The sequence below is a fragment of the Desulfurispirillum alkaliphilum genome (assembly GCF_055378285.1).
Map to the genome: position 1 here is coordinate 707,672 of NZ_AP042405.1, position 56,608 is coordinate 764,279.

The window sequence follows — 56,608 nt, forward strand, 5'->3', positions numbered from 1 at the left end:
CCGCGAAGGAATCAGCGCAGCCCTGATCGAAAATCAGTCCAGCTGGGAAGTCTTCTATCAGCTCATCACCTCCCAGGTCGCCATCACTCACGCCATCGTGGGCCTGTTCATGCCCCTGCTCATGTGTATCATGCTCACCCGCTTCTTCGGCAAGAACAAGTCCTGGACCGAAGGGCTTTCCATCGCACCCTTTGCCATCTTTGCCGGACTCGCCTTTGTACTGCCCTACGCCGCCGCCGGCGTCTTCCTCGGACCAGAATTCCCCTCCTTGATCGGCGCCCTGGTAGGCCTGGCTGTGGTTGTTCCCGCCGCCAAAGCCGGGTTCCTGGTGCCCAAGAAGTCATGGGATTTTGCCGACCCCAAAGAGTGGCCCGTTGACTGGATGGGCAGCATCGAAATCAAGCTGGACGCCCTGGCCGGACGCGCGCCCATGTCCGGAGTCATGGCCTGGATCCCCTACCTGCTGCTGGCCCTGTTCCTGGTGATCTCCCGCGTGGTTCCCGAAGTTAAGTCCTTCCTGACAAAATTTCTCAGCTTCGGCTGGTCCAACATTCTTGGTGAAGCAGGGGTTTCCGGTAGTATTCAGCCATTCTACCTGCCTGGCGGAATCATGGTGATGGTGGTTATTGTCACCTACTTCCTGCACCGCATGAATTTCCGGGAAATCAAGGCCGCCGTGGGCGAGTCCTCCCGCACGCTGCTGGGAGCAGGCTTCGTGCTCATCTTCACCATTCCCATGGTGCGTATCCTCATTAACTCCGGCGTCAATGCCGCCGACCTGCCCTCCATGCCCATCGCCATGGCGCAATTTGTCGCTGACTCCGTGGGTAATATCTACCCCTTCTTCGCCCCTGCTGTCGGTGGTCTGGGAGCCTTTATTGCCGGCTCCAACACCGTTTCCAACCTGATGCTGTCCCAGTTTCAGTTCAGCGTCGGTGAGCTGCTGGGAATTTCCGGAGCGTTCCTGGTGGCCATGCAGTGCATCGGCGCAGCTGCCGGAAACATGATTGCCATCCACAATGTGGTTGCCGCTTCCGCCACCGTTGGCCTGCTGGGCCGCGAAGGGCGCACCCTGCGCATGACCGCCATACCCACACTCTATTACCTGGTTTTTGCCGGCATTATCGCCCTGATCGCCGTCTTCGTGCTGGGGGTAACCGATCCGCTGATGGGCTAGAACCGCCAAAACAACCCCACCCACCACCCGGGCCCGGTAAGCAGCAGTGTCGCTTGCCGGGCCCGAAAAGCATCGGCAAATTGCTTGACAGCCCACGGCTCCAGGTCTAATCTTTGAGGATTCCTCTCTCTACATGCACTGAATACCCACGCGGGAACTGTCTTCGGAGCCACCAATGAGCCAGACCATGGAAATGTTTGAAAAAATCAAACCAAAGCGCATCAGCGACGAAATATACAAGCAGATAAAAGAACTTATTCTGTCAGGCAAGCTGCAGCCGGGACAAAAGCTGCCACCGGAGCGGGAGCTGGCTGCCAATATGGGGGTCAGCCGCCCCAGTCTGCGCGAAGCCATTCACCGCCTGGAGGCCCAGGGGTTTGTTTACAATGTTCAGGGCAGTGGCACTTTTGTGCGCTCAATGACACAAAATTCCATGGGTATCGCCATTGATGAGTTTTTCAAGCGTGACGAATCCATATTTGATGCGGTGGAAATGCGTAAAGTGCTGGAAACCTGGGCCGCCCGCATTGCCGCTGAACGGGCAACCGATGAGGAAATAGCGCAGATGGAGGAGTATCTCGAGGAGATGCGCATCGCCTGCGAACAAACCCAGGTAGGCCACGAGCCGGATGCCAGCTTTCACTCCACCATCAGCCACGCCACCCACAATGTACTGCTGGTACATATTATGAATACCATCCACCACTGGGTGGAACAGGTCTCCTTTGAGGTACGCTCCCGGATGTTTCAGGATCCGAACCATCACAATCTGCTCTACCGTCAACACCGCGCCGTCTTCGAAGCCATACGGGATCGCGACCCGGAACGAGCCACGCTGGCCATGCTGGACCATATGAAGTACATTGAGGATCAAACTCGCAAAATATTTCCCCCCAAAGAGTGACGACATCTCCTCCTGAGGACGAGAAAGAACTGCGACATGAGGCAGCTTGCTCAGATACCTCAAAACAAGCAGGCAATTGAAAACACTCAGGTCGCCAAAATGAAGCATACTGCTCGCGCAGTGTCCAGCAAGCAGCGTCCCATACAGGAATTTTTCAGCACCCCACTAGCGCACGCAAAAAAAGCCCTGACTCCGGAGAGTCAGGGCTTTCATGATTTCAGGAAAATTTTCCTCAGAAACCTTTGGGGCGAGCTTCGTTGACGCGCAGATTGCGGCCACCCAGCTCATAGCCGTTGAGAGCTTCAACTGCAGCAGCACAATCTTTCTCGTCCATTTCAACAAAACCAAAACCACGCAGGCGGCCAGTTTCACGGTCAGAGATAAGTTTTACGGAGTACACGTCACCGTATTGTGCAAAGAGGTTTCCGAGTTCGTCTTCGGTAGTGGTGAAAGGCAGATTTCCAGCATAGATAGATTTCACAGACATTCTGAATCCTTGGGAGTAGTATCGCCGGGGCGACAGGTGGGAAAGAAAAAAAGCACCGGCCCAACAGCTGAGCCAGTGCCTTGAGGTTACGGAGAAGTGTTGCTCAGAAGCCTTTAGGGCGAGCTTCGTTGACGCGCAGCTTGCGGCCACCGAATTCGAAACCGTTGAGAGCTTCAACTGCCGCTTCGCAGTCTTTCTCTTCCATTTCAACGAAACCAAAGCCGCGCAGTCTGCCAGTTTCACGGTCAGAGATGAGTTTTACAGAGTAAACATCTCCGTATTGAGCAAAGAGGTTTCCGAGTTCGTCTTCAGTCGTCGTGAAAGGCAAGTTACCGGCATAGATAGATTTCATCATTCAATAGATCCTTAAAAAGTGTAATCGTTGGTGTTCACGATACAAGAAAGGCAAAAAGACTTGTCCTGCGAGCGGAAAAACAACATGGGTACATCTTGTAACAGAAAGAATGTCAGCTGTCACCAAAAAACCGTAATCCATGCAAATATTTTCCTGGCAGCGTCTTTCCAGGGAGCTCTCTTGAATTCCCACGGGTTTGCCGCTATGATCTGCGGCTATCACAGAACCTTGCCTGAGCACTTGGAATACTTTACAGGCAGGCCGTTGAAAACCCACAGATGCAGGCGCACGCCAGGCTTGGTGCGAAGTGCACGCAAAGTGCGCTGTTGTGCGTGAGCGTCCGGCGGACAGCACCGTAAATGGTTTCAGCAGCCTGTTGACAGGACGCCCGATGCTGCACGACTATCATGTCCACCTTGAAAGTGGCCCCTACACGGCACAGTGGATCCGCCAGTACTACGACACTGCCATGGAACGCGGCTTGAGCGAACTGGGTTTCAGCGAGCACGCCTACCGGTTCAGCCAGGCCAGCAGCCTGCTGGAAACTTCCTGGGCGGACGCAGCCTTTCACTACGACATCCACGAGTACGTACATGCCGTTGAGCAGGCCCGCCAGCAGGGCATGGCAGTGAAAACCGGAATAGAGATGGACTATATCCCTTCCCGCGAAGCGGGTATACGCGCCTTCCTGGAATCAGTCCACTGGGATTATATCATCGGCAGTGTCCACTGGATCGGTGACTGGGGATTCGACCTGCCTCGTTTTGCCCATGAGTGGAAAGAACGCGATGTGGTGGATGTCTACTACAGTTACTATGAAATTCTGCAGATGGCCATCCGCAGCCAGCTTTTTGATATCATCGGCCACTTCGACCTGATCAAGGTGTTCGGCTACCGGCCACCCCGCAATGTCATCATGACAGCGGTATACGAGAGTACGATACGCCTGATGAAAGACTATGACATGGTACTGGAAATCAACACCGCCGGCCTGTACAAGCCTGCCGGGCAGATCTATCCCGCGCCGGAGATCCTGCAGATGGCCGGGAAGTACAGGCTGCCGGTCATTATCACCAGTGATGCCCACTGCCCCGAGCATGTGGGTCGCGATTTCCCCCTGGCACAGCGGCTGGCCCGCGAAGCGGGCATCACCACTCTGGTACGTTTTGAGAAAAGGAAACGACAGTATGTCCCACTTCTGGCATAAGCCTCTGGAAGGTCTGATTTTTGATGTGGATGGAACCCTGCTGGACAGCCGGGATGTCATCGTCTACTCCCTGGTGGACACCGCCCGCCAGCTGCTGAACCTGGAGCTGGATCCCGATGAGCTGGACTGGGTCATGGGCAGTCCAGGAGCCGTTACCCTGAAAAAACTGGGATACCACGACCCCCAGCACGGTATACGCCAGTGGTACGAAAATTACGCGAACCATGAAGAGAAGCTGGGGTTTTACGATGGAATGGAAGAGGTGCTGGTGCGGCTTCGGCAGCGTTATGGGCGCATGGGTGTTGTTACCAACAATCTGCGTTTCAAGTACAAGCTCATGGAAAACCGCTTTGACCTTGACCGCTTTTTCGACCCGGCTATCTGTGTCGATGATATTGCCCGGCCAAAGCCCTATCCGGACCCCATGCTGGAAGTGTGCCGCCAATGGAGTATCTCACCGCGCAAAGCCGTGTATATCGGCGATTCCGAAAATGATCTGCACAGTGCTCACAGCGCCGGTGCCGAATTCATCTGCGCTGGCTGGGGTGCCTATGACAGGGCCTTTTTTCAGAAAAAAGGGGTTCCCATCCTGGAAACCCCTGAAGAATTATTACATCTGCTACCCTGAGTGGGATTGAAAGAAGCGCTCAGTCCTTGACCGGCTTCATCTTGCTGACCCGCTGTTCAAAGGCGCGGTTCAGGACACCGTACTGATCACCGGGCAGGTTCTCCTTGGCCAGCTCCAGCAGGACATCGCGCTCTCGCTGGAACCGCTGAATCTTCTCCTCCTGACGGGAGAAGTCCAGATCCACCTGGCCACTGAGCTTGTTGGCATAGTCCACCGCTTCGTTGCGCTCCTGCAGATAGCGATTTCGATCGTCTCGCAACTGGGCAATGCGCTTGTCCTTGAGATGGATGACAATGACGGCAAAGGCCATCATCAGCACAAAGAGTATATAGCCACCAAGCTCAAAAAGTCCCATGATACGCCCTCCGGAAAGCTTTGGTCACAGAATCTTAGCGGATTATACACGGCCGGGGAAGCTCAGGCAAAAGAAAGTTCCCAGCGGGCCTTTCGCCTATCCACCCGGGCGGCCAGCTCCCGCAACGCTGTGCGCAGACCTTCCTCCACCACAGGATGGTAAAAGGGCAGACGAATCATCTCAAACACGTCCAGCCCACGCTCCATAGCCCAGGCCAGCTCATGGGCGATGTGCTCTCCAGCCGGGCCCATCATTTCCGCTCCCAGCAGCGCACCGCTGTCACGGTGCCCATAAACGCGCAGCAACCCACAATTTCTACCCATAACCAGACTGCGCCCCTGTCCTTCAAAACTCACCTGCCCCACCTCGAAAGGGGTACCAGCATCACGCAGCTGCTGGTACGTCTGCCCCACCTGCATCACATTGGGATCGGTAAAGACCACCAGCAAAGGCGTCTTGCGCCGGAAACGCTGCACGGAATTCACGGCATTGTAACCGGCAATGCGCCCTTCATCGGAGGCTTCGTGGAGCACCGGCAGGCTGCCCGTCACATCGCCGGCGATAAACAGCGGCAGATCACCCACCTGCATGGTCTGGGGGTCAAACAGGGGAATGCCATGTTCGTCACGGGGGATATCCAGCGGCTCCAGTCCCAGATCATCAAGGTTCGGGCGACGCCCCTGTGCTGCCAGGATACCATCGACCTCCACCGAGCCTTCCGGCCAGACGATACGCACCTTTGAAGCTCCCGCGATGGGTTCAACCCGGATATCGCGCGAGAAGCGCAGTGGAAATTCCCTGCTGTAGGCAGTTACAGCAGAGGTGTTCAGTTCGGGATCCGTGATGCCGGCTACCCGTCCAGAGCGTCCGAAGGCAGTAACTTCAACTCCCATGCGTGCCAGTGCCTGGCCAAGCTCCAGACCAATGACACCGGTTCCCATGACCGCCAGGGAGGCGGGAAAGTCTTCCTGCTCAAAAAGGGTATCGCTGGTATAGACCGGCACTGGCAAGCGCTCCCAGCCCTCGGGGACAAAGGGGCGTGATCCGGTGGCAAGAATGACTTTGCCGGCTTTGATCTTCTGTCCGTCTACGTCCAGGATATTCATCCCGCAAAATCTGGCCTTACCGCGAATATAGCGATCCCCCGCCCGTGCCACCGTACCGCCCATGACACTGGCCACAAAACGGTCACGCATTTTGCGCACATGGGCCATGGCAGCAGGAATATCCAGACGCAGGTGCTCAGCACCCATGATGCCCTCGGTGGCCAGGTATTCGCGCCGGTGGAAATCTTCGGCAACCTGAATCATCACCTTGGAGGGCATGCAGCCGACACGGGCACAGGTCGTGCCCCCCACACCGGCTTCTATGATCACCACATTCTCCGTGACCCGATTGACCTCGCTGAAAGCCGTCAATCCGGCAGATCCGGCTCCGATAATGGCTACATCAACTTCACGCATGGCCTCTTCCCTCCCTTTCCGTTGCTGGTTCGCCCAGCGGGTGATTAAACATGACAAACTTACTCAAGTTTCGCATCTTGCTGCCTTGGACTAAGGCATTATTATCCTAGCCTTTACATCACTAAAACCGTATTGATTTTAATTACTTGAATCATCTGGTATTCCTCTTTCTGTTTCCAGATATTACCCTTTTTGACCGCGCAAAAAGGGTACAAAAACGCGCCCCCCGAACGCCCGTTCTTCCGGATCGCCTGCTCGCCTGTCCTGGAGATCCGACAGCAGGCTGCTCAAAGAGCCCCATCTGCTGCGTTGCCGCCACGGAGGGCGGTTGTTTGCGGTCCCCAGTTCCAGGCAAGCGGACGGCTGAAAAGGACAGCACTGGGGACCGCTTCCCAGCCACTTTGGGCGGGTCCAAAGTGGCAAAAGAAATGCAGTCTGAGCAGAACCATTTCGGCCATTCCAGCATTGCATGTGGGTCAGCGCCGACAACTTGCCGTTTCGGGGGTGCGAAAGTTGAGAAACTTACCATTGAAGAGCGGGTTTTCACACTCCCATCAACTGTAAAAACAGTGGCAGCAAGAAAGCGCTGAAAAGACCTGTCAATCCCATGGCCAGACCAGCAAAAGCTCCGGCCGCAGGGCTGATGCTGAAAGCGTAAGCAGTTCCAAAGCCGTGGGCCACCAGACCCATGGTGAAGCCCTGGGTATTCTCGTCTTTCTCCCGGATCAGCTTCAGCACCAGCGGCCCCACAATACTGCCGGAGACGCCCGTGATAATAACCAGAGCCGCGGTCAGTGATCCAAGACCACCAAGGGTTTCGCTGATGCCCATGGCAATCGGGGTGGTAACCGATTTTGGCGCCAGAGAAATCAGCAGCTCCCGGGACTGATCAAAATACATGCCGATGGCCACCGCTGAAACGGCGCAGACGGTCAGGCCACACAGGCAGGCCACCATGATGGGCACCAGCAGGCGGCGTATCTGGGCAAACTGGTCGTACAGGGGAATGGCCAAAGCCACCGTGGCAGGCCCCAGCAGAAAGTGGATCAGGGAGACGGAGGCGAAGTACTCCTCATGGGAAACCCCCGTGGCCACCAGGGCAACGCAGACGAGAAAAATGCTGATCAGCGCCGGATTAACCAGGGCGTTTCGCCTGGCTTTGATATTGAGCCAGCTGCCCAGTAAGAAGGCCGTAATGGTAATGCCCAGCCACAGCAGCGAGCTTTCGAGCACCCATTCCATCATGACGCTGACCTCCCGGAGCGCTGCTGGCGTCGCATCAGCAGGCGAAAAACCAGGGCGGTCGTGATAATGCCCAGGATGGTGCTGCCGAGAATGGCCACGGTCAGGGGAAACCAGATTTCATACATAAAGATCCGGTGCGCCATGATTCCTGTCACGGCAATGGGCACAAAGAGCAGGGCAAGATAGCGCAGCAGCCCGTCAGTGGCACTGCGCAGGGTGGCCGGAACATCGCGATAGACAATAACCACACCCAGCAGCAGCACCATGCCAGCCACCGGCCCGGGCAACGGCAGCCCCAGGGAACGAACCAGTACTTCCCCTCCCAATTGACAAAACAGTATCAAGAGTATGCCACCCAGCATAGGCCCCCTCCAGAAATGAAATGAAATGTAACGATACGCACCTTGGGGCGTCAACACCTGCCCCTATAGAATCAGGAATAATTATTACCGATTTTCGTTGGGCAAGAGGAATTGACGCAATGTATTTCATGGCGTACATATAAAGAGTATATCAGGTGTCGACTTTGCGCGACCATGATTTTCCCTGCCCGAGGATTCATTATGCACTCCAGCTTCAGTCAGGGCCTCCCTGTCAGTATAGCTTCCGACGTCTTTCTGGTGCGCATGCGGCAGAAGCCCCACAGTCGCACCTACTGGCTGGAAAACCAGCACGAAAGCGTCCTGTTCAATCCCGGGGGAACCCTTGGGCAGGAAGAGGATTTTGAGCGCATCCGCCGGGATTTCCCCCTGGAACGGATCCGCTATATAGTGGTAAACAGTGCCCTTCCAGAGGCGTGTGGAGCTTTGCCCTACCTGGAGAAACGCATTGGGCGCGACGATCTGCTCATCGTCACCCAGGGGCAGATGGCGGACAGCCTGCGGCAGATGGGGGTACGCTCCTCCATCTACCCCATTGATCAGCGCAACTTTCAGCTTTCGCGACCCGGCTTTCTCTGCCACTTTATTCCGACGCCCTACTGTCCCTGCCCCGGCTCCTTTGTGACCTGCTTTCCCGAAAAGGGGCTGCTCTTCTCCGGGGAACTCTTCGGCAACACCCTGAGTGCAGGAATTCTGCACCATGAAGACGATTTCGAAGCCATTGCCCAGTATCACTCTCAGGCCATACCCAACAGCCAGTTGCTCGGGCTGGCACTGAGTCGTATCCAGAGCCTGACAGTACAAACCATCCTGCCCAATCGCGGCCCCGTGATCACCGCAACCGACATTGCCGCGCTCACCTCGGGCATGGAGGCCATGGCCGCGCTGCTCAGCAAAAAGAGCATCCAGGCCGCCCTGGAGACCTATGGTGAAGTGGTGGAGCGCAAGCACCTGGAGCAGGCCCTGGAGAAATCCCACCAGCTGGAGCAGGAAGTTACCCAGCAGGCGGCCCTGCTGGACATTGTCACCAATTCGGTGTCGGATCTCATTTTCTACAAGGATTGCCAGCTTCGCTACATCGGCTGCAACAAAGCTTTCGCCGACTTTGTCGGGCTCAACACAGAAGATATTGTCGACAAGAGCGACGAGGACCTCTTTGAGCCAACCTATGCCCGATTCTTTCGCTTGTTTGAAGAGAAGGTATTGGCTCGTCAACAGCCCGAGGCGTCTTTGGGCTGGTCGTGGAAGGACGATAACCCCGAGGAAATGCGACGCTTTATCTCCAGCACATCACTGTTGCGCAGCCACAGCGGTCAGGTGATCGGCATTGTCACCGTCAGTCGCGACTGGACCCGCCAGTGGAAAGCGGAACAGAAGCTGGCATCCCTGAACCGCCACCTGGAAGAGCGGGTTCAGGAGGAGCTGGAAAAAAACCGCAAACAGAATGCCCTGATTCTGCAGCAATCCCGTCACGCCATTATGGGGGAAATGCTCTCCATGATTGCCCACCAGTGGCGCCAGCCCCTCTCAGCCATCTCCATGGCCGTTGGCACCCTGGACACCTACCAGCAGATGGGTATTCTCACCGAAAAGGACATCAACGTAGCTGTCACCGATATTGAACAGCAGACCGACTACCTTTCACGGGTCATTGAAGACTTCCGCAACTTTTTCCGCCCCACCTCCTCGCGGGAAGATATTCCCATACCGGATCTGGTCAGCCGTTGCCTGGCCCTGATGGGTCATCTGTTCGCCCGCAACAGTATCGTCCTGCAGAATTTGACCGCCACCAGGGAGCCCGTCAATGTTCACACCAATGAAATCATTCAGGTTATTGTCAATATCCTGAAAAACGCCTTTGATGTCCTTTCTGAACGATCTGTTGAAAATCCCGTTGTGACTTTCCGTGATTCGGTGGAGGATGGGGAGCTCTGTCTGGAAATAGAAGACAACGGCGGAGGCATTCCCGAAAAGTTTCTGCCCCTGATCTTTGATCCCTATTTCAGCACCAAGGAAAACAAGAATGGAACAGGCCTTGGGCTCTACATGTCCAAGGTAATTATGGAAGAACACAATCACGGCTCCATCCATGCCCGCAACAGTGCTGGCGGAGCCGTATTTCAATTGCGCTTTCACCGCAACAGGAGCACTCCATGAAGACCATCAAGCAACTGGAAGTCTTTGCCGCCAAACAGAGCATTCTCATCGCTGAAGATGAAGAGATCCTCGGCCGCCAGCTTGGCGAACTGCTGGGGAAATTCTTCCTGAAAGTCGATGTGGCCAGGGACGGGCAGGATGCCCTGGAGCTCTACCGCAAAAACGACGGCTACGATATTGTCATAACTGACATTCGCATGCCTCGCATGAACGGCATTGAGCTGAGCCAGGCCATCAAGTCCATGGACCCGGAGCAGAAGATCGTTGTGATCTCCGCCCACCATGAGACCGAGTACTTTATCGAACTCATCAACATCGGCATCGATGGATTTATCCTCAAGCCTGTCAAGACCCACCAGCTGGCCAGTGTCCTGTTACGCGCATCGGAGTTCATCGTCCATCGCAAGCAGTTTGAACTGCTGCGGGCCAAAAAGTACATCGAATCGCTGCGCAGCCAGATCGCGACGCGCCCACGCAAGACAAGCTCCTATGATCGGGCCATGGAACAGGTCAGCCAGATCAGCCAGGAAGAACTGAAGAAGCGACAGGATGAGGCCATCAACAGCTTCAAGGCCGGCAAAGTCTCGGCCCTGCACTTCATTGAAGAGCTCAAAAGTGATCCCAAGGACTGGGAGAGCGCCCTGGAGGACATCGATGAGATGATGGAACTGGGTGCCAGCCTGGACTCCATCATCAGCACCATGATCGTCGAAGGATTCACTATGGAGATGCGCGATGATTTCCTGGAGATATTCGAAAGCTACCGGGTGATCTTCGACCGTTTCATGCGCTTTTCCGCCATAGCAGACGCCCTGCATAAGCTGGTCATCAGCATTGAGGCCATTGACACCGAAAACCTCGACCACAACCATGTGAGCATTCTGGCCAGCATGCTCGAAAGCCTGGCCGAGGATATCCAGAAATTCACCACCCATATCTTTGTGGACGGCGATGCTGTTGATATCCACTACCTCGACGACGCCCTGATGAGCAATATTGAACAGATATGCAACAAACTTGAGGGGCATGAGGAAGATGGGGGAGAGCTGGAACTTTTCTGAGTGAATATGAAAGGCCCCGCTGCTCAGATGAGCGGCGGGGCCTTTGTGATGGTGCAGCAATTGATTCAGGGCTTCTGACCGCGCAGCATGGCCACCTTGCCGGTGCGGGCCATCTCCTTGATGCCAAAGGGCCTGATCATGTCGATAAAGGCGTTGACCTTCTCGGCGGCACCGGTCACCTCGACGGTAATGCTCTTGACAGCCACATCCACCGTCTTGCCACGGAAAATATCCATGATCTGCAGAATTTCGCTGCGCACCGTCGTGTTGGGGCAGTTTATCTTAACCAGCAGCAGCTCGCGTTCAATATGCTCTTCGTTGGTCAGGTCGATGACCTTGATGGTGTTGATAAGCTTGTGCAGTTGCTTGGTAATCTGCTCCACCACTTTGTCGTCACCCGTAGTCACCAGGGTGATACGGCTGAAGCGATTGTCATCAATGGGGGCCACGCTGAGACTTTCGATATTGTACCCGCGACCGCTGAACAGTCCCGTCACCCGCGACAGAACCCCGAATTTATTTTCTACAATGACGCTTATGGTATGTTTCATCTCTGTCCTCACCTGGCTTAGATTTGATCTGTCAGGATCATATCTCTGACACTGGCTCCTGCCGGAACCATGGGCATGACGTTCTCTTCACGGTCGATAACCATGTCCACAATAACCGGCCCCGGCGTGTTGAGCATCTTCTCCAGCACCCCGGCGACTTCCGAAGGCTTGCTGGTGCGCAGCCCCGTGGCACCGTAGGCCTCGCCCAGCTTGACAAAGTCCGGCTGGAATTCGATGTTGGTGCTGCTGTAGCGACGGTTGAAAAACAGCTGCTGCCACTGGCGCACCATGCCCAGGAAACCATTGTTGAGGATGAGGATCTTCACGTTCAGTTTGAACTGAACGGCCACAATCATCTCCTGAATATTCATCTGGATGGAGCCATCACCAGCCACATCAATAACGATGGAGTCAGGGTTGCCAAAGGCCGCTCCCACTGCCGCCGGGAAGCCAAATCCCATGGTGCCGAGGCCTCCGCTGGTGACAAAGCGCCGCGCATCGCGATGCTTGATGAACTGGGCAGCCCACATCTGGTGCTGGCCAACCTCGGTGGTAATAATGGCATCGCGCTCCTTGATCATGTCACTGAGCGTCTCCAGCACAAACTGAGGCTTGATGACTTCATCGCTGGGCACATAGGTCAGGGGGTACTGACGCTGCCACTGCTGGATCTGCTCCACCCAGTCGTCATGGCCACTGGCAATTTCCTTGACGTCGTGCTTTTCCAGCTCCTGCAGAATATCCTGCAGAACCTCTTTCACATCACCCACAATGGGATGGTGGGCAAAGACGCTCTTCGAGATGGAGGAGGGGTCGATATCAATGTGAATGACCGTGGCATCTTTGGCGAATTCGTCGAGCTTGCCGGTGACGCGGTCATCAAAGCGCGCACCCACGGCAATAACCAGATCGCACTCACTGATAGCCGTATTGGCGGCATAACAGCCGTGCATGCCGAGCATGCCGATAAACAGCTTGTTGTAGCCGCCCACCGACCCAAGGCCCATCAAGGTTTCGGTAACGGGGATGTGCAGTTTTTCAGCAATGGTGCGCAACTCTTCAGCCGCGTTGGAGGCCTTCACCCCGCCGCCCACATAGAACAGCGGACGCCTGGCCTGCTTCACCAGCTGCACGAATTTCTTGATCTGTCCGGGATGCCCCTTGGTGGTGGGACGATAGCCGGGAATATTCACTTCTTCGGGATAACTGAACTCGTACTGGGCGTGAATGACATCTTTGGGGATATCCACCAGCACTGGCCCGGGCCGGCCAGTGGAAGCAATGTGGAAAGCCTCCTTGATGGTGGTGGCCAACTCGCTGATGTCCTGCACCAGATAGTTGTGTTTGACAATAGGGCGGGTGATACCCACGATATCCGCTTCCTGGAAAGCGTCGTTGCCAATGGCAGCCGTGGGAACCTGGCCAGTGAAGACCACCATGGGAACCGAGTCCATGTACGCCGTAGCAATACCGGTTACCAGGTTGGTGGCACCGGGACCACTGGTAGCCATGCAGACACCCACCTTGCCGGTGCTGCGGGCATAACCGTCGGCGGCGTGGGCCGCGCCCTGCTCGTGACGGGTGAGGATGTGGTTGATGTCGGAATCATACAAAGCATCGTAGATACCGATCAGAACCCCCCCCGGGTAACCGAACATCACATCCACATTTTCTTTCCTCAGACATTCAACAAATATCTGCGCTCCTGTCAGTTTCATGCATACCCTCCGGTTTCTGACCTATGTGAATAGCCTTTGCAGCTACGACAAACCTGTCTGGTTATTCCATCACCGCGCCGGTATCGGCCGATGTCACCTGGCGGGCGTAACGGGCCAGCCAGCCGGTTTTGATCTTCGGTTCAGGGTGAACCACGCGCTCCATACGTCGGGCGATTTCCTCATCGGTAATATCCAGCTGCAGGGAGCGGCTATCCAGATCTATGATGATCGTATCACCTTCCTGAACCGCGGCAATGGGTCCTCCGGCAGCGGCTTCCGGTGAAATGTGCCCAATACAGGGGCCACGGGTACCACCGCTGAAGCGGCCATCGGTGATCAGGCAGACCTTCTCGCCCAGCCCCATGCCCATGATGGCTGCCGTGGGCGCCAGCATCTCGCGCATGCCAGGGCCACCGCGCGGTCCCTCGTAGCGGATTACCACCACGTCACCAGCCTTGATCTGCTTGCCCATGATAGCCTCCATGGCCATCTCCTCAGAGTTGAACACCCTGGCGGTGCCGCTGAAATGACGCATGGCATCGCTGACCGCCGTCTGCTTGATGACGCTGCCACCGGGAGCAAGATTCCCCTTGAGCACAGCGATACCCCCCTCTTTTTTCACGGGGTTGTCCATGGTGCGAATGACTTCCTGATTGTAATTGATGGCCTGAGCCGCGATCTGGGCGGTGGTGAGGCCACTGAGCGTCAGGCAGTCGTGGATATTGGCTCCCAGCTGCTGCATGGCGGCAGGAATACCACCTGCAAAGTGGAAGTCCTCCATATAGTAGATACCAGCCGGTTTGAGGCTTGAGATATTGGGTACCTGGCGACTGATCTCATCGAATCGTTCCATGGGAATGCGGATGCCGCATTCGTGGGCAATGGCGGGGATATGTAAAGCGGTATTGGTGGAACCACCCAGAGCCATATCAATGGCAATGGCATTGTCAAAAGCCTGTGCGGTCATGATATCGCGAGGCTTGATGTCTTCGCGTACCAGGCGGCAGATGACCTCCCCCGACTCCTGGGCGATGCGCCGCTTTTCAGCAAACCCGGCCAGCGCCGTGGCGCAGTAGGGCAGACTCATACCCAGGGCTTCGCTGACACAGGCCATGGTATTGGCGGTGAAAAGCCCCTGACAGGATCCCTGCCCGGGGCAGGCGGTCATCTCCAGGCGATCCAGTTCATCACGGGTAATCAAACCAGCCTGACACTGACCCATGGCCTCAAAGGTGTCGGTAATGAAATCACGGCGGATATTCTTGTAGTTCCCCGTCATCATCGGTCCGGCGGTAACAACTATGCAGGGTACGTTGAGACGTCCGGCCGCCAGCAGCATCCCCGGTGTGATCTTGTCACAGTTGGTCAGCAGTACCAGGCCGTCCAGCGCGTGGGCCATGGTCACAGACTCTATCATGTCGGCAATCAACTCACGGGTCGGCAGGGAGTAGTGCATTCCCACATGGCCCATGGATATGCCGTCACAGACACCGGGCACGCTGAAGATAAATGACTGGCCCCCACCGGAATGGACCCCTTTTTCAATAAAGCGCTCCAGATCCCGCATGCCAGTGTGCCCCGGAATCAGATCCGTAAAGCTGGAAACTATTCCGATAAATGGTCGTTCCATGGATTTCTTACTGACGCCGGTGGCATACATTAAAGAACGGTGAGGGGCTCTTTCGATCCCTTTCTTTACACGATCACTTCTCATATGGAACGCTCCCGCTGTCACAAAAATTATTCTCTGTACATACAAACCGACGACTGCTAAGATTGATACAAAATTCCTAGAGCACCGCCTTCGGCCAGGTGCGGTAAAGTTGCAGCACATTACTGAATATGGATAGGGAATTCAAGGATTTTATAAGAAAAATCCGTTTTTGTAAAAGGGTTCCTGGAGCTTATCTTCACACAGGGAGCGAGATGAGTAAAACAGCGTTTAACGTCAACCCTTCCGGCCAGCGCAGCGAGGAAGATTTCGGTGAAATTCTGGCCACCTGGCCCCACCGCCTGGATCTGCTGGAGAGTACTCCCTCCACTAACAGCTATCTGCTGGAGCAGTCCGGCACCCTTGAGCACGGAACCCTTGCCGCCACGAAAATCCAGTCCGGCGGACGAGGGCGCTTCGGACGCCCATGGTTTTCCGATAGTGAATCCATCGCCTTCTCCGTCTGCCTTGACGCCCCCCGTGAGATGCAGCACCTCACCCTCATTCCCGTCCTGGCGGCAGTGGCCGTACTCAACACCTGCAGTGCGCTGGGCGCAGACGTCCGGGTGAAATGGCCCAACGACATAACCGACACAAAAGGGCGTAAACTCTGCGGCATCCTGACGGAACTGCGCACCCAGGGTGGCACTCCCCGCAACGTCATAGTAGGCATCGGGCTCAACGTCAATCAGGCGCAATTCCCTCCTGAAGTGGCCGAAATTGCCCAAAGCCTGCGCATATTGACGGCAAACACCACCTTTTCTTGCCCTGCGGTTATTCTATCCATTGCGCAAGAGCTGCTCAGCGGCTACAATGAACTCCTCAACCATAACGGGGGTGCCCTCGTCGACCGATGGAAAGCGTCCTGCGCCATGTTCGGCCGCCCCTATCGCGACCGCCGCCATGACCAGGTGTTCACACCACTGGATATGGCAGATGACGGCTCACTGGTCGTCAAAAACCAGGATGGCACCATAACCACTATCAGCTCCGGCGAGGTAATTGAAGTTGCTCATAGCTATTGATGTAGGGAACACCAATGTGGTCATCGGCGTCTTTGATGGCGATGACATGAACGCGCGCACCAAGTGGCGCCTGCAGTCGAATATTCACCGCACCACCGACGAATACATGGTTCTGCTGGGCAACCTGATGCGCCTTGAAGACATCTCCCCAAGGGATGTGGAGGGAGTCGTGATCTCCAGCGTGGTCACTCCACTGACCAGGGTTTTCCGTAAACTTTCCACCACCCTCTTTGGCCAGGAACCACTGATTATCTCCGCCGGAGTGCGCACCGGGATGCCCATTCGCATGGACAACCCCAAGGAGGTAGGTGCCGATCGCATCGTCAACGCGGTCGCAGCCTATGACAAGGCGCAGGGTGCCGCTATTGTCGTCGACTTCGGCACGGCCACCACCTTTGACGTCGTCTCACCCGACGGAAGCTATATCGGCGGGGCCATAATTCCAGGTATAACCGTATCACTGGAAGCGCTTGTGGAACGAACCGATCGCCTGCCACTCATCGAAATTGCCCGGCCCAAAAAAGTCGTGGGTCGCAATACCATTCATTCGCTGCAGTCGGGTATTTACTACGGATATGTCTCTATGATACAAGGGATAGTTCAAAGGATCTCCCAGGAAGAGGGTATGAAGCCCTATGTAATCGCCACCGGCGGACTGGGCTCTTTGTTCCACCAGGAATCAGGGCTTTTCCACGAATACAGCCATGACTTGACCCTTCAAGGACTTAAGATACTTTTTGAAAGGAATCGCGCATGAAGGAAACCGACATTCACGGCACACCTCACGACGCCACAGAGCCCGAAACGCTTGGCTCTTACCTGAAAAGGCTGCGGGAAGCCCGCGGCATCACCGTCGAGGAAGTCGCTGACCGCACCAAAATAGCCGTCAGTCAGATTGCTGCCATTGAGAATGATCAGCACCAGTTCCTTCCCCCGAAAGCGTTCGTGCTGGGTTTCATTAAAGCTATCTGCAACGAAGTCCGCGGGGACTATGAGTACGCCAAGGTACTCCTGTTCACCATGCTCGGCGAAATTGAACCTGGCGAAGCTCCACGGGAAAGCTCGGACCCTGAAAAAAAAGAATCCGCCAAGGAAATCATCAACAAGAACAGTTCACTCTCCCCGGTCATCTTCGGCGCCGTTGTCGTTGTCGTTGTCGCCGCCATTGCCTACTTCTACCTCTCATCCCAGCCCCAGGAGCCTGTTGCGGCAGAGCGTGAACAGTACGACGTGATAGCTGAAGCCCAGCGAAACCTCCAGGAGCAGCAGGCCGCCGAGGAAGAAGCACGCAGACAGGAGGAGCTGCGACAACAACAGGCGGAAGAGGCTCGCCTGAGGGCAGAAGAAGAGGCACGACTGCAGGCGGAACGCGAAGCACGTCAGCGGGAGCAGGCAGCCGCGCAGCAACAGGCCACACAGCCAAGCACGGAAACCGCAACGGAAAATCCTTTTGCCGGTGCCTTTCTCAACGACATCCCCCTGTCCGTTCGGCTGGAGGGGTTGAGTGAAGCCTGGGTAAAGATGGTTGGCTCCCATGGGGAAGCCATGGAAACCACCACCCTGCGGGAAGGCAGAAGCCTTTCCATCGAATCACAGGGAACCGTTATCGTCGCACTGGGCAACGCCGGAGGCGTCAACGTCTTTATCGACAACAAGGAACACGGCCCGGTCGGGCGCCCGGGACAGGTTCGCCGCTTTCTGGTGGAACCACGCGAAGATGACCAGTACCGTATCATCCAGATATCGCGGGAACAATATATAGCGGTATTGCGCTCTCTGGGACAGAGCCCATGAAAAAAGTCCCCGTCGAACAAGCCATCGGCCTGAGCCTTGGCCACGACATCATGGGAATTGATCCACAAAGCGGTGTCAAAAGCACCGCTTTTTTTCGTGGGCACCGCATTGAAGCCGCCGATGTCGCACTCCTGAAAAATCTCGGGAAAAACCACATCTATGCTGACAACGATGGCAGCTCCGATGCCGTCCATGAGGATGACTTTGCTCTGGCCGTCATCAGCCGCATCGGAGACCCTGACACAATCTCCCATGATACAAAGCCCGTTCAGGGCCGCCTTGGACTTTATGCCCGCTCCACAGGCGTCCTCTGCATAGATTCGCAGCGACTCTTCCGCCTCCACGAACAGCACGGGGAAATAGCATTGCCAACCCTGCCACAGTATTACGCCGTAAAAGCTGAGGACCGGGTGGCGGCCTTCCGTATCCTCCCGCTCTTTGCACCCCGCGACACGCTCCAGAGCACCCTGAACATCCTGGACACGCCACTGATACGTATTGCGCCATACCGAGTCACAAAGGCGGCAGTACTGGTGACCGGAAGCGAAGTGTATGAAGGGCGCATTCAGGATCGCTTCCTGCCCCTACTGACCCGGAAACTCGGCGCCTTCGGCGTAGAGATCGTCCACCATCAGCTTCTGCCCGATGATCGTCAACACATCGCCAGTGCCCTGGCTGAAGCCTACGCGAAAGCAGAGCTGGTCTGCATCACTGGTGGAACTTCCGTTGACCCCGACGATGTTACCATTGCCGCCGTGTGCGACAGCGGCGCAGTTCCTCTGCGCCGGGGAGTTCCAGCACAGCCAGGGAACAATTTCACCATCGCCTATGAGCACACCCGCACGATACCCGTGTTGACCATCCCGGCCGGCGCCCTCAGCACGCCCATCACGACCCTGGACATCTACCTGCCGCGCCTGCTGGCTGGCTTGCCCATACACAAACGCGAGCTGGACCACGCGTCCCTCGGTGGACTGTGCCAGCAATGCCCAACCTGCCACTTTCCCAATTGCACCTTTGGAGGTGTCCGATGAGCTTGCACCATATTCCCTTCCCCCAGGCATCGGAACTCATCGCCAGGCATACCGCGCCCCTGGAGGTGGTCTCCCTGCCCCACAACGAGGCTCAAGACCACGTGCTGGCCCGTGATGTTCTCACCCACCACGCCTATCCCGACGTGAAAAAAGCTGCTGTGGACGGCTTTGCCATCAGCGAGGAAGATCGCCTCAATGGCGTGCGGCACTTTACCGTGCAGGAGCAGGTGGGAGCCGGCCACCGGTTTTCCACCACCCTGACTTCCGGCAAAGCCATTCACGTGATGACCGGAGCCGAAGTTCCGGAAAACAGCGGCTTCGTGGTGCGCGTCGAGGACGCCGTCCAGGAGGGAGACCATATCGCCCTCTCCCAGGAGTACGGCTCCCAGGAGAATATCTGCCAGCCCGGTGAAGAGGCCCATGGAGAAGACATCGCCCTGAAAGCCGGCACCTGGCTCAACTGGGCACGCATGCCCCTGATCCACTACCTGGGTGCCACCCATCTGTCCGTCTACCGCAAACCCCGGGTGGGCATCATCGTCACCGGCGATGAACTCCTTGAGAGCCACAGCCCCCACCAGAGGGGAAAGGTACGCAACACCAACCAGTACACCGCCCAGTACATCCTGCAGGCCATGGGGATTCCCTGCACAAGCTACGGCATGGTGCAGGACAGCCGCGAGCAGATTGCCACCACCATCAGGCTGGCCATGGAGGAGTGCGACGTAGTGCTGACTTCCGGTGGTGTCTCCATGGGGAAATATGACTTTGTCAAACCCATCTTCCAGAGCCTGGATGTCAACCTGCACTTTACCCGTACCGCCATCAGGCCCGGTGGCCCCCTGCTCTTCGCCTCCCGTGGCAAGCAGGTTCTTTTCGGCCTGCCCGGCTACCCTTCAGCCTTCTTCACGGTGATGCTGGTCTACGTTGTTCCGGCTCTGAAGCGAATCATGGGGCGCCCTGACCATCACCCCGTCGAAGTGGATGTGGAGCTGGATAATGACATGCGCTCCCGCCAGGGGCACCTGGTGTTCAACCGTGCCAACTTCGATCTGATCAACGGACACTGGCACGCCCGGGGCGGCGAAAACCAGAAGTCCTCCCACTTTATCCCCTTCGCCAACGCCGACGGTCTGGTCATCTTCCCGGAAGATATCGGCAATGCCCCGCGGGGCACGCGACTGCGGGGCATGCCCTTTGCCCTGCAGCTGCTGTAGGAAGCATGCCATGACACAACAGCTCCTGGACTCCCAAGGCAACCCCATTACCTACGTACGCATCAGCGTCACGGATCGCTGCAACCTCAAGTGTTTCTACTGCGTCCCGGAGGACGGCATCTGCCACGCCACCAAAGACCAGCTCCTGACACCGGAGGAGATTATTCGCGTTCTGAATCTGCTCCATGGCCTGGGCGTCAGCAAGGTACGCATCACCGGCGGTGAGCCCCTGGCCCGCCGAGGTATCGGCAAGCTTATTCGTCAAATCAGCGCCATCGGCTTTTCAGATATCGCCATGACCACCAACGGCGTGCTCCTGCCCCGGTTTGCCGGGCTGCTGCGGGAATGTGGTCTGAAGCGGGTCAATATCAGTCTGGACTCCCTGCATCCGGAACGCTTTGCCAGCATCACGGGAGTGGATAGCTTCGAACAGGTATGGAAGGGCATCCAGGCCGCCCAGGAGAATGGACTGGTGCCCATCAAGATCAACGCCGTGGCCATACGCGGTATCAACGACGACGAAATTGCCGACTTTGTCGCCCTCACGGAACATGAAGACATCAGCGTACGCTTTATCGAGTACATGCCGGTGGGAATCCGTGATCGCTACAATACCGACCAGCTGGTCAGCGTGGCGGAAATGCTCTCCCAGGTGAAAAATCGCTTTTCCATCGAGCCCCTTGATCAGGAACGCTACTCCACCGCCCGCATGTTCCGCATTGTCGGCGGCCGGGGCACCTTCGGCTTTATCTCCCCTATGACCGAGCACTTCTGCCACACCTGCAACCGCCTGCGCATTACCGCCGACGGCAAAATAAAAACCTGCCTCTTCTCCAAGCAGGAACACGACTTCCTGCCCATGCTACGCCAGCAGAACTGCAGTGATGCCGAGCTCAGGGCATACTTCCTGCAAGTGGCAGGCGGCAAGGTGACAGAAATTGACGATATGTACCGAGGATCACGCAATATGACGCGTATCGGAGGATAACCGCGCTTCCGGAGGAGGATTTATGGAACTGACACACTTCGACCAGCAGGGCAACGCCATCATGGTGGACGTTTCCCGCAAGGAGGATACCGTGCGCGTCGCCCGCGCCACCGCCACCGTCATCGCCCAACCGCAAACCATCGAGATGATCCGCCAGGGCACTCACAAGAAGGGGGATGTACTCGGCGTCGCCCGGGTTGCCGGAATCATGGCCGCCAAGCGCACTTCAGACCTGATCCCCATGTGCCACCCCATCCCCATTGAGGGAGTCAGCGTGGACTTTGAGGTTCAGGATGAGCGCGTGATCATTACCACCGAACTGCGCACCACCTACAAGACCGGCATTGAAGTGGAAGCCGTCGTGGCCGCATCCATAGCCGCCTCGACCATCTACGACATGTGCAAGGCCGTCGACCGGGCCATGGAAATCACCAACATCAGGCTTCTCTATAAAGCAGGCGGAAAATCCGGTGTATTTGAGCGCCAGTAATATCCCCGTCATTGGCTTTACCGGCACCTCGGGCTCAGGCAAAACCACACTGATCGAAAAACTGGTGCAGCAGCTCAGCCATCGCGGACTGAAAGTGGGCGTCATCAAGCACGACGCCCACCGCTTTGACATCGACAAGCCCGGCAAGGACTCCTGGCGCTTTCGGGAAGCCGGAGCAACCACCACCCTCATTTCCAGTGACCAGCTGGTGGCCATCCAGAAGCGCACAGCGCAGCCAGCGCCACTGGAGGCGCTGCTGGCATACTTCACCGACGAAGACCTCATCATCATTGAAGGACACAAGAGCAGCCCCCACCCGAAAGTCGAGATTTTCCGCAGTGCCAATGGCAAAGCCCCCCTCTACGGGCATATCCAGCACATCATCGCCATAGCGGCCCCCGCGGAAGATCACACCCGCCTGGAAGCCAGCCAGCTGCCCCTGCTGGATCTGGATACGCCATCAGCGGTACTGGATTTTGTGCTGGAGCAGCTCCCCCACCTCAGGCACCCGTAAGCACACTCAGGCCAAATGATTACGGAACAAAGTTACGCCCCATGGTGAAGGTTTTCCACGGCCTGTCAGAACTTCCGCACCGGAATGCCATACTTGCTGATGCGATAGCGCAGCTGCCTCGGGCTGATTCCCAGAATATGGGCTGCTTCCGTCTGCACTCCCTTGGTGGCCTGCAAGGCCTCCTCGATCTTGCGTCGCTCATACTCCCGGCGGCTTTCCACAATGGCAGGCGCCAATGGAGCGACTCGGGAACTGCTGCTGGGAAGTGACTCCTCACTGCGCCCGCTGTACTGAAGGAAGCGGAAATTGGCATACCCCTGCTTCTGCTCCAGGAAGGCTCGAAAGACCGCGTTCTGCAGTTCCCGCACATTGCCCTTCCACGGGTAGGAGTCCAGCAGGCCAATATCATGTGAATGAATACTGATATCCGTATTATTATCCTCGTTGATTTTCTCCAGAAAATGCTGGGCCAGCAGCGCCACATCGCCCGCGCGCTCCCGCAGCGGCGGCATGGTGATATTTACCACATTGACCCGGTAGTAGAGATCTTCGCGAAAGCGCTTTTCCAGTACAGCGCGGTGAAGATCCTGATTGGTGGCGCAGATGATGCGCACGTCCACCTTGATGGTCTCGTTGCCACCAACCCGCTCAAACTCCCCCTCCTGCAAGACACGCAGCAGTTTGCTCTGGAACTCGGCAGAAACCTCGCCAATTTCATCCAGAAAGAGCGTTCCGCCATCTGCCTTTTCAAAGCGCCCGATGCGCCGGTTCATGGCACCGGTGAACGCCCCTTTTTCATGTCCGAAAAGCTCGCTCTCCAGTACCGTGTGGGAAAGAGCCGCGCAGTTTACCGCTACAAAAGGACTGTTGGAACGGATAGAAAGTTTATGGATAGCCTGGGCAATCAACTCTTTCCCCGTCCCCGATTCTCCGGTAATCAGCACACTGGCACGGCTGGCAGCCACCTTCTGCACCAGATCAGCCACTTCGCGCATGGCTGTGGATTTCCCGATAACTCCATCCAGCACCGCCGGAATGGGACGCCGGTGAGGCTCATCGCTGACATTGAGGCGATAGCCGTAGGAATTCAGAGAGAAATAGAGCACCCGCCCCACCGTGCGCAACACATCAATGCGCCGGTTCAACGCGTACATATCGCGGCAGAAGAAGGTAAAAAATGAGAGGGGCAGGGTCTTGGATGGCTCCTCGATGGCCACCATCACAAAGAAGCGCAGGGGCGCCTCCCCCAGGTACGGCGCGAAGGGGTTATCGTCAAAACCATCCTCCTCCTCACCCAGAATAACCACCGAGGCGGAATTGATGCTGCGGTGATAACGCCACTGGTTCATGCGTTCGGAAATACGGGACTTTTCCCTGGAGGGGATCTCAGGGCTGATCTCCAGCCCATACTGACCGGTGACCATGTCCTTCAGAAACAGGGAGGGAAAGCGGAAGTCAAAGTATTCCGACATCATCTGCAGGGTCGTATTGATTCCCATCTTGATATTGCGGCCGGAATGGATAATATCCACCGCCGACCTCAGAAAGAGCCATTCGCTTGTCATTTTTGTCACTCATGGTTTTTTTGTTATTTTTGTCATTGTCAATCTACACGACAAATCTCAATAAAGCAATACTTTATCTTTTGGCACGCCAGTTGCTCTGACAGTGGCATATCGCAATTTTATTACTTTACGTGGAGGTGAAGTCGTGGAAGGTATTGTGCTTGAACTCCCTTTCATACTGGATTCATTTTTGATGGTCTTTGCAGGCATCCTGGTCATGATCATGGCATGTGGTTTTGCCATGCTGGAATCGGGGCTGACCCGCTCCAAAAATACGGCCACCATCATGACCAAGAACGTTCTCATTTTTTCCATCGCATCCGTGGCTTACTACATTGTGGGCTACAACATCATGTATGGCGACGGCAATGCCTTTATGGGCAGCGGCGCCTTCCTCAGTGGCATTGAATATGACAGCCACTCCGTCTACGCCGACTTCTTTTTCCAAATGGTTTTCGTAGCTACCGCAGCATCGGTCATCTCCGGAACCGTGGCCGAGCGCATCAAACTCTGGCCCTTCCTGATCTTTGTACTTATTTTGACCGCTATCATCTACCCCATTCAGGGCCACTGGACCTGGGGCGAGTCCCTGGAGTTCCTGGAAGGTTTCTCTGACTACGCTGGCTCCACCATCGTTCACTCCGTTGGCGGCTGGGCCGCTCTGGCTGGTGTCCTGCTGCTCGGCGCACGCAAAGGGAAGTACGAAGGCGGCAAGATTCGCGCCATCCCCGGCTCCAACATCCCCCTGGCAACCCTGGGAACCTTCCTGCTGTGGTTTGGCTGGTTTGGCTTCAACGGCGGCTCCGCCCTGGCCATGCACAGCGCTGAGCTGGCTGACGAGATCGGCCTGGTCGTGGCATCCACCAACACCGCTGCCGCCACCGGCGCTATCGTAGCCGCCATTCTGACACGAATTATCTACCAGAAAGTTGACACCACCATGGTTCTCAACGGCGCCCTGGGTGGACTGGTAGGCATCACCGCCGGCCCCGACGTGGCTCCATGGGCAGCCATCATCATTGGTACAGTCTCCGCCATCCTCGTCGTCATCGCCGTACCCGCCTTCGATAAAGTACGCATCGACGACCCCGTGGGCGCCCTCTCCGTACACCTTGTCTGCGGCATCTGGGGAACCCTGGCCGTGGCCATCTTCAACGCCGAAGTAACCCTGATCGACCAGCTCAAGGGCATCATTCTCATCGGTGGCTTTGTCTTCATCGCCTCCTTCATCGTCTGGATGATCCTCAAAGTCACCATGGGCATCCGTGTCGACGAAGAAGTGGAAGTGGAAGGTCTGGATATGCACGAGTGCGGCCTGGAAGCCTATCCCGAATTCGGCAAAGGCTCTCAGAAGATTCTCTGATCCCTCTGCCCATCACCCACCAGATAAAAATCCCCGGCCTCCGGCCGGGGATTTTTGCTTGCCTTTTCAGGAACGATGCAGTAAGTTGTCAACCGGCTTGAACAAGCCATTTCAACGGAGAGCTGGCCGAGTAGGTCGAAGGCGCTCGCCTGCTAAGCGAGTATACTGCTAATAGCGGTATCGAGGGTTCGAATCCCTCGCTCTCCGCCATTTTCTGCGCACCATGCAAATAAGGCCTCCGGATTTTCCGGAGGCCTTTTCTACACATCGTTTTGACTTTTTATTTGACCACGGGCTTCCACTGTCTTTCAGGACGGTTACTCCTCGTCAACCAGGCCACATCATAACAGTTTCTGCCATGCAGGGGATGCGGGAATACCATGCCACACAATGATTTTCTTCAACCAATTGACCAGCAAAGCGAGCTGACAACGCTTCAGATTCTGCAGGGTGTTTTTGAATCTGCCCAGCTGGGCATTTGCATCACCGACAGCAGCTACCGTTATGTCAAGGTCAACAGGGCATACTGCGATCTTTACGGCTACACGGAGGCGGAGCTGCTCGGGAAGCCTTTTACGCTGGTGGTGCCCCCAGGTGACCACGAGCGTCTGGAAAAGCTCCATGACGACTTTCTCAGTGGGCGAGTGGACGAAATCGCCCAGCACTGGACGGTGCGACACCGCAGCGGCCGAGATATTGATATTTATGCCACTGCGGGAAGGCTTGTCACGCCAGGTGGCCATGCGTACAAAATCACTACGGCGGCGGATGTAAGCGAACTGAAAACGCTCCAGAAGCAGACGGAGTATCAGCAAGCCATACTGATCCAGCAGGCCAAGCTGGCTGAAGTCGGAGCGATGGTGGGTGCCATCGCCCATCAATGGCAGCAGCCGGTCAATGCCATTGCCCTGATGACACAGACCCTTCCCCTGCTGCTTGATCAGGGGACACTGACACGGGAGAATCTGAACTCCCATGTGGAGCAAGTCATGCAACAAATTCGCTTCATGAGCCAAACCATGAACGATTTTCGTGACTTCTACCTGCCATCACGGGAGCAGGAGATCTTTCATGTCAGCGATGCTATCGCCACCGTTCGCGACCTTCTTCAAGGCCAGTTGCTCAAAGCCAAGGCCACTCTGGAGATTTCTGCCAGTGAACCCCTCCTCTATTCCAGGGGGTACCCCAGTGAGTTCAAGCAGGTAGTCCTCAATATCATCAATAATGCACTGGATATCTTCCAGGAGCAGCAAAGGCACGATGGGCACATTGCCATCAAGGTGGAACCTGATGAATCGATGCTGACCATCAGTATTCGAGACAATGGTGGAGGCATCCCGGTGGAACTTCTGCCAGACAGGATTTTTGAGCCGTTTTTCAGCACAAAACCTGATAAGGGCACGGGCATCGGGCTCTCGCTGGCCAGGACAATCATTGAGGAGAAGTCAGGCGGAACAATTCGAGCCGAAAACGGCCCAGAGGGAGCCTGTTTCCTGGTACGCATCCCCCGCCACATCCGCTGAAGTCGCTACAGCAGCTCTATCTTAATCTCATTGAGCTCTTTGAGGGATTTGCGCTGAAGGCTCATGCCAGTCTCCCGTGAGAGGTCCACGTCAATGGGGCGAGGCAGGCGCTGCTGGCGGTCATCAAAAAAGAGTCTCACTACCGGGCTGAGCCGATTATTGGCTTCCGCGCGCACCACGGTACCCACATAGCCCTTATATTTGCCTTCGTAGAGCTGCACATTGGAGCCGGCGGCAAAGACGTTGAGGATACGCAGAAACGCATTGAGATACACGGGGTGAAAGCGGTTGAACATGCGATTGACCATCAGGTACGAGGCGTCCAGATAGCTGAGGGGTTTTTTCCGGGTACCGACGCCGCTGGTGAGATTGTCAAACGTATTGGCGATATTGGCGATTTCCGCCAGATGGGAGATGCCGGTGGTATGCTTGTTATTCTTCAGGGACCAGGCGACTTCCGACCCTTTTAACCGGTGGGGAAAGCCGCTGCCATCATGATATTCATGGTGCTGAGTCACTACAGTGATGGCGCGCACCCGCTGAGAAAGCCGGGAGTTATTCAGGAGTATGCGCCGCCCCAGCATGGTGTGAATTTTCACGATGGCCCGCTCATCTTTGGTCATCTGTGATGGCGACTTGTCGAGGATTTTCCGGGGAATGGCAATCTTGCCGATATCGTGCAGCAGGCAGCCCAGGGCAAGGTCTTCCAGGTGACGCTCGGGAAGCTGCAGGTGCTTGCCGATGGCAATGGCCATGGCGGAAACGTCAACAGAGTGCTGAAACATATGACTGTCGTACTGCTTGATGCTGTTGAGCGAGATGCCGGAGTCGGACATGAGGATATCGTTGAGCAGAACCTCGGTGTACTCCATGACTCGGCTGAAGGCGGTCGCCGTCTTCAGGTATCCGGTGAACTTGCTGTTCTGGAGTACCTCCTCCACGGAGCTGTCACTTTCCTGCTGAATGCTCTGCAGAACACTCTGGGTCTCTTCGAACGCTTCCTTGACGAGGTGGGTGCCCTTGCGGTGAATTTCCGCGTTGACGGTGGTCTGCAACTCAATGTCTTTGCTGGCTTCGTCATCGATCACCAGTTCGCCCATATCCATCTGCTGGAGTTTACTGATGTAGGTCGGAGTCAGTTCGACACCGCGTGCCAGCATGATCTGGCCCGCGACTTCAATTTGCTCCCCCATCACCATACCTGGCTCCAGCTTATCAATGGGCACTATGCGCATAGGGCTTGACTCCTGATATTTTGTAACATTCTAACACTAAAAAACATGCGATGCCAGTGAACTGTTCAGCCGGACCTGCCCGGACGGTGCACCACCAGAGAAGCAGCCTGGCTGGTACACGTAATCAGCACTTCCTGAATCTGGACATGGGGTGGCCGGGTGGCGATAAACAGGGCGGTTTCCGCCACGTCCGATGCCTGCAGGGGGTCGATATCCCGGTAGACCTGTCCGGCCCGCTCTTCATCGCCGTGAAAGCGCACTTTGCTGAAATTGGTCTCCGTCATGCCCGGCTGCAGGTCCGTTACCCGCAATGGCGTGTCAACCAGATCCATGCGCAGACCATCGGTCAGGGTGCGTACGGCAGCCTTGGTGGCGCAGTACACCGCTGCCCCGGGATAGGCGTAGCGCCCTGCCAGGGAGCCGATATTGATGATGTGGCCACTGCCCCGCTCTATCATGCCGGGAACGATTTTGCGGGTCACATAGAGCAGCCCTTTGACATTGGTGTCAATCATCTGATCCCAGTCGTCGAGGTCGCCCTCCTGGAAGGCTTCAAGCCCCAGCGCCAGGCCGGCGTTATTGATGAGGATGTCGATAGCGTGCCACTGCGGGGGCAGCTTCTCCAGCGCATCACTGACCTGCTGGCGCTGGCGCACATCCAGGGCAAAGGCGTGGGTGGAGATGCCGTACTGGCTCGTCAGTTCATCGGCCAGTCGCTGCACATTGCCCAGGGTGCGCGAGCACAGCAGCAAACGGGCTCCGTGGGCAGCGAATTCCCTGGCGCAGGCGGCGCCTATGCCGTCACTGGCACCGGTGATACAGACAGTTTTTCCTTGCAGATGCTGTTTCATAGCTGTTCTCTCTCCTTCTGATTCGCCAGGATGCGTTCAATGATCCCGGTGGTGGATGAACCTTCCACAAAGGGGATAATAATAACCTCACCGCCACCAGCCTCCACGATTTCGCGACCGACAACCTGCTCGGGACGGTAGTCCCCCCCCTTGATCAGCCCCTGTGGCTGAATGGCTGCAATAAGCTCCAGGGGGGTGTCTTCGTCAAAAACAACCACATAATCGATGGCCTCCAGCGCTGCCAGCACAACAGCCCGTTCATGCTGTCCGATGATGGGACGGGAAGGGCCTTTGAGCCGCCTGATGGAAGCGTCGGAGTTCAGGCCGAGGATCAGGACATCACCCTGCTTGCGGGCATCCTGCAGGTAGGTGATATGGCCATGGTGCAGCAGGTCGAAGCAGCCGTTGGTGAAGAGGATCTTCTTACCCTGACGGCGCAGCTGCTCCACCTGCGGAAGCAGCTCCGGCAGGCTTTTGATCTTGCGCGACGCCAGGGAACGCTGGGGCTGCAGGCGCTGCAGGATCTCTTCGGCACTGGCGGTGCTGGTCCCCACCTTGCCCACAACCACACCTGCGGCCGCGTTGGCAATGCGGCCGCATTCCACAAAGTCCAGTCCGCAGGCACAGCACAGGGCCATGACGGAGATCACCGTGTCACCGGCTCCGGTAACGTCGAAGACGTCCAGGGCCATGGTGGGAATATGTTCAACGCGGTCTTGCGGGAAGAAAAGGCTCATGCCCTCTTCGCTGCGAGTGATGGTCATTACATCCAGGTTCAGCTCCGTCAGCAGTTTACGACCTGCCGCCAGCAGGCTGTCATGGTCGGCAATGCGGATTCCCGACGCGATGGATGCCTCGCGACGGTTGGGGGTAATGGTGGTGGCTCCACGATAGAGACGGTAGTCATCGCCCTTGGGGTCAACCAGTACGGGGATGCCCTGCTGCCTTGCCATGCTGATGATGGCCTGCACCAGATGTGTCGTCAGCAGGCCCTTGCCGTAATCACTGATGACAATGGCGTCCCACGCCTGTTGCTGTCGCTGCAGAAAGTCCACGGCCTGGCGCTCGCTGTCGGCACTTATGGGCTGACGGCTTTCGCGGTCAATGCGCATCATCTGCTGGTGCGAAGCCATAATACGGGTTTTCCGGGAGGTGCGGCGATCCGGTTCGCGCAGGATGCCCTGCTGCCCGACACCGAGCGTCTGCAGCATCTGGCAGAGCTCGACACCATGGGCATCGGTTCCAACGACGCCCAGTATATCCACTGCCGCGCCCAGGGCCCGGAGGTTATGCAGGACGTTTCCGGCACCTCCCAGACGGGTGTCTTCGCGGCCGATGTCCACCACGGGCACGGGGGCCTCGGGGGAGATTCGTTCCGTCTGTCCCCACAGGTATTCGTCAATCATCAGATCTCCAGCCACCAGAATGCGCTTCTTGGGAAACTGTTCAAAAATGGCGGGATAGGAAAAAGTTTCCAAAATATTCTCCTTGATATCTCTGCTTGCCTACTGCCCGTAATACAGGGCAAACTTCTCCTCCAGGCTGCAGGGAGTTATATTGAGATCGTCAAATACCGCTGTCTCACTGGTAATGGAGCCCTTCAGGAGCATATGCAGCTGATCACTGCTGATGGGGAAGAAGGGAAAGCGACCAAAGAGCCTGGCCGAGAAGTCCACCAGGGAAACAGGCTGATGGACTTTCAGGGGCTTGCCCTTGCCGCGCAGAGCCGCCAGGGCATCCAGCAGCTCGTCATAGGTATAGCGCCGTGGCCCGCCCACCTCGTAGGTTTTGCCCCGGGCTGCCGGGCTTTCAATACAGCGGGCAAAGGCCTGGGCGATATTATCCACTGCCACCGGCTGCAGCTGGTATTTCCCGTCTCCAATCACCGGAATTGCTGGCAACTTGAGAAAAGAAAGCAGGAGATTGATAAACTCATCCCGTGGCCCAAAAATCACACTGGGCTTGAATATGGTGTAGTCCAGGCCACTCTCCTGGACGGCTTTTTCCGCAACAAATTTCGTACGATGGTAAGCGCTGCGGGAATCGGGGGCGCTGCCCAGGGCAGACATGTGAATAAAACGATTGACTCCCTTCTCCCTGGCGGCTTTCAACATGCTCAGGGTTGCCTGGGTGTGGAGGGCTTCATAGGTTATGGCTGGCGGAAATTCACGAATAATTCCCACCAGGTGAACAACAGCATCGCAGCCCTCCACAAGCTCCAGCAGGCTGTCGTATTTTTCCATGCTCCCCAGCACACTTTCCATGCCCGGACGCAGGCTCTGGGGCTTTCGGGCCAGCAAGCGGACCTGGTATCCTTGCTCCAGGAGCGCAGATACAACATGGGAACCAACAAATCCTGTACCACCGGTTACAGCTACCTTCATGGCTCACTCCTTTACTCACTTGTTCAATCAGGCGTTCAGGGAATTTTCAACTCCTCAAGGGCGTAGACCACCAGGTCACGGAAAAGCGGACCGGCGGTGCGGGCTCCTGATCCTCCGTTCTGCACAAAGACCAGCACCGCTATTTTGGGGTTGTCGAGGGGAGCATAGCCACCGAACCAGGCGTGATCCCGGTGTCCCACGTAGATATTCTGCTCATCGTACTCCTCATCGGGGGCCAGGCCGATAACCTGGGCAGTTGCACTTTTGCCGGCCATGGTAACGCGTGGGTGACGCAGATGGCGCCCTGTGCCTCGTTCGCCATAGATAACCCGCCGCATGCCCTCCTGGATAATGGAAAGGTTGCGGGGTGAGATATCTGCCTGCTGGCCGGGTACAATCAGCTGCTCCTCCTCGCCGACATGGGAAACAAGGCGGGGCGTCAGTACATAGCCACCGTTGGCAATGGCTGCGGTCATAACGGCCAGCTGCAGGGGCGTCAGTGTCACATATCCCTGACCGATACTGGCGGGAATGGTATCTCCGGGATACCATACTTCACCACGGTTTTCCAGTTTCCAGGCACGAGTGGGGAGAATCCCCGGCTTTTCGCCAGGGATATCAATGCCGGTACGCCTGCCAAGACCAAACATGCTGCCATACTTGGCCATGTTGTCGATGCCGATCTCCAGCCCGTAATGGTAGTAAAACGAATCCACACTCTCTTCCAGGGACTTGTAAACATCAGTCACGCCATGGCCCGCTCGATTCCAGTCGCGATAGCGGCGGTTGCCATACTCGTAGAACCCCGGATAGTTGGTGCGGGTGCTTTCATCAATTACCCCCATCTCCAGGCCCGCCAGAGCCGTTATCATCTTGAAGTAGCTCCCGGGAGGAAAAATACTGCGGGTGGCCTTGTTCTCCAGGGGGTGGTGCTTATTGGAGATCAGGCTCTGCCAGTCAGCCCGGCTGATGCCCGTGGCAAAGAGGTTGGGATCGAAGGATGGGTAGCTGCCCATGGCCAGAATATGGCCGGTGCGCACGTCCATGACAACCGCTGCACCGGCGTAATGCTTAAAGAGGGCGTCCATGTGTTTTTGGAGCCGGTAGTCCAGGGCCAGGCGAATATCCGTCCCGGAAACTGGGGTCACTTCATCAATGGTGCGTATGGGGCGATTCACCGCATCGACTTCATAGGTCACTCGACCAGAGGTTCCCCGCAGAAAACGCTCGTAGGCTACTTCCACGCCAGATTTTCCAATCAGGTCTCCCACAGAATAATCACTGAACTCCGAGCGGCGCAACTCGCTTTCGTTGATCTCACCCAGGTAGCCAAAAACATTGGCCGCCATCTTTCCCTTGATGTAGTGGCGCTTGGGAACAGTCTCCACCCGCAAACCAGGATACTCGTAATGGCGCGCCTCCACATAGCATACCTCTTCAAAGCTGATATCACGCTTCACTGTCAAAGGACGAAAGCGGTTGATGGCCCGGTAGCGATCGCGGAAATCCCGTTCGTCAATATGAAAACGGTCAATGAGAAACTCCACCAGTTTCTCCAGGTCATCCACATTCTCCTTGATAACCACAAGATTATAACTGGGGACATTCTCCACCAGCAGAATGTTGTTGCGATCGAATATCTTGCCGCGGTGGGCCTTGGTTTCATAGGTGCGGATACGGTTGCTCTCGGCGCGACTGGAGAGCGATTCATGCTGCAGTACCTGAATATACCACAGGCGCAGGCCAACAACGACAAAACCAAGAATGATCAGGCTCAGCAGCACCAGCAGACGCCCCTGAAAAAAAGGCTGGTAATTACGCTCTTCGTGAACCACTACCATTGATCGTCACCATGGGGAGTCCAGCGCCGGCGACGTCGGGAATTTCGCCGCTCATAGAGGGAGAGAAACCAGTGATTCAGCAGAATCAATGGCTGATAGAGCAACCCAAAGGCAATGACGCTCAGGAGGGCATCCAGGAAAACGCGCAGCAGAATGCTGTGCATGGTCAGCGTATCCGCCTGGCCCAGGGGAGCGGCCAAGGCGCCTATGAGGTAAATTTGTGACATTCCCGCCAGGACACTGATGACCATCAGAATAATAGACAATTCATACTTTTGGCACAAAAGCTGACGATTCCGTAATGAAGTCATCAGATATGCGGTAAAGGAGTAGAGCAGAATATGGTAGCCGAAGAGAATGCCCGTTACCGCATCCATGATAAACCCGAACAGCATGGCGATGGATAAGCCTTCCAGCTCATCCATGAGTGTCACCATGCAGAAAAAGAACAGAAAGGGCAGATCCGGCGTGTACATTCCAAAAGGAAAGGAGGACTGCACAGCTATAAAGAAAAAGAAAAGCAGCAGATAGGCGAAAAACTTCACGGGACCACCTTCGCCTCTTCCTTGTGAGCGTCAAATTCGCCCGCTTCCACTTTCAGCACCAGCACCTCTTCCAGTCGATTGATGTCAACAAAGGGGGCAATGGTTCCCTTGAAGAACAAGTCGGTATCAGCCGCAATTCCCGTAATACGCCCAACCGGAAGACCAGCGGGAAAGACCTGATCCACACCACTGGTAAAGACAATATCCCCTTCCCGCGCCTTTCCACCAGCATCCAGATAACGGATATTCATTTCGCTGCCATAGCCCCCCACGGCCACCAGAGGCTCACGATCCGCGCTGGTGACGCTGCTGACCGCAAACTTCGGATCCAGTACGCTGAGCACCTGGGAGTACCCCAGGGAGACATGCACCACCCGGCCCACAATACCCTCAGGGGTCACCACCGGCATATTGACTTTAATACCCTTCTCCACGCCCACGTCCAGAGTAATGGTGCGCAGCCACGACGAAGGATTGCGCCCGATGACGCGGGCATACAGATACTCATGGCGGTTCTGACGAGTGTATTCCAGGTGGCGTCGCAGCTCCATAAGCTCACGCTGCACTTCGTGGAATCCCAGCAACGCGATGCGGGCATCATCAAGCTCACGGGAAAGCTGTCGATTGCGCTCCTCCACTTCCCGCAAATCAATATACCTGGCTCTGAAATCCTGCAGGTTATAGTAGTTCTTCACAAAAAAACTCTGCACCGGACCCGTGACCGGCATGAGGATGACATTGATCGGGTTGGCCGGGTGCAGCTTTCCGGAAAGCTGCAACGCAATGAGCACAAGAAGGAAGAGGCTGATCAGGGAAAAATATATGCGTTTTTTTTTGGCAAAGAGAAATTGCAGCATGCTGGAGTCCGCGAAACAGAATAAAAGGCAGATATTTTCGAAAGTGATGTTTCTTGTCAACCACAGAAATAATTCAATTGCAGTTTAAGGGCTTTTGGATATTATACCCATATTTTTGATAGTACCACAACTGCAGGATGCCGTGAGCCTGAAATCGTTGCCTAATGTCACAGGCTCTGGTAACATCCGCGTTTGGAGCGAAAACCTCTATTTCGCGCCTGATACCTGGTATGCTGCCCTGCGCGAAAGCAGCAACCTGGAAACGTTTGTATGGGAGTTTGACTTTTTATGACTCGAATACGCAACCGATGCCTGAGCAGCCTCTCCGGCAGCCTGCTGCTCTTTCTTTTCTCTGCGGTATACGCAGGAGCCCAGGTTAACTCCCCCGGCTATCTCTATCAGCAGGCCCTCGCACAGTTCGGCGAAAGCAACTATACCTCGGCCCGGGAATTCATACACGGCGCTGTCCAGCGTGAAGAGAGCTTCAAGTACTTCTATCTGGCGGGCCTTGTGGATCTTCGACTGGAAAATTATACCAGCGCCATTCGCAACCTCGCTCGCAGCCTGGAAATCATCCCCGAAGGCACCAATCCCCATAACGCCAAGTATAACCTGGCCTTCGCTTACTGGAAAAACGGCCAGCATGAACTGGCAGAAACCCTGCTGCGGGACTGCGAGACCAAAGAAGCCCGCAAGCTGCTGGGCTACATCTCCTTTGAAAAGGGACTGCAGATCATCCTCTCTACCCATCAGACCCTGCCCGGGACGCGCAAGGATCTGGCCTATGAACTGCTCACTTCTTTTCAGGCCAACAGTAATGACATCAACTTCATCGACGACACTCCGATCATTGATCCTCCCGTGTTCTCCGAACACTCGCTGCCAGGCCATGTGCTGCAGGTGGCTGACGGCCAGATTTTCATCTGGACCTCCAAGAACCAGCAGGTGACCTACATCATCCAGCGGCAGGGCGAAGGTTTTACGGTGCTGGAAGCCTACCACTCCAGCACCGGGCGCATTCCCGGGGAGAAACAGCGACGCGGCGATGAGAAAACGCCCACCGGAATTTATTTTCCCGTCAGCAAGATGACCACCAACCAGATGCCCCAGCGCTACGGCGCTTATGCCTTCCCCGTAAATTACCCCAATCACCTGGATAAACACCTGGGGCGAACCGGCAGCGGCATCTGGCTGCACGGCATCAATGAAAACGATAACGGTCAGATCCCCTATAACAGTGAAGGCTGCGTAGTCTTCAGCAATGAAGGTATCTTCGGGGTTTCGCGACATATAGTGCTGCGGGAAACTCCTGTCATCCTGGCCGAAGACTTCATCTTCCTGACCCAGGAGGAAGTGGCTGCCAAGCGCGAAGATCTGCTGCAGACGCTGCACCGCTGGCGCGATGACTGGGCCTCTCTGGATCACGATGCCTACATGTCCCACTACGCCGAAAATTTCTCCGCCGGTCGATTCAACCGCAATACCTGGAGCAGCGACAAGGCCCGCATTAACCGCCGGAAAACCTTTATAGAAATCGAAATGGAAGACATCTCCCTCTTCCTGTATCCCGAACTGGAAAACGGCAAGGAAGTCGCCCTGGCCACCTTCAATCAGGTCTACCGCTCCAGTAACTTTAACAGCGACTCCTTCAAATTCGTCTATCTGGTCAAAGAAAATGGCCATTGGAAAATCATCACGGAAGGTTCGTTCTGACACAACATCGCCCTGCCGAGGAGCCAGGGAACAATACAGGAGTCTCAATGAAAATTACTACCAGCCGCTTTGGCGAAATAACCGTCGCCGAAGAAGACATCATCCGCATGACCGAACCCCTGCTGGGTTTCCCCGATCTCAAGCAGTATGTGTTGCGGGATCACTCCGATGACACCCCGTTCAAGTGGCTCCAGTCACTGGATGACACTACTCTGGCCTTTGTGGTGCTCGACCCGGTACTCTTCAAGCCCGACTACGCCGTGCGCCTGAGTCGCTCCGACGTGGAGGATCTGCAGCTGGAATCGGAAGAGTCTGCCCAAGTCTACACCATCGTGGTCGTACCCCAGGATCCCAAGAAGATGACTGCCAACCTCCAGGCGCCCCTTGTGCTCAATACCCGCAACAACATCGCCAAGCAGGTGGTGCTGAATGATCCGCAGTACCCCATCAAATACCCGGTATTCGGGGAATAGTCATGCTGGTACTCTCCCGTAAAAAAAACGAAACCATCATGATCGGGGACGATATCTTCATCACCGTTGTGGATGCCATGAACGGCGTGGTGAAGATCGGCATTGAAGCCCCGCGTAATGTCAAGGTTTACCGCAAGGAAGTTTACGACGCTATCCAGGAAGAAAACCGCGCCGCCGCCCAGAGTTCGCAGCACCTCCAGCTTCCCGGCAACTTCACCTTCCCCACCAGCAAGAAAAAGTAAACCCGGCACGTATTGGCACACCCTCAGCTTGCTGCAAACCCCATAATCGACACGCTGCTGAAAAATGCTCACGTGCGCGCCACGGACACGGCTACCGGCGAGGGTTTTTCAGCAGCCTGCAAAAGGACGAACTGGTGCCCCATACCCAGGACATTTCCCAAGCCATTTTTTCCCAACTCAATACCCAGCAGGGCGCAGCCGTGGCCCATATGGACGGGCCTGCCCTGATCCTGGCCGGAGCTGGCAGCGGCAAGACCCGTGTCCTCACCGCCAGAATCATGAATCTCCTTCAGCAGGGAGTCGCACCCTGGAATATCCTGGCGGTCACCTTCACCAACAAGGCCGCTGGAGAAATGCGCCAGCGGATTCGCTCCCGGCTGGGCCCCGTGGCCAGCGACATCTGGATCGGAACCTTCCACAGCATCGCCCTGCGCATCCTGCGTATTGAGTGTCACCATATCGGGTACGAAAGCGATTTTGTCATCTACGATCCTGCCGACGGCCTCAAGGTGGTCACCAAGGTTCTCAAGCGCCTCAACATCAGCGCGCAGACCATGCCGGCCAAAAAGGCTCTTGGCATCATAAGCTCCCTTAAAAACAGCGGTTATCGCCCTGACGACCTGGAGAGCGCTTCGACCCTCGACACCACTGTGGTCGCCCCGGTCTTCCGCGAATATCAGAAGCTGATGCTCAGCTTCAACGCCATGGATTTCGATGATCTGCTGCTGAACCTCAAGGAGATCCTGTACCACTCTTCCGATGTCCTGCAGAAGTACCAGCAGAAGTTTCGCTACATCCACGTGGATGAGTACCAGGACACCAACCAGGTTCAGTTTGAAATCCTGCACCTGCTGGCCGGACAGCACCGCAATCTTTTTGCCGTGGGCGATGACGATCAGTCCATCTATCGCTTTCGTGGTGCCACCATTGAGAATATCCTCAACTTCGAACAGCACTATCCCAATACCGCCATCTTCAAGCTGGAGCAGAATTACCGGTCTCCCCAGAGTATTCTCGACTGCGCCAACAGTATCATCAGTCGTAACCCGCGCCGTCACCCCAAGCAGCTCTTCTCTGACCTGGGACCCGGCGAGAAAATCGGTCTCAAGGTGCTGCCCAGCGCCGACGACGAAGCCAGCTTCATCGTCGGTGAAATCCAGCAGCTTCTCAGCGACGGGTTCGCCCCCAGTGACATTGCCGTGCTCTACCGCACCAACGCCCAGAGCCGCCTCTTTGAAGCCCTGCTGCTGCGCCGGGGAATCCCCTACCGCGTGGTGGGCTCCTTCGAGTTCTGGAAGCGTAAAGAAATTCAGGACGTACTTGCCTATGTCAGCCTGATCGCCAACCCCAGGGATATCCAGGCCTTTGAACGCGTCGTCAACTACCCCCTGCGGGGTATTGGTGCCGCGTCAGTGGAGAAAATCGTCAGCCTGGCCGTGGACAGCGGTCGCCCCGTGCTGGAAGCTGCCGCCCTCATGGCCGCTGACCTGCGTGGCAAAGCCCGCCAGAGCATCGAGAACTTCCTGGAGTTTCTTGCCTCCTTCCGGGGCGGTCAGGATTACCTCATCAGCGACATGATCGAGGAAATCGTGCGCAAGGCGGGAATCGACAAGGATATCCGCAATCGCGAAGATGAGCACCAGGCCCAGTCGCGCCTGGAGAACATCGGCGAACTGATCAGCGCCGCCACCGCCTTCGAAAAGGAGCGCCCTGCGGAGCAGATCACCCTGAGCCACTTCCTTGAGGAGATCAATCTGGGCATTGAAACCCGCCAGAACACCCAGGAGGGCGTCAGCCTGCTGACTATTCACTCCGCCAAGGGCCTTGAGTTTCCCGTTGTCTTCCTCAGCGGGCTGGAAAACACCCTCTTTCCTTCGCCCATGAGCATGGGGAATCAGTTTGCCCAGGAAGAAGAGCGCCGCCTGATGTACGTGGCCGTTACTCGCTGCCAGGAAAAGCTCTTTCTCACCCGCGCCCAAAGCCGAACCATGTTCGGCAAAACCACCTTCTGCGGAGAAAGCATGTTCCTGCGGGATATTCCCCAGGAACTGCTGCATAAGCTATGAACAACCGCGATGAGCATGCCGGCCACCACCTGCGCCTGAAAAAGCGCGCTTCCTTCTTCAGCGTCAGTGTCGCCATCATTCTGGCCATAACCAAGCTTACGGTGGGCATAGCCATCAACTCCCTGGCCATTATCGCCATGGCCATCGACTCCGTCATGGATATCGTCATGAGCGCTGCCAATTTTGTCGGAATCCGCATGGCCGCCCAACCTGCCGACCCGGAACACCCCTTCGGTCACGGCAAGTTCGAAACCATGGCCGCCCTCTTCCAGGGAACCGTCATCCTCGGCATCGGTATCTTTCTGGCCTACGAAGGCTTTCGACGTATTGTCAGCGGCGACACCATTGCCACGGAGGGATTGCAGCTGGGCATCGCCATTATGGCCCTCAGCGCCCTCGTCTCCCTGGTGTTAAGCCGCTACCTGCGCAGGACTGCCCGAACCACCGATTCGCTGGCCCTGCAGACCGATTCCCTGCACTACTCCACCGATGTCTGGACCAACGGCGGTGTCATGGTGGCCCTTACGGTCATGTTCTTTGTGCCATGGCCCTGGCTGGACCCACTGATCTCCATCCTCATTGCCCTGTACATCATCAAGGAAGCCCTGCCACTGCTGAGAAAAGTGCTGAACGAACTGGCCGAGAGCGCCCTGCCTGAAACTCAGCGACAGCAGATTACGGAAATTGTGCTGGCCAACCGGGAGATTGTCGACCTCCACGACCTGCGCACCCGCAAAAGCGGCTCCACAAAAATTATGGATATGCACATCACCGTCTGTAAAAATTACACCATCAAACAGGCCCACGACATCGCCGATGCCGTGGAGGCCAGCCTGAAGGAGCAGTTTACGGACGCCGATATTGTCATTCATATCGACCCCTGCAGCGTCAAGCACTGCCCGGAAGAGACGCCAAACACCCAGTGCCCCATCGGCAAGCAGGCCATAACACCATGAACGGCCGCGCCCAGTAATCTCAGAACAAGGAGGCCAGAGAATGTACTACGGACAGGCCAGGTCGGGACTCCTGCAGGGCATGAACCCGCGCACCACCATTGCCACCATTGTCATTATCCTGCTTGCCCTGTGGGCGGGAACCTTCCATAACCAGCAGAGCGCCCGGCATATCAGCACCATCCGCACTGCCCTGAACCCGTTTCTGGAGTGGTACTATGTGGCCCTGGTGGCTTTCCTGCTCTTCTTCATGGTATGGCTTGGCATCGGGCGCTTCAAAAACGTCCGCCTCGGCGGCGATGATGAACGCCCCGAGTTCACCTTTTTCTCCTGGGTCGCCATGCTTTTTGCCGCCGGCACTGGGGTGGGCATTCTCTTCTGGGCTGTGGCTCAACCCATCCTGCAATTTCAGGAGAACCCCTTTATCGGCAGCGGCATGAGTCCGGAAGCCGCCACGGTCGCCATGCGCCTGACCTATTTCCACTGGGGGCTCAACGGCTGGGCTATTTTTGCCTTTGTTGCTCTGTCCATGGCCTATTTCTCTTTTCGCCACAACCTGCCCCTCACAGTGCGCTCAGCCCTCTACCCCTTCTTCGGTGAACGGGTACGCGGTCCCCTGGGCGACATCGTGGACACGCTGGCGGTTTTCGGCACCATTTTCGGTATCGCCACCACCCTCGGACTGGGCGTTCAGCAGATGAACTCCGGATTACAGCAGGTCTTTGGACTGGACGCCTCTGTGCGCCTGCAACTTTCCATCACCGCTATCATCATGGCCATTGCCACGGCATCGGTGGTATCCGGGGTTCGCCGCGGGGTGCGCATACTGTCGGAGATGAATTTCTGGCTCAGCATCGCCATGGTGAGTTTTATCCTGCTCTTTGGGCCCACCCAGTACCTGATCGGGCTGATCCTGGAATCCACAGGTGACTACCTCCAGAACATTCTGGCCATGACCTTCCACACCAACGTCACGCGGGGAGATCAGTGGCAAGCCCAGTGGACGGTCTTCTTCTGGGGCTGGTGGATCGCATGGTCACCCTTTGTGGGCATGTTCATCGCCCGCATCTCCCGGGGCCGCACCTTCCGCGAATTTGTGGCCGGCGTGCTGCTGGTGCCGACACTGATCACCATCGTGTGGATCGGCCTCTTCGGAGGAACAGCTCTGCACCACGAGCAGTTCGGCGCCGGGGGCATCGTTGCCGCAGTGGAGCAGGATATCGCCAGCGCCTTGTTTGTCACCATCGAGGCCATGAATCTGGGAGTTTTTTCAACCATGGCCTCCATGGCCATGGTGCTCCTGATCTGCACCTATCTCATCACCTCTGCCAATGCGGGAACCCTGGTGATCAACACCATTCTTTCCGGCGGAGACACAGAGCCGCCCACGGCTCACCGCATTCTCTGGGGTGCTGTGCTGGCCCTGCTGACATCGGTGCTGCTGGTGGCTGGTGGACTTGAAACCCTTCAGTCAACGGTCATTGCTGCCGCGCTGCCCTTCTCCCTGATCATCGTCCTGATGATCGGTGGATTGCTGCGCGCTCTGAACCATGAACGCTTTGCTGCTCGCAAAGGTCTGCGCACGGAAGCACCCCGCGAACCTTGGATTGATCTCGATGACGCAGGGCAGAAGAGCACCTGGAGACGCACGTCAGCCAGAAGCCTGCGTAAACGACGCCTTTCCAGGGAGCGGCTGCCATCCCACGCTCACAAGGCAGAAAGTGGAGAAGAAAAAACGATGTAATGATTCACGCAGCACTCTCGCCAGCATTCCCTTCGGAGCACTGGCGCTCCTGCTGAAATACAAAGGAAAAGACGGCTCAGTAGCCGTCCTGCTGATAACCCTTGGCCAGGTTCTCAAAGCGGGTGAGTTCCTCGCGGAACAGCAGTTTGACCGTGCCGGTGGGACCATTGCGCTGCTTGGCGATGATAATCTCGGCCACATTGGGTTCGGGAGTGTCGGAGTGGTAAACCACATCGCGGTAGATGAACATGATGATGTCGGCGTCCTGCTCAATGGCTCCCGACTCGCGCAGGTCTGAGGGCATGGGACGCTTGTCCTGACGCTGTTCCACACTGCGGTTGAGCTGACTCAGGGCGATAACCGGCACATTAAGTTCCTTGGCCAGGCCCTTGAGAGAGCGCGATATCTCAGATATCTGCTGCTCGCGACTCTCCTTGATGGTGCCGCCCACCAGCTGCAGGTAGTCCACGATAATCATGTCAAGGCCCTTCTCATTGGCCAGTCGACGCGCCTTGGCGCGGATCTCCAGCACCGATATGCCCGGCGTGTCATCAATATAGATTTCCAGATTGGAGAGGCTGCCCGTGGCCTGAGCCAGCCTGGGCCAGTCGTCGCGTTCCAGCTGCCCGGTGCGCACCCGGTTGGAGTTCACCTGAGCTTCGGCGCACAGAAGACGCATGACCAGCTGCTCCTTGCTCATTTCCAGGGAGAAGATGGCCACCTTGTGTTTGCCGATACTGGTGGCATTCTGAGTCAGACTCAGGGCAAAGGCGGTCTTCCCCATGGCGGGACGACCGGCAATAATAATGAGGTCCGAGGGCTGCAGACCGCTGGTCTTGTCATCCAGGTCGTGGTAACCGGTTGTCACTCCGGTGACCTTGGATTTCTTCTCGTACAGCTCCTCAATGCGCATATATGCGGCTTTGGTGATGTCATAGATATGGTGAAAGCCCTTTTTGGCACGCCCCTGGCTGATCTGGTAAACCTTGCTTTCGGCATAGTCCAACAGGTACTCGGAGTCCTGTTCGCCATCGTAGCCCTTTTCCACAATGTCCGTGCCCGCCTCAATCAGCTGGCGGCAGACCGACTTCTCCTTCACAATGCGGGCGTAGTGAACGACGTTGGCGCTGGTCACTACCCGTCCAGCCAGATTAACCAGGTACTCCAGCCCGCCGCAGTACTCCAGTTGCTTGCGTTTGGAGAGCTGGTCGGAAAGGGTGATGTAATCAATGGCCTGGCCATGATTGAACAGGTCGGTCAGGGCGGTGAAAATATGGCGATGGGCCTCCAGATAGAAGTCCTCGGCGCCAAGCACTTCCACCACCTTGGCCATGGCCTTGTCGTCCACAATACAGGCTCCCAGCACAGCGTGCTCGGACTCGGTATTATGGGGCGGAATTTTTATCGCGGAACGCTGCTGGATCTCCATCACTCTTCAAACACCTGTATCTCCAGGTCGAACTTGACTTCGGGGTGCAGGCGCATCTGAACAGAATGCTTGCCCAGCGCCTTGATGCCCTGGGGCAGCTTGATCTGCTTTTTGTCCACCACCAGCCCCAGCTTGCCCAGTTCATCGGCCACGTCAGCGGAAGTCACAGCACCGAAGAGTTTACCCTTGTCGCCACAGGGACGGGTGAACTTCAGGACGCCAACCTCCTGCACCGCCTTGCCCAGAGCCTGGGCCTGGGCGAGCTCGTAGGCGGCCTGCTCCTGTTCCTGACGCTTGCGCTCCTGTAGTTCGGCCAGGTTGATGTCTGTGGCCTCGATGGCCAGGCTTTTCTTGAACAGAAAGTTGCGGGCAAACCCGGGGTTAACGTCCTTGACGTCGCCCGCACGGCCCTGTCCGGGAACATTCTGCAGAAATATGACTTTCATGGAATTACTCCTTGTCCTTTGCTTTACGGGAACCTTTGCCCGTCGGCGCTGCCGGCTCCTCTTTTGCCTGAGGTGCATCATCCTCAAGGACCGGTATCAGGCCTACCTTCTCCTTGACCTTGCGCTCCAGTTCCTTGGTCACTTCCGGATGCTCTTTCAGATAGGTCTTGACGTTTTCGCGCCCCTGGCCAATGCGTTCGCCATTATAGGAGTACCAGGAGCCGCTCTTGCCCAGGATGTCATAGTCCGTCGCCATATCGATGATGGTGCCGATGGAGCTGATCCCCTCACCAAAGGTGATGTCGAACTCCGCTTCCTTGAAGGGTGGCGCCACTTTGTTTTTCACCACTTTTACCCGGGCGCGGTTGCCCGTCACGTCGGTGCCCTCCTTGATGGAAGCGATGCGACGGATATCAAGACGCATGGAGGCGTAGAACTTCAGCGCGTTGCCACCGGTGGTGGTCTCGGGATTTCCGAACATGACACCTATCTTCGAGCGGATCTGGTTGATGAAGATAACCACCGTATGGGATTTATTGATGGCTCCGGTCAGTTTGCGCAGGGCCTGGGACATCAGACGCGCCTGGGCGCCCATGGTGGCCTCGCCCATTTCCCCTTCCAGTTCGGCCTTGGGCACCAGGGCCGCCACGGAGTCAATGACGATCACGTCAATGGCGCCACTGCGCACCAGGGTGTCGGCAATTTCCAGGGCCGACTCGCCGTAGTCGGGCTGGCTGACCAGCAGGGCTTCCGTATTGATGCCGATTTTCCTGGCATACATGGCGTCAAAGGCGTTCTCGGCATCGATGAAGGCCGCCGTACCTCCCATCTTCTGGGCCTCGGCGATGGCGTGCAGGCTGAGGGTCGTTTTCCCGCTGGATTCAGGGCCGTAAATCTCAATGACACGCCCCCGTGGATAACCACCAACGCCCAGGGCGATATCCAGAGCCAGATTCCCACTGGGCACCACGGGAATGGCGGGTATCTCCCCGGAGCCAAGGCGCATGATGCTGCCTTTTCCGTGGGCTTTCTCTATCTGGGCTATGGCCAACTCCAGTGCTTTTTGCTTTTCACTCATGAATACGCTCCCTCAGTGTGAGATGTCGATGTCAGCGAGTACTATAAATCAAAGTGCCCACAGTGTCACTTGCTATTCCCGGCCTGCTGCTCCCGCCCGTCAAGGCAAAACACTTGCCTTTTCAGCTGTCGAATCGTAGATTCCAGAATCTGGAGGCATACCGTGAACACATCATCACCATACCCCTACCGCGAAGTGGAAGAGGCCCTGCGCCAGCTGCTCGCCGAACACGGCAGCAATGACTACGCCCGCCATGAACTGGCCCCCCTGATCGCGGCCAAATCCCTGCTGATGAACCATCTCTATGAGGATCTGGGGCTCGCCTCGCGCAAGGAGATGAACGCCCTCATGCAGGAGCATTTCCCCGCGCTGGCCGCCCGCAAACCGGAAAACATCCGCTGGAAGAAGTACCTCTACGACCTGCTGGGCAAAACTGCCCCCGCCTGTGGCATGTGCCAGGACTTTGACGAGTGCTTCGACTGCCAGATCGTGCAGTAGGAGCGCAGATGTTCAAGGTGCTCTTCAGGAGACTTTTCCACAGGCAATCAACGCCCCCAGCCGACGCTGAACGGTTACAGAAAACCGCCCAGGCTATGATGCTCGCCCCTGAACCCAGGCTCTACTGCCCCCCAGCTTCCGCACGGTATGAAGGGCTCAGCAAAAGCATTCGCCAGGCAATCGAAGAACACCAGGTCAATGTGGGTTTTTTCTGGGCTGAACTTTCCCCTGGACAGCGGGAAAACTGCGGAGTCATCGCCATCGCTGATCCGGCTATGGGAGCAGGGCACCCCGATGCACTGACAGCAAAGCTCGACGCGCTGCGTCGCTACACGGGTATCTCTGAGCTGGATGCCACGCGCGCCTGGAATTACCAGGATGGGTATTGTATTTTCAGCAGTGTGTGGGTCTGTGATGGTAAGAAGAGTCCCGAGGAGGCATACCGGCTGTGGAGCCGAAACGATATAGCCACCCACGTAAGCGGGTGGCTGAACTGGAAGAGGTAATCGTCCCACTGATGGGGAGTTCTGAAAAGCCAAAGGCCCACTATTCGATAGCCATATCCCTTTACATTGACAGTGTCGCTAATCCCTAGTGGGCCCTTTGGTTGCGGCACGCTCTGCGGGTTTGTCCCGTTACAGTGATCCATGATGTCATACCGTGGATTCCTCGTGGCGGCGTGCCTTCTTGGAGAGTTTGCTGTGAACAGTCATCCTACGCAATAAGCGTACCCTCCGCTGTGAATGATCTTGAGTACCGCTGGTACTCACAGAGTATAGTGAGTTTTTGCAGAAATAATTCAAGGCTTTTCTTGAATTTTTTGTACAATATCGTTGGAAATATCTCTTCAGGTACCACAACAGCGCCTGGAGCGCAGCTCAAAGGGGGAACCATGCTGGGAATGGAAAAAATCATCGAGAACAAGGCCGCTCTGCTGAAAGGCACCCTGACCGTGGAGGAAGCGCTGGAACTCGCCGTTGCCTTTCGGGATGCCCGCAACTACCTCTGGAACAAGTTCGGCAGCGATCATGTGGTGGCCCTCTCCCTTGACAATGCCCTGAAAATGATTGCGGCCATCAGTGAGCTGCACAGCCGCAACGCCATCAGCGGGCAGGCGCGCATCGGCGACCTCATAACCCTTGGCGGCGCCTTTGGCGAATACCTGCAGCGCGAAGAGGAAATCTCAGGGTACAGCAGCGATGCGCAGGGCCGCCGGAAAAAGTAACTCAAGTTTCACAGCCTGCAGCCATGACCTGAGACTGTGCAGACTTGGCGCACCTGGCATTATGGCTTGCGCTTCTCTTATGAGATCAGGGTGAACGTCGCCAACGCTGGCTCACCCTCGCGCAGCCCCTTTGCAGGTGCCCCCTGACAGACATCTGTCAGGGAATCCAGGCGCTCGAGGTACTGTTGACTGGTGCTGAGCAGTTCGTTGCGCCGACGCTCAAGCAGCTGCCCCTCGCCCCCGCTGTATTTGAGAAATTCCTGTACCTGCTGCGCAAAGAGCTGGCGGGCATGCTGCCATTCCCGGAGAACCTCGCTGCCGTGCAACACATCCAGTAGCGCTGGGTTTAACGTGCGCTCCAGCTCATCACCCATCCCTGCCGAATCCATCTGTGGAGGCTGCTGCCCGGTACGCGCAGCACTCAAAAGCCCGTGCACCAGGAGCACGTGGGTAATCTTGGCGCGTATACAGGGAATGGCCAGGCTACTGGTCTGAAACTTGCCGTACAGCCCCCCCAGCCCCTGGATATTCTCAACCAGCATATCCGTATCGGTCACCAGGGTGTTCACCTGTTGACTCAGCTCTTCAGAGCTTCCCGCCAGCTGCTCTATGCTGTCGGCCACCTGCCCGGTCGTGGTGGACTGCTGCTCCAGGGCCGCATTAATACTGCTCATCATATCACCCACTTCTTCAATGGCCTCCATGATTTGCTGAAAGCTGCTCTGGGCCTTCTGAGAAGCCTGCTCCTGCTGATCAGCGGTTTCGCTGGCCCGACGCGCGCTGATGGTAGCACCTTCTACCCGGTTCACAATAACGGCAATAGATTTCTCGATTTCGCCGGTAGAGTTCTGGGTATTTTCCGCCAACTTCCGCACTTCGTCGGCCACCACCGAGAACCCTCGTCCAGATTCACCGGCCCTGGCCGCTTCGATGGCGGCATTGAGCGCCAGCAGGTTCGTCTGCTCAGAGATATCATTGATCACCGAAACCACATGCCGTATCTCCTGGGCACTGCTTTGCAACTCAAGGATCTGCGCTGCCAGCTCCCCGATTTCCGTTTTCAGCTGCTGAATGCTGGCAGTGGATTCCCGCAGGCTGTGGACTCCATCCCGGGCCAGGTCCACCGTTGCCAGGGAAGACTGGGTGGAAACAGAAACACTGGATGATATTTCATGAATCGTGGCGTTCATTTCATGGGCGGCAGTGGAAACTTCACTGGTAGTATCCAGGTTGCGGTTGCTGGCCAATCGCACATGCTCCATGACTTCCAGCACACTGGCAGTGGCACCAGCGGTTCGCGCCAGTAATTCCATGGTACTGGAGACATTTTTATCCATACTCTCGATAAACGTATTAAAAGAGCGGCTCAGCGTTCCCAGTTCATCGCGACTGCTGCTCTCCAGCCGCTGCCGCAGATCCCCCGTTCCCGACGCCAGGGCACGTGCGTGGGTGTTGATTTCAAATATCCCTTTTGTCAGCTCCCGGGCAATAACCATGGCCAGGCCCAGGGTCACCAGCAGGGAGGCCAGCACATGCCCGAAGGTAAGCAGCAGCTGCGCCGCCGCGCTTGACTGACGCTCTGCCATCATATCCACAAGTGCTCCTGCCTGCGTGTCTTCCAACTGCTTGAGGAGGTTGATCCGTTTCGTACTGAGCGAAAACCACTGCTGAGAATCCACGCCGAAATCCCCACCACCAGGCAGTGCCTGCGCTCTGCCGCGCATTCGCTCGACTTCGGCATGAACCGGATCGGCAAGTAACTGCTCAGAGGCCTGTCGACCCGGTGCGCCCGCCAGGGTAGTGAAATTGCCCAGATGCGTCTGCTGGTCCGCTACCAGTGAGAGGAACAGCATATACATTCCCGGCGCGAAACCTTGGCGCGAGAAGGTATTGGTCAGAACTGCACGCTCTATACCGGCGTATTCCTTGGCACTGAGTACACTGGCATAGGCGGTCAGATTTCTGGTAATGGCAGCGTCATCGCTCAGCAGACTCAGCTGCGCAACCATCTGCAGACACTGATGGTTGATTGCGGTGTAATAGGCGAGGGTGTCATCAACATTCAGGGCAAGGGACGATACCTGGCCGCGCACGGACGCCAGGCGACGCAGTTCGCTGAAAACCTGATCCAGGGTGTGGTGCTGCTTCGTGGATGGATTGCGGGAGAGGAAAGCCTCAAGCTCGGCAACACGCTGATCGGTGTTCTTATGCTGATCCCTGAGCTCAGCGCGGAACTGCTCACCCTGGGAACCCAGCATTCCCGCGCTCAGGCCACGTTCACGCTGCAGCTCATGTACCAGGGAACCAATGGTAGCGGAAAGGTCAACCTGCAGCGCGAGGGAAGACAGGGTTCGTGACTGCTGCCATGCTCCCATAATCAACCAGCTGCCCATCAACAGCAAAGATCCGACGGGAACCAGCACCAGGACTGCCAGTTTCAACTTCATGGAAAATCGTGAAAATATGACCATAGTTCCACCTACCGGAAAGACTCCAAGCGCAAGTGCGCCAGTTCACAAACCCGGCGCGATCACTGCCCGTTTTCAGGTCATAGCAGAAGAATCACAGGAAGAAATTGACTTATGTCAAGAAGGGGTCACTCGCCGTTGCGCTGGCACTTCAACTGCTCCAGGCTGTCGACAAAGTTGATGATCAGGCGACGCTGATCCGGATCCATGGGGAGAAACTGAAAGGCAGCCCGAACATGATCATGTTTCAATAAAAGGTTGTGGAACGCCTGGGTACGCATCAGCACACCAGTTACCTCAATAATCTGGAGTTCCTGGGCCAGGCTGTTGTGGAAACGCAGACCGATGCGGTCGTAAATGGCGGTCTCCTTGCTGAAGGTTCGCACCACCTGAATCTGGGCGCCCGTAACAGAAATATCCTTCAGAAAGGCTTTATAGGAGACCTTTCCGTCAATCACCACTTCTACTGCCAGATCTCCGACAGCCATAACCCGTTCAGCGCGGCGCCGCTCACGCTGATTGAAGATACCTTCCACCTTTTCCGTAATGATACGGGGCGTAAAGGGCTTCACAATATAAGAGGAAGCGCCAGCCTGGATAGCGGCGACAATAGATTCCTTGTCCTTGCGGGTGGTGATCATGATAAAGGGAATATCAATCATGCTGGGAGTTGCCCGTACTTCGCGCAACAGATCATGGCCCGACATGTCGGGCATCTCCCAGTCACAGAAAATCCACTCAATGGGGTGACTGTAAATGATGGCAAGGGCCTCGCGGCCGTTCGCTGCTTCCAGAATATGCTGGCAACCCAAGTGGTCCCTGATAATGCTCACGATAATGCGCCGCATGGTGGATGAATCTTCCACCACCAGTACCGTTTTGTCTTCCAGCATAATTTCCCTTTCCATTGCCCGTCCGGACATACCCGGGTAGAGCGTGCCTGTGTGCGCACCGCTCTTATAGTAAAAAGATGTCAGACAAATGGCAATGAAAATTGCACTCCATTGTCAATAAGCGCTTCCCGGCTTCAGTCCAGCGCCCGTGGATCGGAGAGATTGAAGATGGGATGGCTGTACCAGTAGAAGAAATTCCCCCGTGCCGCTGGCGCGGTGCAGTTGATACGGGTACGCCCTTTGCCCGGTGGACGGGGCGTTTTCACCTCAATGGTGGCTGTGTCTTCGCCGCGCTCCAGCCAGGTCACCGGGACCCTCCCCTGGAAACTCATGTAGCAGGCCAGATCGTTTTCCCGAAAATTCCCCCGCTCAAGGGTCATGGTCAGGGTATAGGGGTTGTCATGATCCCGCAGAACGGGGTCAGAGGGCTCGGCAGAGAGCACCGGCAGGGCCCGGCTGTTCACCTTGACGCGAAATTCACCCATTTCCGCAAACTGAGCTGCCATGGGAAAACGCGTGATGACCATGGCGTCACTGCGGTGGCTCATGGCACCGGAATGCTGGGCAATGCCCATATAGCCCAGCTCGCGCAGCACTTCCATTATTTCCCGGTTATACTCGCCATAGGGATAGGCAAAGAGGCCGTGATCGCTCCCCAGTTCCTCCTTGAGAATATCCCGTGCCCGCGTGAAATCCCCGCGCAGCCGCTGACGATACTGGCTCTCGGTTTCACCGTCTTTACGCAGGATAAAGTGCTCGTGGGTGTGAGAGTGGTTACCGTACTCAATCAGTCCGCTCCCCTGTATTTCGCGCATCTGCTCCCAGGTCATGTAGACACCGAAGCCGCGCTGCACCCCTTCGGTGGTCACAAAAACCGTCATGGGAAATTCATACTGACGCAGCAGCGGCATGGCGCCGGAATACACCGAGCGATACGCATCGTCAGCCGTCAGCACCACACACTTCGACGGAAAGGGCTGCTGCTGGCGATACAGCTCCATCGCTTCGCTCAGAAAAATCACATTGAAATTATTCTGCTTGAGGTAGCGCAGATGGGCTTCAAAAAGCTCCGGTGTTACACTGGTTGAAGCGGGTGTGTCGGTGGCAAAATGGTGATAGACCAGCACCACACAGGAATCCGCAGCCTGGGCTGCCCCGGAAAAAAATGCTGTGAATATCAGGGCAGCCAGAAGCGCCCGGAACCGGTGAAATCCTCGGTAGTTTTTCATGTAAGAACCCTCAGGAAAACCACTTGCTTTTTCTGGTGACCGAATTATAATTCATGGCCGAAATCAACAACAATGACTATACACGATGGAGGCGTACTATGCCAATCTACGAATACCAATGCAGCACCTGCAGCCATCAGTTTGAAAAAATGGAAAAGATGGATGCGCCCAAAACCACAAACTGCCCCCAGTGTCAGGCCCAGGCCCAGCGTCAAATCAGCCTGAGCGCCTTCGCCCTCAAAGGTGGCGGCTGGTACAGCGACGGTTACGGCACTTCAAAGGCCAGCGCACCCGCTTCCCCCTGTGCCGCCAGTGGCGGCTGCCCTTCTGCGGGCCAGTGCGCTGCCGCATCATCCTGATTGTGCAACTTTCCGGGAGCCGGGATCCTGTTCCGGCTCCCGCTTCTTTTCTGGAGCCCTTGTGAAAACGCCACAACGCCTCAGCCATCTCCTGCCCTCCCTCCTGAAGCAATATGACCTGGACAGCGGCATTGAACAGCACCGCATCGCCGCTTTGTGGCCTGCCCTAGTGGGAGAGCCCATGCGCTACCATACGCGCGTCCAGCGAGTGACCCACGACCGCCTCCACGTCGTCGTCAAAGAGCAGCGCTTCCTCTACCCCCTCTCCCTGCTGAAGCCACAGATTTTGAAAGCGATTGTGGAGAAAGATCTCGGAAACTTCCGCGATATCACCTTCTCCTACTCCAACCGCGCTCAATTTGAAAAAGCCCCGCCACCTGCAGCTCCACCGCGACCCCTGAGCCCGGAGGAAAAGCAATGGTGTGCTTCGATGGCGCAGCATATTGAAGGTGAGCTGGCTGATATATTCCGCCGCATCGTTGAAAAAGACCTCACTTCAAAGCGATATCAGGATTCGGTACGCCAGACTGAGCCTGGCGCACCGAATCCTGAGCCATAATCCACACCAGAAAACGTTCAATTTCCACATCCCTCTTCCCCCGGCGACCAATTCATACTATACTTAACGTTTCATGTTGACTTTATATCCTGAAAACGTTACCAGTCGGAGGAAGGCTTGGAAATTCCAACAGATAACGGGTGCCGCCAGGAATCCCGCCGCCAGACCTGGCATGAACTCATACGCCTGATTACTTTTGTTGATCTGCCCATCAAGAAGAAATTCCGCCTCTTTGCCGTGGGCACCATTTTCTGGTTTCTCTCCATGGCCGCAGTCGCAGTGGTCTCCCTGACCGCCATTCACTATAAATACAACCAGATCGCGGGGCACACCCTGCCCTACTCCCAGGCTATCAGCAAAGTCATCGTCCATGTGCAGGGCATCTCCAGCAGTATCACCCAGGCGCAGCAGGAAACCGGTGATGCCGGGGCGCGTCAGCTGGAGTCAGCCCAGAATCATGTCAAGAGTATCCGGGGTATTATTTCGGCCCTGAGCCTGGGCATCAACAGCAGCCAGGGCAGCACTGGCGGTAATCTTGTGGAAAACTTCATCCTGAGCATGGCACGCTCCGACGTGGAAGGAACCCAGTACCTGCAGCGCATGCTGACCCTGGTGGAGCAGATGGATCGCCATATCAGCCTTCTGCAGCAGTTCCGACAGAATCCCGCTGAAAACGCACCAGACATACAGCACATCCTGAACTTGCTGGGAGGCCAGCTGGAAGAGGCCCACACGCTCTCTGCCAACTTCACCGAATCCCTGACGGGGGAGTACACCGCCAACACCCAGCTCATCAACGAAATCGTACGCACCTCCATCCACATTATTCTGCTGGTGCTGCTGCTGGCAACCCTGCTCCTGCTCATATTCACCCGCTGGATCACCGGAGCCTTCTACAAACCCATTGACGCCATTATCAACCAGATCCACGACCTGGGGACCGGCAAGGTTGACCTGGACAATAAACTCACTATCCATTCAAAAGACGAGATGGGAACCCTCTCCAGCGAATTCAACGAGCTTATAGAAACCGTGTACGGCATGACCATATTCAAAAAGGTCATCGAGGAGGACTCCACCCTGGACGAAGTCTACCGCCGCCTGGGCGAAGTCTTTGAAAACGAGCTTGGCATTGAGCGCTACATGATCTACGAAGTGAACGGAAACAAGAAAGAGATGCGCGCCGGCTACCCTCCCCTGGTGGGAGACCGCAAACTCTTCTGCTACGAGGACATCCTCTCCGACTGCAGCCTCTGCCGCGCCGTCAAAACCGGCCATACGGTCTCCTCCTTCGAGTTCCGCAGTGTCTGCCGTCAGTTTCTGCCCGACACCGGCATGGAGCACGTGTGCATCCCCATGATGCTGGCTGGCGTCACCGGCGGGGTCGTGCAGTTCCTCTTTCCCTCGCGGGGCGAAAAGGGCCATATCAACGAAGTGGAAAACCAGCAGCTTTTCAAGGCAGAGACCTATATCAAGCAATCTCTGTCGGTGGTGGAGACAAAACGCCTTATGAATACCCTGCGGGAATCGGCGATGGTGGACACGCTCACCGGGCTCTACAACCGCCGCTTTCTGCAGGAACACACCAAGCAGATCATCAGCGGCGTCCTGCGCCGCCGCAAAACCATAGGGCTGCTGCTGTGCGACATCGATTACTTCAAGCAGATTAACGATACCTTCGGCCATGATGTGGGAGATCTCGTCCTGAAAGAAGCCGCCGCCTGCATGCGCAACAGTGTACGCGAAGCAGACATCGTCATACGCTTTGGCGGCGAGGAATTCCTGATCCTCCTTCTGGATGTCGATCAGGGTGACGCCATTGACGTGGCAGAAAAAATCCGGGTCAAAATCGGCGACATGAAAATAACCGTACCCGATGCCGTCATCCAGAAAACCATCTCCATCGGAGTCAGCGAATTCCCCGGAGACACTGACGGATTCTGGCAGGCCATCAAGTTTGCCGACGTGGCCCTGTACAAAGCCAAAGAGACTGGTCGCAACAAGACCGTGCGCTTTGAGCCGGACATGTGGCCCCGCAAGGAATTCTGACACGGGAAAAGAAGAGTTGCGCAAAGGCCATTAAGTTTTCCTTGTACCCGCCGAAAAAGGAGATAACAACCCAAGGAGCCACCATGCGAAAACTCACCATTCTTCTGTTCTGCATTGCCTGTCTCGCAGCCACCCCCGCCTGGGCTGAAGAATACGAAATCGGCATGGTGGGCGCTGTGGAAGAGCGCTCCTGGGCGGAACTGGGCAGCCGCGTACGCCACCTGGAGGCCGGCAGCCCCATCTTCCCCGGCGAACAGATTGTCACCGGTCGTCAGGGCAAGGTTCAGATACTCTTCAGCGACAACTCCCATCTGGCCATGGGTCCCAGCAGCCGGGTGCACCTGCAGCACTACCTCTACCCCCACGACACCCATGAACTGCCCGGCCTGCACCTGGTCATGCTCCGGGGGAGCTTTCGCTTTGCCCCTGGGGAGATGGCCCTCTATTTTCGGGACGGTATACGACTGGAGTCCCCCATGGCGGTGGCTGCCGTTCCGGGTGGCATGTCAGGACACCATATCCAGCCTGGACGGGAGCAGCACTTTCACCTCTACCAGGAGACCCAGTATCCCATGGAAGTGCGCAGTAAAAAAAGCGCCCGAAAGGTGCAGCTGGATGGGGTGCGCAACACCGTGGAGCTGAGCACCCGCGCGGACATCGGCACGCCCCGTCCCATGCTGACCAGCGAAATGACCATTCACAGCGATGTCAGTGTCGGCCACAAAGGCCGCCGCCTTGGCTATGGCCAGCATACGCCCGCCTTCATCGCCATTGATACCACAGAACCCGGAGACGAGGTTATCGTTCCGGTAAAAACCGATAGTCGTTGGCTGGGGATGCAACCATGAAGAATCTGCGCATACGACTCGCCACTGTGCTTCTGTGCCTGCTGGCCATGAGCCAGGCCCATGCCCTGGAATACACCTGGGCCACCCACAGCGACAAGGAGCGGCTGGTGCTGAACTTCAGCCAGCCGATTCCATCCTACACCGTTGAACACATTGCGCCTGACCGGGTGCGCATCCACTTTGCCCAGGATATCTGGAAAGCCGAACCTCGCCCGACCATGCCGGATCTGAGCAGCAGCCAGGTCATCGCCCGCGTGGAAACAGCAGTCAGCAGTATTGATATCTCGCTGCGCATGCACCTTTCCACCGTGCGCCACTTTACCCTGGCAAAGCAACGCAAGCTGGTACTCGACTTCCCCCGTGAACCCCTGATGATCCACTGGGAAGACCTGCAGGCGCTTCCGCGCCCATCAGCCATGGCGCCGAAGAAAGGGCACACGCAAGCGCTGGCCTCTCAGAAATCCCCCGCACCGCAGAACAGCACCCCCACGGAGGGGAGCCAGAACCATGGCCCCATCGCGGCAGCTGATGCATCCACTACCGCGCAAACCCCTGGCGGAGAAGCCATTACCGACATTGAACTCCCCGCCGAGAATGTCGAGCTGGCAGCGGTGGAATACCACTCTCCCCAGGAAGATTTTGAGAACCTCTCTCACCTGGTCCGCCAGTATCCCGATGACGCCAACCTGCACTTCAATATGGGCATTGCCGCCTTCTCTACCGGCCGTTTTCCCCTTGCCCTCAACGCCTTTGAACGCGCCCTGGCCCTCGATTCCTCGAACGGTCAGCCACTGGTGGAAATGGCCCGTGCCCACCTCGCCATGGGCAATCCCGCAATGGCCAGCCTGGACCTGGAAAGAGCCCTGCAGCGCCAGCTCTCTCCCCAGGTACGCAGCGCGGTGGAGCTGACCCTGGATCAGACCCGCGTCGTACCCACATACCGCACGTACCGGGGTGAGTTCTTCCTGGGAGCCCTCTACGACAGCAATATCCCTTTAGCGCCGGCGGGCACCAGCCTCGCCATTGGTGGCGTCGAGCTGCCCCTGCCCGTCGACAGCCGCAAGCAAAGCGATACCGCTCTTTTTGCCGGCTTTGCGCTGGGAACGACCAGCTGGGCCGCTGGCAGCGACAACCGCATTGACATCAGCCTCAGCCACTATCAGAAGTGGCACCAGGATCTTGATCAGTACGACACCTCCTACAGCGAGATCGCCTGGGGGCTCTCCCAGGAAAATCACCAGCGCCACCACACTGCAGCTGTCCTGCGCATCGGCCACGCCCGCGACGATGAAGGCACTCTGGTCAATCGGGTTATTCTCCAGCCCCGCTACACGTTCGTCGCCACTCCCAGGCTGGCAACGCGCACTGACCTGAGCTTCGAATATCGCGACTACAGAATCTTTGATGAGCGCAGCAGCGTAATTTCCCGCCTGGGCCAGTCCCTGCGGATGGTCAGGGGACAGCATGATGCCCATAATATCGCCATCGGCTTCGCCCTCTTCCACGAGCGCTCCGACCTGGACACCTCGTCCAATGAAGGCTGGGAGATCTCTTTGACCGAAAACTATCACCTCGGTGTTCGCTCCATCCTTTTCGCGAACCTGGAGTATCGCGTGGCCAGCTACGACGAGGCCCTGCCCGGTGAATCCGTACGTGAAGACAAAGCGACTCGCTTGCAAACCGGTATCCACAGCCAGATCGGCAAGCGAAC

54 protein-coding genes and 1 tRNA gene (2 of these 55 cut by a window edge) are annotated in these 56,608 nt (G+C 56.5%); 32 read left to right on the forward strand and 23 right to left on the reverse strand.

Annotated elements, in window-relative coordinates:
- Together ACZ46I_RS03390 and ACZ46I_RS03395 are read left to right on the forward strand one after the other, a co-directional pair.
- Positions 1 to 1,177, forward strand: partial view of an L-lactate permease gene (locus tag ACZ46I_RS03390; RefSeq protein WP_226508357.1) — the 3' portion only. The gene continues 521 nt to the left of window position 1, outside the view; only the last 1,177 of its 1,698 coding nucleotides appear in the window; its start codon lies off the left edge, out of view; its stop codon occupies positions 1,175 to 1,177.
- A 175-nt stretch (positions 1,178 to 1,352) separates the two neighbouring features.
- Positions 1,353 to 2,081 (forward strand): FadR/GntR family transcriptional regulator, encoded by a 729-nt coding sequence (locus ACZ46I_RS03395; protein ID WP_464281429.1) that lies wholly within the window; start codon positions 1,353 to 1,355, stop codon positions 2,079 to 2,081.
- A gap of 232 nt (positions 2,082 to 2,313) precedes the next feature.
- Here the strand turns inward: ACZ46I_RS03395 and ACZ46I_RS03400 are convergent, their stop codons facing one another.
- Both ACZ46I_RS03400 and ACZ46I_RS03405 read right to left on the reverse strand, forming a co-directional pair.
- Complete coding sequence (locus ACZ46I_RS03400) at positions 2,314 to 2,568, reverse strand: RNA recognition motif domain-containing protein (RefSeq protein ID WP_013504763.1); 255 nt, start codon at positions 2,566 to 2,568, stop codon at positions 2,314 to 2,316.
- 103 nt (positions 2,569 to 2,671) lie between these two features.
- A complete protein-coding gene (locus ACZ46I_RS03405; protein WP_013504762.1) occupies positions 2,672 to 2,923 on the reverse strand; it encodes an RNA recognition motif domain-containing protein in 252 nt (83 codons plus the stop codon).
- 391 nt (positions 2,924 to 3,314) lie between these two features.
- On the opposite strand from ACZ46I_RS03405, the gene ACZ46I_RS03410 reads away from it, so the two are divergent.
- On the forward strand, positions 3,315 to 4,130 hold the full coding sequence (locus ACZ46I_RS03410) for a histidinol-phosphatase (RefSeq protein ID WP_464281430.1): 816 nt from the start codon (positions 3,315 to 3,317) through the stop codon (positions 4,128 to 4,130).
- Positions 4,111 to 4,758: an HAD family hydrolase gene (locus tag ACZ46I_RS03415; RefSeq protein ID WP_013504760.1), complete on the forward strand. Its 648-nt coding sequence runs from the start codon at positions 4,111 to 4,113 to the stop codon at positions 4,756 to 4,758. The genes ACZ46I_RS03410 and ACZ46I_RS03415 overlap by 20 nt, the downstream gene beginning before the upstream one ends.
- 19 nt (positions 4,759 to 4,777) lie before the next feature.
- Here ACZ46I_RS03415 and ACZ46I_RS03420 read toward each other — a convergent pair whose 3' ends face one another.
- The 4 genes from ACZ46I_RS03420 to ACZ46I_RS03435 all read right to left on the reverse strand — a co-directional run bounded on the left by ACZ46I_RS03420 (position 4,778) and on the right by ACZ46I_RS03435 (position 8,183).
- Positions 4,778 to 5,113 (reverse strand): hypothetical protein, encoded by a 336-nt coding sequence (locus tag ACZ46I_RS03420; RefSeq protein ID WP_013504759.1) that lies wholly within the window; start codon positions 5,111 to 5,113, stop codon positions 4,778 to 4,780.
- Between the two features lie 62 nt (positions 5,114 to 5,175).
- Positions 5,176 to 6,576, reverse strand: a complete 1,401-nt coding sequence (locus ACZ46I_RS03425; protein ID WP_013504758.1) for a dihydrolipoyl dehydrogenase — start codon at positions 6,574 to 6,576, stop codon at positions 5,176 to 5,178.
- Positions 6,577 to 7,119: 543 nt separating this feature from the next.
- Positions 7,120 to 7,821: an LrgB family protein gene (locus tag ACZ46I_RS03430; protein ID WP_013504757.1), complete on the reverse strand. Its 702-nt coding sequence runs from the start codon at positions 7,819 to 7,821 to the stop codon at positions 7,120 to 7,122.
- On the reverse strand, positions 7,818 to 8,183 hold the full coding sequence (locus tag ACZ46I_RS03435; protein ID WP_464281431.1) for a CidA/LrgA family protein: 366 nt from the start codon (positions 8,181 to 8,183) through the stop codon (positions 7,818 to 7,820). The genes ACZ46I_RS03430 and ACZ46I_RS03435 overlap by 4 nt, the downstream gene beginning before the upstream one ends.
- A 201-nt stretch (positions 8,184 to 8,384) precedes the next feature.
- On the opposite strand from ACZ46I_RS03435, the gene ACZ46I_RS03440 reads away from it, so the two are divergent.
- A complete protein-coding gene (locus ACZ46I_RS03440) occupies positions 8,385 to 10,358 on the forward strand; it encodes an oxygen-binding di-iron domain-containing protein (RefSeq protein ID WP_226508354.1) in 1,974 nt (657 codons plus the stop codon).
- Positions 10,355 to 11,419, forward strand: coding sequence for a response regulator (locus ACZ46I_RS03445; protein WP_013504754.1), 1,065 nt, complete (start codon positions 10,355 to 10,357; stop codon positions 11,417 to 11,419). The genes ACZ46I_RS03440 and ACZ46I_RS03445 overlap by 4 nt, the downstream gene beginning before the upstream one ends.
- Before the next feature lie 65 nt (positions 11,420 to 11,484).
- Here the strand turns inward: ACZ46I_RS03445 and ilvN are convergent, their stop codons facing one another.
- The 3 genes from ilvN to ilvD form a co-directional block, all read right to left on the reverse strand.
- Positions 11,485 to 11,970 carry an acetolactate synthase small subunit gene (gene ilvN, locus ACZ46I_RS03450; RefSeq protein WP_013504753.1) on the reverse strand — a complete coding sequence of 162 codons (486 nt, stop codon included), beginning with the start codon at positions 11,968 to 11,970 and terminating at the stop codon, positions 11,485 to 11,487.
- 17 nt (positions 11,971 to 11,987) lie between these two features.
- Positions 11,988 to 13,688: a biosynthetic-type acetolactate synthase large subunit gene (gene ilvB / locus ACZ46I_RS03455; RefSeq protein ID WP_013504752.1), complete on the reverse strand. Its 1,701-nt coding sequence runs from the start codon at positions 13,686 to 13,688 to the stop codon at positions 11,988 to 11,990.
- Between the two features lie 61 nt (positions 13,689 to 13,749).
- Positions 13,750 to 15,402, reverse strand: a complete 1,653-nt coding sequence (gene ilvD, locus ACZ46I_RS03460; protein WP_464281432.1) for a dihydroxy-acid dehydratase — start codon at positions 15,400 to 15,402, stop codon at positions 13,750 to 13,752.
- 212 nt (positions 15,403 to 15,614) lie between these two features.
- Between ilvD and ACZ46I_RS03465 the strand changes: the two genes are divergently transcribed.
- The 8 genes from ACZ46I_RS03465 to mobB are packed head-to-tail and all read left to right on the forward strand — an operon-like array spanning position 15,615 to position 22,461.
- Positions 15,615 to 16,424 carry a biotin--[acetyl-CoA-carboxylase] ligase gene (locus tag ACZ46I_RS03465; protein ID WP_464281433.1) on the forward strand — a complete coding sequence of 270 codons (810 nt, stop codon included), beginning with the start codon at positions 15,615 to 15,617 and terminating at the stop codon, positions 16,422 to 16,424.
- Complete coding sequence (locus ACZ46I_RS03470; RefSeq protein ID WP_013504749.1) at positions 16,408 to 17,181, forward strand: type III pantothenate kinase; 774 nt, start codon at positions 16,408 to 16,410, stop codon at positions 17,179 to 17,181. The genes ACZ46I_RS03465 and ACZ46I_RS03470 overlap by 17 nt, the downstream gene beginning before the upstream one ends.
- On the forward strand, positions 17,178 to 18,218 hold the full coding sequence (locus ACZ46I_RS03475) for a helix-turn-helix domain-containing protein (protein ID WP_013504748.1): 1,041 nt from the start codon (positions 17,178 to 17,180) through the stop codon (positions 18,216 to 18,218). The genes ACZ46I_RS03470 and ACZ46I_RS03475 overlap by 4 nt, the downstream gene beginning before the upstream one ends.
- Positions 18,215 to 19,252, forward strand: coding sequence for a molybdopterin-binding protein (locus ACZ46I_RS03480; RefSeq protein WP_013504747.1), 1,038 nt, complete (start codon positions 18,215 to 18,217; stop codon positions 19,250 to 19,252). The genes ACZ46I_RS03475 and ACZ46I_RS03480 overlap by 4 nt, the downstream gene beginning before the upstream one ends.
- Positions 19,249 to 20,469 (forward strand): molybdopterin molybdotransferase MoeA, encoded by a 1,221-nt coding sequence (locus ACZ46I_RS03485; protein ID WP_464281434.1) that lies wholly within the window; start codon positions 19,249 to 19,251, stop codon positions 20,467 to 20,469. The genes ACZ46I_RS03480 and ACZ46I_RS03485 overlap by 4 nt, the downstream gene beginning before the upstream one ends.
- A 10-nt stretch (positions 20,470 to 20,479) precedes the next feature.
- Positions 20,480 to 21,457, forward strand: coding sequence for a GTP 3',8-cyclase MoaA (gene moaA, locus ACZ46I_RS03490; protein ID WP_013504745.1), 978 nt, complete (start codon positions 20,480 to 20,482; stop codon positions 21,455 to 21,457).
- A 22-nt stretch (positions 21,458 to 21,479) separates the two neighbouring features.
- The gene (gene moaC / locus ACZ46I_RS03495; protein ID WP_013504744.1) at positions 21,480 to 21,947 is read left to right on the forward strand and encodes a cyclic pyranopterin monophosphate synthase MoaC; all 468 of its coding nucleotides are present in this window, start codon (positions 21,480 to 21,482) and stop codon (positions 21,945 to 21,947) included.
- Positions 21,934 to 22,461 (forward strand): molybdopterin-guanine dinucleotide biosynthesis protein B, encoded by a 528-nt coding sequence (gene mobB / locus ACZ46I_RS03500; protein ID WP_464281435.1) that lies wholly within the window; start codon positions 21,934 to 21,936, stop codon positions 22,459 to 22,461. Before moaC ends, mobB begins: the two co-directional genes overlap by 14 nt.
- 65 nt (positions 22,462 to 22,526) lie before the next feature.
- On the opposite strand, the gene ACZ46I_RS03505 is transcribed toward mobB, so the two are convergent.
- Positions 22,527 to 24,026, reverse strand: coding sequence for a sigma-54 interaction domain-containing protein (locus ACZ46I_RS03505; RefSeq protein ID WP_226508351.1), 1,500 nt, complete (start codon positions 24,024 to 24,026; stop codon positions 22,527 to 22,529).
- 145 nt (positions 24,027 to 24,171) lie between these two features.
- On the opposite strand from ACZ46I_RS03505, the gene amt reads away from it, so the two are divergent.
- The 3 genes from amt (at position 24,172) to ACZ46I_RS03520 (ending at position 26,912) form a co-directional block, all read left to right on the forward strand.
- Positions 24,172 to 25,389: an ammonium transporter gene (gene amt, locus ACZ46I_RS03510; protein WP_013504741.1), complete on the forward strand. Its 1,218-nt coding sequence runs from the start codon at positions 24,172 to 24,174 to the stop codon at positions 25,387 to 25,389.
- A 116-nt stretch (positions 25,390 to 25,505) separates the two neighbouring features.
- Positions 25,506 to 25,599, forward strand: a tRNA-Ser gene (locus tag ACZ46I_RS03515).
- A 170-nt stretch (positions 25,600 to 25,769) separates the two neighbouring features.
- Positions 25,770 to 26,912 (forward strand): PAS domain-containing sensor histidine kinase, encoded by a 1,143-nt coding sequence (locus tag ACZ46I_RS03520; protein WP_013504740.1) that lies wholly within the window; start codon positions 25,770 to 25,772, stop codon positions 26,910 to 26,912.
- Positions 26,913 to 26,917: 5 nt separating this feature from the next.
- Here ACZ46I_RS03520 and ACZ46I_RS03525 read toward each other — a convergent pair whose 3' ends face one another.
- The 7 genes from ACZ46I_RS03525 to mreC form a co-directional block, all read right to left on the reverse strand.
- Entirely contained in the window at positions 26,918 to 28,147 is a 1,230-nt protein-coding gene (locus ACZ46I_RS03525; RefSeq protein WP_013504739.1) for an HD-GYP domain-containing protein, read from the reverse strand.
- Positions 28,148 to 28,212: 65 nt separating this feature from the next.
- On the reverse strand, positions 28,213 to 28,998 hold the full coding sequence (locus ACZ46I_RS03530; protein WP_464281436.1) for an SDR family NAD(P)-dependent oxidoreductase: 786 nt from the start codon (positions 28,996 to 28,998) through the stop codon (positions 28,213 to 28,215).
- On the reverse strand, positions 28,995 to 30,476 hold the full coding sequence (gene hldE, locus ACZ46I_RS03535) for a bifunctional D-glycero-beta-D-manno-heptose-7-phosphate kinase/D-glycero-beta-D-manno-heptose 1-phosphate adenylyltransferase HldE (RefSeq protein WP_464281437.1): 1,482 nt from the start codon (positions 30,474 to 30,476) through the stop codon (positions 28,995 to 28,997). The genes ACZ46I_RS03530 and hldE overlap by 4 nt, the downstream gene beginning before the upstream one ends.
- A 27-nt stretch (positions 30,477 to 30,503) precedes the next feature.
- Positions 30,504 to 31,382 (reverse strand): complex I NDUFA9 subunit family protein, encoded by an 879-nt coding sequence (locus tag ACZ46I_RS03540; RefSeq protein WP_464281438.1) that lies wholly within the window; start codon positions 31,380 to 31,382, stop codon positions 30,504 to 30,506.
- Positions 31,383 to 31,417: 35 nt separating this feature from the next.
- Entirely contained in the window at positions 31,418 to 33,223 is a 1,806-nt protein-coding gene (mrdA, locus tag ACZ46I_RS03545; protein ID WP_464281439.1) for a penicillin-binding protein 2, read from the reverse strand.
- A complete protein-coding gene (gene mreD, locus ACZ46I_RS03550) occupies positions 33,217 to 33,768 on the reverse strand; it encodes a rod shape-determining protein MreD (protein WP_464281440.1) in 552 nt (183 codons plus the stop codon). The genes mrdA and mreD overlap by 7 nt, the downstream gene beginning before the upstream one ends.
- Complete coding sequence (mreC, locus tag ACZ46I_RS03555; protein WP_013504733.1) at positions 33,765 to 34,625, reverse strand: rod shape-determining protein MreC; 861 nt, start codon at positions 34,623 to 34,625, stop codon at positions 33,765 to 33,767. Before mreC ends, mreD begins: the two co-directional genes overlap by 4 nt.
- Before the next feature lie 142 nt (positions 34,626 to 34,767).
- Between mreC and ACZ46I_RS03560 the strand changes: the two genes are divergently transcribed.
- The 7 genes from ACZ46I_RS03560 (at position 34,768) to ACZ46I_RS03590 (ending at position 41,816) form a co-directional block, all read left to right on the forward strand.
- On the forward strand, positions 34,768 to 34,917 hold the full coding sequence (locus tag ACZ46I_RS03560; protein ID WP_464281441.1) for a hypothetical protein: 150 nt from the start codon (positions 34,768 to 34,770) through the stop codon (positions 34,915 to 34,917).
- A complete protein-coding gene (locus ACZ46I_RS03565; RefSeq protein ID WP_464281442.1) occupies positions 34,914 to 36,338 on the forward strand; it encodes a L,D-transpeptidase Cds6 family protein in 1,425 nt (474 codons plus the stop codon). Before ACZ46I_RS03560 ends, ACZ46I_RS03565 begins: the two co-directional genes overlap by 4 nt.
- A gap of 47 nt (positions 36,339 to 36,385) precedes the next feature.
- Entirely contained in the window at positions 36,386 to 36,811 is a 426-nt protein-coding gene (fliW, locus tag ACZ46I_RS03570; protein ID WP_013504731.1) for a flagellar assembly protein FliW, read from the forward strand.
- A gap of 2 nt (positions 36,812 to 36,813) precedes the next feature.
- On the forward strand, positions 36,814 to 37,053 hold the full coding sequence (gene csrA / locus ACZ46I_RS03575) for a carbon storage regulator CsrA (protein WP_226508345.1): 240 nt from the start codon (positions 36,814 to 36,816) through the stop codon (positions 37,051 to 37,053).
- Between the two features lie 134 nt (positions 37,054 to 37,187).
- A complete protein-coding gene (locus ACZ46I_RS03580) occupies positions 37,188 to 39,119 on the forward strand; it encodes an ATP-dependent helicase (RefSeq protein WP_464281443.1) in 1,932 nt (643 codons plus the stop codon).
- Complete coding sequence (locus ACZ46I_RS03585; RefSeq protein ID WP_464281444.1) at positions 39,116 to 40,075, forward strand: cation diffusion facilitator family transporter; 960 nt, start codon at positions 39,116 to 39,118, stop codon at positions 40,073 to 40,075. Before ACZ46I_RS03580 ends, ACZ46I_RS03585 begins: the two co-directional genes overlap by 4 nt.
- A gap of 40 nt (positions 40,076 to 40,115) precedes the next feature.
- A complete protein-coding gene (locus tag ACZ46I_RS03590) occupies positions 40,116 to 41,816 on the forward strand; it encodes a BCCT family transporter (protein WP_464281445.1) in 1,701 nt (566 codons plus the stop codon).
- A gap of 76 nt (positions 41,817 to 41,892) precedes the next feature.
- On the opposite strand, the gene dnaB is transcribed toward ACZ46I_RS03590, so the two are convergent.
- From dnaB to recA, 3 genes are read right to left on the reverse strand one after another with little or no spacing between them, the layout of a single operon-like run.
- The gene (dnaB, locus tag ACZ46I_RS03595; protein WP_013504726.1) at positions 41,893 to 43,245 is read right to left on the reverse strand and encodes a replicative DNA helicase; all 1,353 of its coding nucleotides are present in this window, start codon (positions 43,243 to 43,245) and stop codon (positions 41,893 to 41,895) included.
- A complete protein-coding gene (gene rplI, locus ACZ46I_RS03600; protein ID WP_013504725.1) occupies positions 43,245 to 43,691 on the reverse strand; it encodes a 50S ribosomal protein L9 in 447 nt (148 codons plus the stop codon). Before rplI ends, dnaB begins: the two co-directional genes overlap by 1 nt.
- A 4-nt stretch (positions 43,692 to 43,695) precedes the next feature.
- Positions 43,696 to 44,769, reverse strand: coding sequence for a recombinase RecA (gene recA, locus ACZ46I_RS03605; protein WP_013504724.1), 1,074 nt, complete (start codon positions 44,767 to 44,769; stop codon positions 43,696 to 43,698).
- Between the two features lie 162 nt (positions 44,770 to 44,931).
- On the opposite strand from recA, the gene ACZ46I_RS03610 reads away from it, so the two are divergent.
- The 3 genes from ACZ46I_RS03610 (at position 44,932) to ACZ46I_RS03620 (ending at position 46,492) form a co-directional block, all read left to right on the forward strand.
- A complete protein-coding gene (locus ACZ46I_RS03610) occupies positions 44,932 to 45,267 on the forward strand; it encodes a nitrogen fixation protein NifQ (protein ID WP_464281446.1) in 336 nt (111 codons plus the stop codon).
- An 8-nt stretch (positions 45,268 to 45,275) separates the two neighbouring features.
- Positions 45,276 to 45,773, forward strand: coding sequence for a hypothetical protein (locus ACZ46I_RS03615; RefSeq protein WP_464281447.1), 498 nt, complete (start codon positions 45,276 to 45,278; stop codon positions 45,771 to 45,773).
- A gap of 386 nt (positions 45,774 to 46,159) precedes the next feature.
- The gene (locus ACZ46I_RS03620; RefSeq protein ID WP_013504721.1) at positions 46,160 to 46,492 is read left to right on the forward strand and encodes a hypothetical protein; all 333 of its coding nucleotides are present in this window, start codon (positions 46,160 to 46,162) and stop codon (positions 46,490 to 46,492) included.
- A gap of 77 nt (positions 46,493 to 46,569) precedes the next feature.
- Here the strand turns inward: ACZ46I_RS03620 and ACZ46I_RS03625 are convergent, their stop codons facing one another.
- The 3 genes from ACZ46I_RS03625 to ACZ46I_RS03635 all read right to left on the reverse strand — a co-directional run bounded on the left by ACZ46I_RS03625 (position 46,570) and on the right by ACZ46I_RS03635 (position 51,082).
- Complete coding sequence (locus tag ACZ46I_RS03625; RefSeq protein WP_464281448.1) at positions 46,570 to 48,963, reverse strand: methyl-accepting chemotaxis protein; 2,394 nt, start codon at positions 48,961 to 48,963, stop codon at positions 46,570 to 46,572.
- Between the two features lie 125 nt (positions 48,964 to 49,088).
- A complete protein-coding gene (locus tag ACZ46I_RS03630; RefSeq protein WP_083805844.1) occupies positions 49,089 to 49,853 on the reverse strand; it encodes a response regulator in 765 nt (254 codons plus the stop codon).
- A 134-nt stretch (positions 49,854 to 49,987) separates the two neighbouring features.
- The gene (locus ACZ46I_RS03635) at positions 49,988 to 51,082 is read right to left on the reverse strand and encodes a polysaccharide deacetylase family protein (RefSeq protein WP_226508339.1); all 1,095 of its coding nucleotides are present in this window, start codon (positions 51,080 to 51,082) and stop codon (positions 49,988 to 49,990) included.
- A 98-nt stretch (positions 51,083 to 51,180) separates the two neighbouring features.
- On the opposite strand from ACZ46I_RS03635, the gene ACZ46I_RS03640 reads away from it, so the two are divergent.
- The 5 genes from ACZ46I_RS03640 to ACZ46I_RS03660 all read left to right on the forward strand — a co-directional run.
- The gene (locus tag ACZ46I_RS03640; RefSeq protein ID WP_013504717.1) at positions 51,181 to 51,441 is read left to right on the forward strand and encodes an FmdB family zinc ribbon protein; all 261 of its coding nucleotides are present in this window, start codon (positions 51,181 to 51,183) and stop codon (positions 51,439 to 51,441) included.
- Positions 51,442 to 51,502: 61 nt separating this feature from the next.
- The gene (locus ACZ46I_RS03645) at positions 51,503 to 52,000 is read left to right on the forward strand and encodes a DciA family protein (RefSeq protein ID WP_464281449.1); all 498 of its coding nucleotides are present in this window, start codon (positions 51,503 to 51,505) and stop codon (positions 51,998 to 52,000) included.
- A gap of 117 nt (positions 52,001 to 52,117) precedes the next feature.
- A complete protein-coding gene (locus ACZ46I_RS03650) occupies positions 52,118 to 54,049 on the forward strand; it encodes a diguanylate cyclase (RefSeq protein WP_464281450.1) in 1,932 nt (643 codons plus the stop codon).
- Between the two features lie 83 nt (positions 54,050 to 54,132).
- Positions 54,133 to 54,897, forward strand: a complete 765-nt coding sequence (locus tag ACZ46I_RS03655; protein ID WP_464281451.1) for a FecR family protein — start codon at positions 54,133 to 54,135, stop codon at positions 54,895 to 54,897.
- A protein-coding gene (locus ACZ46I_RS03660) for a tetratricopeptide repeat protein (RefSeq protein ID WP_464281452.1) crosses the window boundary here: on the forward strand, positions 54,894 to 56,608 show its 5' portion. It continues 103 nt past the right edge of the window; the window shows 1,715 of its 1,818 coding nt (coding positions 1-1,715); it begins with the start codon at positions 54,894 to 54,896; its stop codon lies beyond the right edge, outside the window. Before ACZ46I_RS03655 ends, ACZ46I_RS03660 begins: the two co-directional genes overlap by 4 nt.

What these genes read in the sequence shown, in the direction of transcription:
- ACZ46I_RS03590 (WP_464281445.1), top strand. Translation starts at nt 40,116, where the DNA reads ATGTACTACGGACAGGCCAGGTCGGGACTCCTGCAGGGCATGAACCCG.
- ACZ46I_RS03485 (WP_464281434.1), top strand. Translation starts at nt 19,249, where the DNA reads ATGAGCTTGCACCATATTCCCTTCCCCCAGGCATCGGAACTCATCGCC.
- ACZ46I_RS03520 (WP_013504740.1), top strand. Translation starts at nt 25,770, where the DNA reads ATGCCACACAATGATTTTCTTCAACCAATTGACCAGCAAAGCGAGCTG.
- ACZ46I_RS03565 (WP_464281442.1), top strand. Translation starts at nt 34,914, where the DNA reads ATGACTCGAATACGCAACCGATGCCTGAGCAGCCTCTCCGGCAGCCTG.
- ACZ46I_RS03420 (WP_013504759.1), bottom strand. Translation starts at nt 5,113, where the DNA reads ATGGGACTTTTTGAGCTTGGTGGCTATATACTCTTTGTGCTGATGATG.
- ACZ46I_RS03525 (WP_013504739.1), bottom strand. Translation starts at nt 28,147, where the DNA reads ATGCGCATAGTGCCCATTGATAAGCTGGAGCCAGGTATGGTGATGGGG.
- mreC (WP_013504733.1), bottom strand. Translation starts at nt 34,625, where the DNA reads ATGCTGCAATTTCTCTTTGCCAAAAAAAAACGCATATATTTTTCCCTG.
- moaA (WP_013504745.1), top strand. Translation starts at nt 20,480, where the DNA reads ATGACACAACAGCTCCTGGACTCCCAAGGCAACCCCATTACCTACGTA.
- ACZ46I_RS03635 (WP_226508339.1), bottom strand. Translation starts at nt 51,082, where the DNA reads ATGAAAAACTACCGAGGATTTCACCGGTTCCGGGCGCTTCTGGCTGCC.
- ACZ46I_RS03405 (WP_013504762.1), bottom strand. Translation starts at nt 2,923, where the DNA reads ATGATGAAATCTATCTATGCCGGTAACTTGCCTTTCACGACGACTGAA.
- ACZ46I_RS03585 (WP_464281444.1), top strand. Translation starts at nt 39,116, where the DNA reads ATGAACAACCGCGATGAGCATGCCGGCCACCACCTGCGCCTGAAAAAG.
- dnaB (WP_013504726.1), bottom strand. Translation starts at nt 43,245, where the DNA reads ATGGAGATCCAGCAGCGTTCCGCGATAAAAATTCCGCCCCATAATACC.
- csrA (WP_226508345.1), top strand. Translation starts at nt 36,814, where the DNA reads ATGCTGGTACTCTCCCGTAAAAAAAACGAAACCATCATGATCGGGGAC.
- ACZ46I_RS03615 (WP_464281447.1), top strand. Translation starts at nt 45,276, where the DNA reads ATGTTCAAGGTGCTCTTCAGGAGACTTTTCCACAGGCAATCAACGCCC.
- ACZ46I_RS03640 (WP_013504717.1), top strand. Translation starts at nt 51,181, where the DNA reads ATGCCAATCTACGAATACCAATGCAGCACCTGCAGCCATCAGTTTGAA.
- ACZ46I_RS03435 (WP_464281431.1), bottom strand. Translation starts at nt 8,183, where the DNA reads ATGCTGGGTGGCATACTCTTGATACTGTTTTGTCAATTGGGAGGGGAA.
- mrdA (WP_464281439.1), bottom strand. Translation starts at nt 33,223, where the DNA reads ATGGTAGTGGTTCACGAAGAGCGTAATTACCAGCCTTTTTTTCAGGGG.
- moaC (WP_013504744.1), top strand. Translation starts at nt 21,480, where the DNA reads ATGGAACTGACACACTTCGACCAGCAGGGCAACGCCATCATGGTGGAC.
- ACZ46I_RS03430 (WP_013504757.1), bottom strand. Translation starts at nt 7,821, where the DNA reads ATGATGGAATGGGTGCTCGAAAGCTCGCTGCTGTGGCTGGGCATTACC.
- ACZ46I_RS03620 (WP_013504721.1), top strand. Translation starts at nt 46,160, where the DNA reads ATGCTGGGAATGGAAAAAATCATCGAGAACAAGGCCGCTCTGCTGAAA.
- ACZ46I_RS03625 (WP_464281448.1), bottom strand. Translation starts at nt 48,963, where the DNA reads ATGGTCATATTTTCACGATTTTCCATGAAGTTGAAACTGGCAGTCCTG.
- ACZ46I_RS03475 (WP_013504748.1), top strand. Translation starts at nt 17,178, where the DNA reads ATGAAGGAAACCGACATTCACGGCACACCTCACGACGCCACAGAGCCC.
- ACZ46I_RS03445 (WP_013504754.1), top strand. Translation starts at nt 10,355, where the DNA reads ATGAAGACCATCAAGCAACTGGAAGTCTTTGCCGCCAAACAGAGCATT.
- ilvN (WP_013504753.1), bottom strand. Translation starts at nt 11,970, where the DNA reads ATGAAACATACCATAAGCGTCATTGTAGAAAATAAATTCGGGGTTCTG.
- ACZ46I_RS03530 (WP_464281436.1), bottom strand. Translation starts at nt 28,998, where the DNA reads ATGAAACAGCATCTGCAAGGAAAAACTGTCTGTATCACCGGTGCCAGT.
- ACZ46I_RS03425 (WP_013504758.1), bottom strand. Translation starts at nt 6,576, where the DNA reads ATGCGTGAAGTTGATGTAGCCATTATCGGAGCCGGATCTGCCGGATTG.
- ilvB (WP_013504752.1), bottom strand. Translation starts at nt 13,688, where the DNA reads ATGAAACTGACAGGAGCGCAGATATTTGTTGAATGTCTGAGGAAAGAA.
- ACZ46I_RS03505 (WP_226508351.1), bottom strand. Translation starts at nt 24,026, where the DNA reads ATGACAAGCGAATGGCTCTTTCTGAGGTCGGCGGTGGATATTATCCAT.
- ilvD (WP_464281432.1), bottom strand. Translation starts at nt 15,402, where the DNA reads ATGAGAAGTGATCGTGTAAAGAAAGGGATCGAAAGAGCCCCTCACCGT.
- rplI (WP_013504725.1), bottom strand. Translation starts at nt 43,691, where the DNA reads ATGAAAGTCATATTTCTGCAGAATGTTCCCGGACAGGGCCGTGCGGGC.
- ACZ46I_RS03465 (WP_464281433.1), top strand. Translation starts at nt 15,615, where the DNA reads ATGAGTAAAACAGCGTTTAACGTCAACCCTTCCGGCCAGCGCAGCGAG.
- ACZ46I_RS03400 (WP_013504763.1), bottom strand. Translation starts at nt 2,568, where the DNA reads ATGTCTGTGAAATCTATCTATGCTGGAAATCTGCCTTTCACCACTACC.
- ACZ46I_RS03395 (WP_464281429.1), top strand. Translation starts at nt 1,353, where the DNA reads ATGAGCCAGACCATGGAAATGTTTGAAAAAATCAAACCAAAGCGCATC.
- ACZ46I_RS03410 (WP_464281430.1), top strand. Translation starts at nt 3,315, where the DNA reads ATGCTGCACGACTATCATGTCCACCTTGAAAGTGGCCCCTACACGGCA.
- ACZ46I_RS03415 (WP_013504760.1), top strand. Translation starts at nt 4,111, where the DNA reads ATGTCCCACTTCTGGCATAAGCCTCTGGAAGGTCTGATTTTTGATGTG.
- fliW (WP_013504731.1), top strand. Translation starts at nt 36,386, where the DNA reads ATGAAAATTACTACCAGCCGCTTTGGCGAAATAACCGTCGCCGAAGAA.
- ACZ46I_RS03480 (WP_013504747.1), top strand. Translation starts at nt 18,215, where the DNA reads ATGAAAAAAGTCCCCGTCGAACAAGCCATCGGCCTGAGCCTTGGCCAC.
- ACZ46I_RS03655 (WP_464281451.1), top strand. Translation starts at nt 54,133, where the DNA reads ATGCGAAAACTCACCATTCTTCTGTTCTGCATTGCCTGTCTCGCAGCC.
- ACZ46I_RS03540 (WP_464281438.1), bottom strand. Translation starts at nt 31,382, where the DNA reads ATGAAGGTAGCTGTAACCGGTGGTACAGGATTTGTTGGTTCCCATGTT.
- recA (WP_013504724.1), bottom strand. Translation starts at nt 44,769, where the DNA reads ATGAGTGAAAAGCAAAAAGCACTGGAGTTGGCCATAGCCCAGATAGAG.
- ACZ46I_RS03630 (WP_083805844.1), bottom strand. Translation starts at nt 49,853, where the DNA reads ATGCTGGAAGACAAAACGGTACTGGTGGTGGAAGATTCATCCACCATG.
- ACZ46I_RS03440 (WP_226508354.1), top strand. Translation starts at nt 8,385, where the DNA reads ATGCACTCCAGCTTCAGTCAGGGCCTCCCTGTCAGTATAGCTTCCGAC.